Genomic DNA, 43,751 nt, shown 5'->3' on the forward strand with positions numbered 1-43,751 from the left:
CACGGATCTGCGAACCACCATTGACCAGCAGGCTCGACGTCGCATCCCGCACATTGAGTTGCGGGTTGTGTTGCATGGTCTGGATGAAATCCAGCTCATCCTGGGTCAGAAGGGCGTCGCGCTGCATGGCTAACTCGAAATGAATAATTACAAAGTCATTGGTGATTGTAGTTAATGACAATTAGTTCGTTGTTTTGTTTGCGCCGTTCGTCGCTTTCAGTGTCGCAAGCTCTGCTTCGAGCGCCGCCACCTGGGCTTCCAGTTGCACAACCCGCTGCTGGGCCTTGACCTGAACCGTGACGTCCTTTTGCACGCCTACGAAGTAGGTCTGCCCATCATCGGCATTTTTTACCGTCGACAAAGACAGTTCGTTCCAGAACGGTGTGCCGTCCTTGCGGTAATTGCGCAGGATTTCCCGGCATGAGCCACCGTTTTTCAATACATCGCGAATCCGCTCCAGACTGGCCTGGTCGCGATCACCGGCCTGCAGGAAACGACAGTCCTGATAGAGAATTTCTTCGCTGGTATAGCCGGTCAGTTTTTCGAAAGCCGGATTCACGTAGATCAGGATGTTGTCCCGATCGCCTTCTTTTTCTGCCACCACGATTCCATCGTTCGACGCGTTGATCACCATTTGCAGCAGACTGGCATTGATCATCTATGAATCCCTTCAGTGGTCTCGACCGCTGGCATTCTAGAAGATCGATTGGCGCTGTCTACTGGCCATCAGCGCTTGTCGAGAGCCAATCGCAACAGGGCGCCGCCGGCTGTTACTATCGTCGCTCTTTTTTTCAGTTTCAGGATCAGATTGATGAAAGTCGCCATCCTCTCCGGCTCGGTGTACGGCACGGCCGAAGAAGTCGCTCGCCACGCTCAGAGCCTGTTGAACGCCGCCGGTTTTGAAACCTTCTACAACTCGCGCGCCAGCCTCGCTGATCTCCAGGCCTTTGGCCCTGAAGCCTTGCTCGCCGTGACTTCGACCACCGGCATGGGCGAGTTGCCGGACAACCTGCAACCGTTGTATTCGTCCATTCGCGATCAACTGCCGGCGGCCTGGCGTGGCTTGCCTGGCGCGGTGATCGCGTTAGGCGACGCCAGCTACGGCGACACTTTCTGTGGCGGCGGCGAGCAACTGCGTGAGCTGTTCGGCGAACTCGGCGTGCGTGAAGTGCAGGACATGCTGCGCATCGACGCCAGCGAAAGCGTCACTCCAGAAACTGACGCCGAGCCTTGGCTGGAACAGTTGATCGCCACGCTCAAGGGGTGATCCCGCGTTCGCGCAACAGCGCGAGCCAGGCCTGCGCAGCCTTCGACAGATAGGCGCCCCGGCGCCAGATGAAGGCGATGTCCCAGCGCAAATAGTCGGGCGCGTTCAAGGTCAGGCGTACTACGCCTGGCCGCACCAGTCCGCGCGCCACCACGCTGGGCAGCAACACCACGCCTTGCCCGGCCGCGACCAGCGCTGCGAGAAAATCCGCCTGCCCGCTGCGCCCGCCCTCCTTCGGGGTGAAGCCCATCTGCTGGCATGCCTGAAGCAAACGATCGTTGAGCACGAAACTGCGCTGATACAGAAGGAACGGCGTATCGGCCAGTTCCTCCAGAGCGATTTCACCCTTTTTCGCCAGCGGGTGATCCACCGGTAGCAGCGCATCGAGCGGTTCATCGCAGAAGGGCTGGAAGTCGAACTGTGGGTCTTTCGGCCGCAGACTGCCGCCCAGTTCCAGTTCACCGTTCAATACCGCCTGTTCGATGTTGCGGCTGCCACCTTCGAGCAACTGCACGCTGATGTTCGGATAACGCCGGCGGTACTCGGCGAACAGCCCGGCAAACAACGCATCGCTGCCCAGCAAGGGCAAGCCGAGACGCAACACGCCGCGCGCCAGTTGACTGAGGTCATCCAGTTCACTGAGCAATTCATTGCGCAGGCGCAGCATGCCTTCGGCCCGTTGCAGCACCACGCTGCCGGCGGCGGTCAGGCGTAGCTGCGAGCCCAGTCGTTCGAGCAGCGGCGTGCCCAGGCTCTGTTCGAGCTGGGCGATCTGCTTGCTCACGGCGGACTGACTGATGTGCAGGGTCTTCGCGGCTTGGGTGAAACCGCCCTGATGCATGACTTCGACGAAGCTTTTGAGCTGTTTGAATTCCATGGCCTGATTCCAGATTGGAATGGCTTTGAGTCTAACAATTCGCTTCGGAGATGGCAGTCGGGTCCGTAAAATAGGCACCTGAAAGGAGCCCCCCGATGAAAGCCTCGACCGTTAAATACTTCTCCCGCCTGCTGGCCGAACTGGCCGTCCTGCTCGCTCTCTACCTGCTCGGCTGCCAGATCGCAGCGTGGCTGGCCTGGCCGATTCCCGGAGGCGTGATCGGCATGGCGCTGTTGCTGCTGGGTTTTGCGTTCGGCTGGATCAAACCGGCGGCGCTGCAAATGGGCGCAGGGTTGTTGATGGCCGAGATGCTGCTGTTCTTCATTCCGGCGCTGATGAGTCTGCTGGATTACGGCGCATTGCTGCGTGATGACGGCTGGCGGATCTTGTTGGTGATCGCGGCCAGTACGCTGATGGTGATGCTGGTGACCGCGTTCACCGTGGAGCTGGCCGTGCGCCTGAGGCGGTCCCATGAAGCTTGAGCTGATGCCGATGTTCTGGCTGGCGTTCACGTTGCTGGCTTATCTGTTCAGCCGCTGGCTGTATCGCCGGACCGGGCGTTACGTGCTGTCGCCACTTATTCTGGTCCCCGCGTTGCTGCTGGCGCTTGCCGTGCCGCTGCACACTGCTTATGCCGAATATTCGAGCAACACCCATTGGCTGATGCTGGTGCTCGGTCCGGTCACCGTGGCGTTCGCGGTGCCGATCTGGCAGCAGCGACGTCTGCTGGTGCGGCATTGGTCGGCGTTGCTGCTGGGCATGCTGGCCGGCAGCGCGGCGTCGATCGCCACGTCGTTCGGCCTCGCGAAAGCACTGGCGCTGGACAGTTCGGTGACGCTGTCGCTGGTGCCGCGCTCGATCACCACGCCGTTCGCCATGCCGCTGGCGCAGGACCTCGGTGGCGTGCCGGAACTGACGGCGGTGTTCGTGATGTTCACCGGGGTATTCGGCGCCATGCTCGGCGGTGTATTGCTCAAGTGGCTGCCGTTGCGCAGCGCCCTGGCGCGCGGTGCATTGTTCGGCGTCGGTGCGCACGGTGCCGGGGTCAGCCGGGCCCATGAAGTGGGCGGCGAAGAAGGCTCGGTCGCGGGGCTGGTGATGGTGCTGACGGGGCTGCTCAATCTGTTAGCCGCACCGTTGTTGGCGTCGTTGCTTTGACATGGATCCAAGCGGTTTGCGTAGCTGACTCGTTCAGTCATCAAGCTGGCTGCCAATGCAACTACACGACTGTGTGCAGCTGACTAGACTGCTGACAGGTGCAAAAACAATAAGAACTCTGAGGTGCATACAGTGAGCGTAGCCCCCGTTCCGTCGTCCTTGAATGTCAAAGACCAGGTCAGTGCCGCGGAATGGCAGACCCGTGTCGATCTCGCCGCCTGTTATCGTCTGGTCGCGCTGCATGGCTGGGACGATCTGATCTTCACCCACATTTCCGCCAAGGTGCCCGGCACCGAAGATTTCCTGATCAACCCGTTCGGCCTGATGTTCCATGAGATCACCGCTTCGAGCCTGGTGAAGGTTGATCAGGCCGGCAACAAGCTCATGGACAGTCCTTACGAAATCAATCCCGCCGGCTACACGATCCACAGCGCCGTGCACGAAGTGCGGCACGACGTGGCCTGCGTGCTGCACACCCACACCGCCTCCGGTGTCGCGGTATCGGCGCAGAAGCAGGGCGTGTTGCCGATCAGTCAGCAATCGCTGTTCGTGCTGTCGAGCCTGGCCTTTCATGCCTATGAAGGTGTGGCGCTCAACCATGAAGAGAAAGCGCGGTTGCAGGCGGATCTGGGTGACAACAATTTCCTGATGCTGCACAACCACGGTCTGCTGACCTGTGGCGGCACCATCGCCGACACGTTCCTGATGATGTTCACCTTCCAGCGAGCTTGCGACATCCAGGTCATGGCGCAAACTGGCGGTGCCGAACTGATCGCCATCGAACCGCAGATTCTAGCAGGCGCCAAGGCGATGATCGCCGGCGTCACCAAAAGTGCTCAAGGCATGGGGGGCGCGCTGGCCTGGCCGGCGCTGCTGCGCAAACTCGATAAACAAGACCCGGGGTATAAACTCTAATGCCTCTCGCCGAGATTCCGCTGAGTGCCTGGCGCAAACGCAGCCAGTCGTTTGTCTTCCGCGGTCAGCCGATCCGTTACTGGACGGCCGGGCAGGGCGAACCGCTGCTGCTGATCCATGGCTTTCCGACGGCCAGTTGGGACTGGCATTACCTGTGGCAGCCGCTGTCCCAGCGCTACCGGGTGATTGCCTGCGACATGCTCGGTTTCGGCGACTCGGCCAAACCGCTGAATCACACCTACAGCCTGCTGGAGCAGGCCGATCTGCAACAGGCCTTGCTGGCGCATCTGCAGGTCGAACAACCGGTGCACATTCTGGCCCACGACTACGGCGACAGCGTTGCCCAGGAATTGCTGGCCCGGCATTACGAAGGTCGGATCGATGTCGCCAGCTGTGTGTTCCTCAACGGTGGTTTGTTCCCGGAAACCCACCGGCCGTTGCTGACGCAAAAGCTGCTGCTCAGCCCCCTGGGCTGGATGATCGGCCGGGCCTTCACCCGTGATGCGCTGGTGAAAAGCTTTCATCAGATCTTCGGCCCGGACACCCGGCCCAGCGAAAGCGAAATAGATGATTTCTGGAGCCTGATCGACTGCAATCGCGGGCCGCGGATCATGCACAAGCTGATCCAGTACATTCCCGAGCGACGGGTCCAGCGTGATCGCTGGGTCGCGGCGATGCAACGCGGCGAAGTGTCGTTGCGGGTAATCGATGGCGAGGTCGATCCGATCTCCGGGGCGCACATGGTTGAACGTTATCGTGAGTTGATTCCCGATGCGGACACCGTGCTGTTGCCGGGCATCGGTCACTACCCGCAAACCGAAGCGCCCGTGCAGGTGCTCAAGCACTACCTCGAATTTCGCGATCACTTCGTGGTGCCGCCGCGCAAGGTGGCGTGCTCCTGAGTTTGTGCCGGAGGCGCCTGGCGCCCCGGCACGTTTTCATCATCCCCCAGCCTTATCGCGCACCATTCAGCCTCAGCCGTGTTCGTTGTGACCGCACGCTCTGTGCCTGACACTCAGGGACACTGTCCCTCAGGTCTGCTGGAGTTGCCCCGATGAATGAGTCTGTGCGTTTCGAAGATAAAGTCGTGATCGTCACCGGAGCCGGTGGTGGTCTGGGACGCGCTCATGCTTTGCTGTTCGCCAAACAGGGCGCCAAAGTGCTGGTCAACGACCTCGGCGGCTCGACCCAGGGCGAAGGCGCCAACGCTTCGGCTGCCGATCGCGTGGTAGCGGAAATTCGCGAAGCTGGCGGCATCGCCGAAGCCAACCATGACTCGGTCACCGACGGCGACAAACTGGTGCAGAACGCCCTCGATGTGTTCGGCCGTGTCGATGTGGTGGTGAATAACGCCGGGATTCTGCGCGACAAGACCTTCCACAAAATGGAAGACGCCGACTGGGATCTGGTCTATCGCGTTCACGTCGAAGGTGCCTACAAGGTGACCCGTGCCGCATGGCCGCACCTGCGTGAGCAAAACTACGGTCGAGTGATCTTCACCGCATCGACCTCGGGCATCTACGGCAACTTCGGCCAGTCCAACTACGGCATGGCCAAACTCGGTCTCTACGGCCTGACCCGCACCTTGGCCATTGAAGGTCGCAAGAACAACATCCTGGTCAACGCCATCGCCCCCACCGGCGGCACGCGCATGACCGAAGGCCTGATCCCGCCGCAAGTGTTCGAACAACTCAAACCGGAACTGGTCAGCCCGCTGGTGGTGTACCTGGCCAGCGAACAATGCCAGGAAACCTCGGGCCTGTTCGAAGTCGGTGGCGGCTGGATGGGCAAGGTGCGCTGGGAGCGCAGCCTGGGTGCCGGGTTCGATCCTCGCGTCGGGTTCTCCCCGGAAGACGTCGCGGCGCACTGGCAGCAGATCTGTGATTTCGAAGGCGCGGCGCATCCGAAGGACAACATCGAGGCGCTGAAGGAAATGATGGGGAATTTGCAGAAGTATTCGCTCTGATCCCCTGGGTTATCCGGCAGGACTTTCCCGGTCCTGCTTTCTCTTTTGAGCGCTCGCCTCATGAGCCTCTGCCGCTGACTTCCAGCTAAAACATCGCCCATAAAAAAGGCCGCTGCAAACGCAGCGGCCAAGGTAAGACGTTGGATCAAGGAGCTACAAATCAACGTCAGTGAACACCGGGGGCGATGGATCGAAAAACGCTTTGTTCCATCAGAAATCATTGCCGACGACTCGGTCGCGGACTTCGTGCTTTCTGGCGGTCTGCCGTGAAAGCCCGCTCAGAATAAGGGCTGGCGCCTCAGGGAAAAATAGCGATTCCGGACATGCACTGTTACGGGGCATGCAACAGTGGCGCGCACCGGGTCGTCATTATCCGTTGCGATGATAGTGGCCCATCCAGCCTGTTCATGGCGGGCGCAAAGTCTTGTCGCAGGCGGGGATTCATCCTTTCGAGCGACAGCGTGAATACCTCCTTGGTGCGCTTATCGTCCCCGTGTGGCGGCAGTAGGGTGGGGCCTTCTGTCACTCACCGGGGAAGACGCATGACAAAAACAACAATGCGCGCCATCTTCACGCCGCACGCGCTCGCCGCGGCGGTGGCCTTGGGTTGCTGTGCCCAGGCGCACGCGGTCGCTTTCAATATCGGGGAAATCGAAGGCACGTTCGATTCGTCGCTGTCGGTCGGTGCGAGCTGGGGCATGCGCGATGCCGACAAGTCGCTGGTCGGCACGGTCAACGGTGGGACCGGCCAGTCCTCCACCGGTGATGACGGGCGTTTGAACTTCAAGAAGGGCGAGACCTTTTCCAAGATCTTCAAAGGCATCCACGACCTCGAACTGAAGTACGGCGACACCGGTGTGTTCGTGCGCGGCAAGTACTGGTACGACTTCGAACTCAAGGACGAAGACCGCGAGTTCAAACAGATCAGCGACAAGGGCCGCAAGGAGGGCGCGAAGTCTTCGGGCGCGCAGATTCTCGATGCGTTCGTCTATCACAACTACTCAATCGCTGATTTGCCGGGCACCGTGCGCGCCGGTAAACAGGTGGTGAGTTGGGGCGAAAGTACCTTCATCGGTAACTCGATCAACAGCATCAACCCGATCGACGTCTCGGCGTTTCGGCGCCCTGGCGCAGAGATCAAGGAAGGGCTGATTCCGGTGAACATGCTGTTCGGCTCTCAGGGTCTTACCGATCAACTGACCGTCGAAGGGTTCTATCAACTGGAGTGGGATCAGACCGTCCTCGACAACTGCGGCACGTTCTTCGGTGTCGATGTGGCGGCGGATGGTTGCAACAGTGGCTACACCGTCGGCAGTCCGGCAGTGGCACCGCTGGTGCCGTTGACCACCGCATTCGGACAAGGCATCCAGGTCACCCGTGAAGGGGTGGTCATTCCCCGTGGTGGCGACCGCGATGCACGGGATTCCGGGCAGTGGGGCACGGCGTTGCGCTGGCTCGGTGATGACACCGAGTACGGCCTCTATTTCATGAATTACCACAGTCGCACACCGTCGGTCGGCACCACCACTGCCGGGCTCTCGACCCTCGCGGCATTGCCGGGCATGGTTGGAATAGCCAACGGACTGGCTCCCGGCAGCGGCTCGGGGCTGGCACAAAGCGTGATGCTCGGGCGCGGTCAGTACTACCTCGAATACCCGGAAGACATCCGCCTGTACGGCGCGAGTTTCTCCACCACGCTACCGACCGGCACCGCGTGGACCGGCGAGATCAGCTATCGGCCTAATGCGCCGGTGCAGGTCAACACCAACGACCTGACCCTGGCTTTGCTCAACCCGATTACCGGCGGCGCGACGTCACCGCTCGCCACGTCGCCCGGTGCGGACAACAAGGGCTACCGGCGCAAGGAAGTGACGCAGATCCAGAGCACGCTGACGCACTTTTTCGATCAGGTCTGGGGTGCGGAACGCCTGACCCTGGTCGGCGAAGCGGCGGTGGTGCGGGTCGGCGGCCTGGAGTCGCGCAGCAAGCTGCGTTATGGCCGCGACTCGGTCTACGGCCAGTACGGTTTCGGCGGTGACACCGACGGTTTCGTCACCTCCACCTCTTGGGGCTACCGCGCCCGGGCGATCCTCGATTACGCCAACGTGATCGGCGGGATCAACCTCAAACCCAACCTGTCCTGGTCCCACGACGTCGCCGGTTATGGTCCCAACGGTCTGTTCAACGAAGGCGCCAAGGCCGTCAGCGTCGGGGTTGATGCCGACTACCGCAACACCTATACCGCGAGCCTGAGTTACACCGACTTTTTCGGCGGTGACTACAACACCCTCGAAGACCGTGACTTCGTGGCCCTGAGCTTCGGTGTGAACTTCTGATCTGCCCGAGAAGGATGAATGCAATGCGCAAGATGATTCTGCAATGCGGTGTCCTGGCCCTGAGCCTGCTGGCCGCCAACGTGATCGCGGCGGTGTCGCCGGACGAAGCCAACAAGCTCGGCACCAGCCTGACGCCGCTGGGTGCCGAGAAGGCCGGCAACGCCGACGGGTCGATTCCGGCCTGGACCGGCGGTATCCCGAAAAACGCCGGTGCGGTCGACAGCAAGGGCTTCCTGGCTGACCCGTTCGCCAGCGAAAAACCGCTGTTCACCATCACTGCCGCCAACGTCGACAAGTACAAGGACAAGCTCTCTGACGGTCAGGTGGCGATGTTCAAGCGCTATCCCGAGACCTACAAAATCCCGGTCTACCCGACTCATCGGACGGTGGCCGTGCCGCCGGAAATCTACGAGTCGGCCAAGCGCAGCGCACTCAATGTCACCAGCATCAACGACGGCAACGGTCTGGCCAACTTCACCGGCAACCGTTACTACGCCTTCCCGATTCCGAAGAACGGCGTCGATGTGCTGTGGAACCACATCACCCGATATCACGGCGGTAACCTGCGGCGGATCATCACTCAGGTAACACCGCAGACCAATGGCAGCTACACGCCGATCCGCTTCGAAGAAGAGATCGCCGTGCCGCAATTGATGAAGGATCTGGACCCTGAAAAAGCCGCCAACGTCCTGACCTTTTTCAAACAGTCGGTGACCGCTCCGGCGCGACTGGCCGGTAACGTGCTGCTGGTGCACGAGACCCTTGATCAGGTGAAGGAGCCGCGTCTGGCGTGGATCTACAACGCCGGCCAGCGCCGGGTACGGCGTGCGCCGCAGGTTGCCTATGACGGTCCGGGCACTGCTGCCGACGGCTTGCGTACCTCGGACAACTTCGACATGTTCTCCGGTGCACCGGACCGCTATGACTGGAAACTGATCGGCAAGAAGGAAATGTACATTCCGTACAACAGCTACAAACTTGATTCGCCGAGCCTCAAGTACGACGACATCGTCAAGGCCGGACACATCAACCAGGACCTGACCCGTTATGAACTGCACCGGGTCTGGGAAGTGGTCGGCACGGTGAAACCGAACGAGCGGCACATCTACGCCAAGCGCCACATGTACATCGACGAAGACAGCTGGCAGGTGGCACTGGCAGACCATTACGACGGTCGCGGACAACTGTGGCGAGTGGCCGAAGGTCATGCCCAGTACTACTACGATCACCAGGCTCAGGCCTACACCCTCGAAGCGCTCTACGACATCATCGCCGGCCGCTACATTGCCCTGGGGATGAAGAACGAAGAGAAGCACAGTTTCGAATTCGGCTTCGAGGCCAAGGCCGCCGACTACACCCCGTCGGCCCTGCGCGCCGAGGGCGTAAGGTAAGGGTTTCGATACATTGGCAACGTAAAAGGCGACCATACGGTCGCCTTTTTTATGGGCGCCAATCAGCGTACTGAATACTCGTCAACAAGCGCCGGGGAGAGGGCTAGGGTGAGCGTACAACGATAAGAAGGCGTACCCGATGACCGCCATGACCCACGTTCCGGATCGAGTGGATTTTCTCCCGAGACTGTCTTCCCATCACCTGGCGCGTCCGCGCCTTTGCGGGGGGCTGCTGGAGTCAACTGCGCGGGTCAAACTGGTCTGCGCGCCCGCCGGCAGTGGCAAGACCGCGCTGCTCACCGAGTGCCTGCTGCAGGCGCCTGTCAATTGCACGGTGTGCTGGCTGCCGCTGGCAGGGGCGTCCTTGAGCGTTGGCGAATTTTGCGAACGGCTCGCGCGCGCCATGGGGCTGGCAGTCGCAGACGAGACGTCACTGCTGTACGAGCTGGCGCGGCGAGCTTCGCCAATCTGGCTGCTGATAGATGATTACTGTCGCTATCCGGAGCCTGCGCTGGATGCCTTTCTCGATCGGATGCTGGCGGTCAGCAGTCCGGCCCTGACGTGGTGGATCGGCTCGCGGCGCCGTCCGGCCTGCAACTGGCCGCGCCTGCTGCTCGATGATGCCTTGTACGAATGTGAAGCCGCGGCGTTGGCGCTGACCCGGGACGAAATCGCACAAGCGTTGCGTCACCTGCCTTCCGCCCAGGCCGACAGTGTGGCGGGGCGCATCTTCCAGCGCAGCGGCGGCTGGTGCGCCGGCGTGCGGATGCTGTTGATGCAAAAATGCGACTGGTCGCAAAAGACCTTGCCGCAGCAACGCATGGACACCTTGCTGGACTACCTGCAACACGAACTGTTCAGCGGCCTGAGTCCAGAACTCGCCGAGGCCTGGAGAGTGCTGGCGCATCTGCCGCGGTTCAATGCCGAGCTCTGTGAACACCTGTTTGGTGCCGGAGAGGGCGCCCAGTACTTGCGCACACTGCAAGTGCTCGGTTGCTTTATCGAGCCCTGGCACGATTCGGCCGACTGGCTGCAGATTTTCCCGTCACTGTCGCATGTCATTCGCGAAGAGCACTGGCCATCGGGGCGTTCATGGCATCGCCGGGCATGCCAGTGGTTCGCTGCCGCAAATGACTGGCGCTCGGCTTTTGAACAGGCTCTCCTGGCCGAAGAATATGAAGCGGCCATCAGTCTGTTGCAGTACTTCAGCTTCGAGCACCTGTTCGAAGAGCAAACGGTGGTGCTGTTGTTGCGGCTGCATGAAATCCAGGGCGGTGAGCTGACAATGAGTTCGCCACAGCTGGTCGGACTGATGACGGCGGCGTTGCTGTTTGCCGGTCGCTTTGAACAGGCGGCGCAATGTATTGCGCGTCTTTCGTGTTTCCTGCCGCAACCCTCTGCGCAGGGTGAGTCTCAGCTGATTGCACGCTGGCAGGCATTGAGCGGTTGGCTGGAGCATCTGGAGGGGCGAATGGAAACTGCCCAAGAGCATTTCTCTCAAGCATTGGAAGTACTGGATGCGGACAGCTGGATCGCTCGGGCACTGTGTTTGTCCGGGTTGACCCAGCAAGCACTTTTGAGAGGCGAACTCGACGTTGCGCACGCCTGTAACCGCCAGGCGCTGTGTCTGGCACGAGCGCAAGGCTCGCTGGTTATCGAGGCACTGCTTGAGCTCGATCATGCGCAATTGCTGGAGCAGCGCGGCGCAGCGTCCCGGGCTGAAAATCTTCTGGCCAATGTCCACGATTTGCTTGGCAAGCAATCGAACCGGCCGACACCGTTGATGGGAAGAATCGCTTTACGCCGAGGGCGTTTGGCGCTGAGTCAGGGATTGGACGCTCGCGCTGCAGCGTTTTTCCAGGTCGGCCTGGAGGATTGCAAGCGCAATCATGACAAGCGCGTGCTGTATGGCTTCATCGGACTGGCGCAATTGGCTGCCAACCAGGCGGACTACGAACAGGCTTTCGTGTGTCTGCGCGATGCCGAGCGGCTGATGCAACTGCGGCAGATTCCGGACACGGTCTATCGCGGTGCGTTGCTGCACGCCAGCAGTCTTTTCTGGCTGCAGCAAGGACGCCACGAACTGGTTTGCGAGGCAATGACCCGCTTGCTGCGACACTATCAGGGACCTGGTGCGTTGCAGGCTCCACCAGCAACGCTGGAGCTGATTCCGCGAGTCGAGTACCTGCTGATCCTGGCCCGGGTTGGATTGCACAAGGCTCACGATCCCGTCGTGCGCCTCCAGCAGCTTCTGGAAACCGCCCGGCATTGCAGAATGCTTTCTCTGGAAACCGACTTGCACCTGGCATTGGCCGAGGTGGCTTTCGCACTGGGTGATGAAACCCTGGCCGGAACGCATTTGCAGGAGGGTTGTGAAATGGTCAGTCTGCATGGACTGCATCAGGCACTGCATGAACTGAAAATGCGCCGGCCTGAACTGGCTGGCAGTGCTACCGAGACACCTTGTGCGGTCAGTTCGAACGGTTGCGCATTGCTCAGTCAGCGAGAACTGGAAGTTTTGAGATTGATTGCCAGAGGGTATTCCAATCAGCAGATTGCCGATCAGCTGTTTATCTCGTTACATACGGTAAAGACTCATGCCAGGCGTATACATGGAAAGTTGGGTGTCGAGCGCAGAACGCAAGCAGTGGCCAGTGCAAAGATGCTGGGTCTTGATGTATAGAAGAGCGTTACAGCGGAGAAATCATTTATTTGTTCGGTTTTTTCTCGGAGACAATTCTTAAATATTCAAAATGTGAAGTAACGGCCCGCTTGTTTTAGTTGGGGTCGTTGAGCGTTAGCTTTGTTGCATGAATAAATGGCGTTGTGTCATTTAGTTGTTGATGCTGCAAGGAACTCTCAATGAATCTTTTAAAAGATAACCTCGGTTTTCGGCCCCAATGGCTCGCAGGCACCAGTTCGAACAATCAACAGAAGTATGAACACCTGATGCAGCAAATGACTGATCAGGAGGCCGAACTCAGACGACTGCTGGGCAAGTCGGCATCTTTGAAAGCCTATGCCTGTGCACGTGTTCAAGAATGGATCAACAGTGCATTGGGTACACAGATTGATCCAGAACGTGTCAGTGTACTTTCCCGCTTCAAGACTCAGGTCGCAGGGCGCACGCTCGTTCAAGAGGATAAACGTTCGTTACTGGAGCTCGCGCTGTTCGGTCTGCATGATCAGAACAACCGGTCTGAAATGAAGTTTGAAGGTCATGTTCCTTCAGGCTTGACTCAAGCACGCGTGGAAAACTGGTTATCTGGTGTGGATATCCGATCGGATTACTTTGAAGCGCTTCGAAAGTCCTTTGATGATTACGGCGTGCAAGTCGCATTGTTGGGAGCCCTGGGAACCCGCATTGCTTTCAGCGTGTTTTCGGCGACTTTGCAGGGACACCTCAATCAGTCGAGCATGGAAATGGTCGAGCGCTTCCTTCAGGGGGATCGCAGCATTGCGGCATCGGCGTTCGTTTTGAAGGGTTACCGGCATGGTTTCAGGGATCTGATTGTTTTCCAGCACAAGAGCAATCCCTATGGGCCCTGTGCCTTGTACGCTCCCGGCTCGCCGGATGGCAGGGACTGGTACTCGTTCCCCAATATTCGCGAACTCGAGTTTCAGGTGGCCGGCTGGGTCAGGACCGATGATGGGGTGAGCTATCTGACGTCCCAGGCGCATCCTCAGGAGAGGGGGGCATTGTCCAAATATGTGAAACAGCTTCAGCAACTTCCGAGCGCATGGAAAGGCACAACCTTCTACGAATGGCCTGAGGCGCCGGAGGGCATTCTCGCAGAGGCGATTTTCTATCAGATTTCCTGGGATCTGGCCCAGGAGAGTCTTGTACAGCCGGCGGGTTACCGAAACGCGCCTGCCGATCTTCGTCAGCGTTTCGCTCGATTGAACACCGAGTTGAAAGCCCTTTATATCGTCAACGCTCGTGAAGCCGGCATCGTTCCTTATGAGACTTTTTGCCGTGATCTCATAAAACAGAACATTGAAGCCTTGCTAAAAGCATCTGGAGAAATCGTCGCAGTCAATCCGGATGACATTATTGTCGAGCTGGAGCAGGGTGAAGAAGTTACGTTGTCCCGGATCATTATCAAAGAGACGCCATTCTATGCGCATGAAAGGGATGGCGAACTGGTAGGCGTTTTTCCGCGCTTTCGTGTAAAGGCGGGCCATCCAGCACTGCGTAATCTTGATATTCGTCATTTGGCAAGCTGGTCCCGAACATTGCGACCGGGAGAAAAGTACATTGCCATGTTGCGTTCGGTTTATCTGAACAATCAACATCCGGCGTATGAGCTGAAGCGGGAAATACATTTGAGAATGCAGCAAGCCGAGATGTACCGGGCGGTATTGTCCAGCCAGTTTGCCGGCGAGATGTCCAGTGGATTGGCTGAACAGTTGAATCGTTTGATTGCAGGGCTGGACAAGGCCTCGGATCCATCGTTTCCTCCTTATGGAGAAACCGTCACCAACGTGCAATACAGCGCTGTATTCAAACTGCATTTAAAGCGCTGTCTGATTGAAGGCGTCTATGTTTTCAGATTGGTAGAGGGCGGAAAAGTCACCGAAATTCTCTACACGCCTAACGCACCCGACGGTATCCATTACCGCCCGATGAATCAGCTCTTTGCGTCGATCAAGGAAAACGCTCTCGGCCAGTATTTCTATGAACGGGTCAAATACATCGAGCAGCCGATCATCGGGACTTTCGTCAATAACATCGAGTTCAAGAACATCTCCGAAAGCCCGCCCGTCCTTGAGATGAACAGCCGTGTGCAGTCGTTGCGAGCAAGTTACAACGCACGCATAGAGCGGGTCATATCCGATGTGGACGCACAAACGACCAGCTTCGGCGAAATTATCGGAAAGCTTGTTTATGACACGGCTGTCCTGGCTGCAACGGTCGTCAGCATGGTTATTCCACCGGTGGGGCTGGCGCTTTCGGCCGTGCAGATTACCAGGAATGTTCTTGAGGGAGCCCAGGCTTACAAGTACGGAGATCGAGCAACAGCTTTCAACCATTTCAAGGATGCGTTGCTGGACCTGGCTTCTCTGGTTCCCGGAGGAAAAGAAGCGACCAAGGCTCAGAAGACCCTGATTCAGCTTCTGGGCGATGCCAACACTGTCGTCGGTCTGGTGGCTTCGGCCACTGGCCAAAGCCTTGGCTACGAGCGTTTTCAGGAACTGCTCGAAGAGATCCTGAAGGAAGAGTCGGCCAGCAATAGCCAGACGTTGTTGCTGTAACCGGCTGAAGTCAACTGACTAGCGGGCGTCATGCCCCATCCGCCAACTCACGGCCCGCGTCGCCGCCAATAACCGCTGCGCCGCCGGGCCGTTTTCGTCGGCGTGGAACAGCGAGGTCGGGCCGACGATGGTCAACACTGCCGCGACCTGCCCGAGGGCGTTGAACACCGGTGCCGACAGGGCATCGACGCCGGGCATCAGCAAGCCGTGGACATGGTGCAGACCGCGTTCGCGGATCTGTTCGCACAACGTCGCATAGGCTTTTTCGTCCGCGAGCGGATGGCCGCCGCTGGCGATTTCCTGTTCGCGCAATTCGTCTGTTTCCCGATGCGGCAGGTAGGCGCCGAAGACCAGGCCGGTGGAGGAACTGAGCAGCGGCAACACCGAGCCCAGTTGCGTCACCACCGTCACCGCGCGCACCGCCGGTTCGATGTGCACCACGGTCGCGCCCTGATTGCCCCACACCGCGAGGAAACAGGTTTCGTTGAGTTCGTCGCGCAACTCGGCCAGCGGCAGGGCGGCGACTTTCAGCACGTCCATACTGTTGAGTGCGGCCAGACCCACGCGCAGCGCTTCACGGCCGAGACCGTAGTGGTTGGTGGCGGTGTTCTGTTCGGCGAAACCGCTGGCGATCAACGCCTGGAGATAACGGTGAACCTTGCTCGCCGGCATCTGCACATGTTCGGCCAGACGCGACAGCGAAGTGGACGGCGACAACTCGGCCAGGGCCTTGAGGATGTCGGTGCCGACTTCGGCGGAGCGGACTTTCTGTTTGCCGTTGCTGTCGCTGGATTTTTCCATGGTGCTGCCGTGTCCCGGAACGAATGGGCGTCTTTATAGCTTGACGCTGGATAGCGAGCAAATTACGTTATGCGTAATTGAATTACGATAAAAATAACCCCGGCGTGCCAAGACCTCTGATCCAGAGCGTCCGGCCATGCCGACTCCCTGTTCAGGAGGCTCCATGAACCTCGATTCAGCCCTGGCTTACCAGTCCGGTTTCGGCAACGAATTCAGCTCCGAAGCGTTGCCCGGCGCACTGCCCGTCGGCCAGAACTCCCCGCAAAAAGCCCCTTACGGTCTGTACACCGAACTGTTCTCCGGCACCGCGTTCACCATGACCCGCAGCGAAGCGCGGCGTACATGGATGTACCGGATCCAGCCGTCGGCCAATCATCCGGCCTTCGTCAAACTGGAGCGGCAACTGGCAGGTGGCCCGTTGGGTGAAGTGACCCCCAATCGCCTGCGCTGGAACCCGCTGGAGATTCCGACCGAACCCACCGATTTCATCGATGGTCTGGTGAGCATGGCGGCCAATTCCGCTGCCGAAAAACCGGCCGGCATCAGCATCTATCACTATTGCGCCAACCGTTCGATGGAACGCGTTTTCTTCAACGCCGACGGCGAGCTGCTGCTGGTGCCGCAACTGGGTCGCCTGCGCATCGCCACCGAACTGGGTGTGCTGGAAGTGGCGCCGCTGGAAATCGCCGTGCTGCCACGGGGTTTGAAATTCCGCGTCGAACTGCTCGATCCGCAAGCGCGCGGCTACGTCGCCGAGAACCATGGCGCGCCGCTGCGCCTGCCGGATCTGGGACCGATCGGCAGCAACGGTCTGGCCAATCCGCGGGACTTCCTGACCCCGGTCGCCGCCTACGAAAACCTGCAACAGCCGACCACCCTGGTACAGAAATTCCTCGGCCAGTTGTGGGGCGCCGAACTCAATCACTCGCCACTGAACGTGGTCGCCTGGCACGGCAACAACGTGCCGTACAAATATGACCTGCGCCGCTTCAACACCATCGGCACCGTCAGTTTCGATCATCCGGATCCATCGATCTTCACCGTGCTGACCTCGCCGACCAGCGTCCACGGTCTGGCCAACCTCGATTTCGTGATCTTCCCGCCGCGCTGGATGGTGGCCGAGAACACCTTCCGTCCGCCGTGGTTCCACCGCAACCTGATGAACGAATTCATGGGCCTGATCCAGGGCGAGTACGACGCCAAGGCCGAAGGCTTTGTGCCCGGCGGCGCGTCCCTGCACAGCTGCATGAGCGCTCACGGTCCTGACGGCGAGACCTGCACCAAAGCCATCAATGCGGACCTGAAACCGGCGAAGATCGATAACACCATGGCCTTTATGTTCGAGACCAGTCAGGTGCTGCGCCCAAGCCGCTTCGCCCTCGACTGCCCGCAATTGCAATCCACTTACGACGCCTGCTGGGCCACGCTGCCCGCCACGTTCGACCCGACCCGGAGATAATCCATGACTCAGAATTCCATCACCCGCAGTTGGGTCGCTTCGGCCAACGGTCACACCGAATTCCCGCTGCAGAACCTGCCGCTGGGCGTGTTCAGCATCGAAGGCTCGGCGCCGCGTGCGGGCGTGGCGATTGGCGAACACATCTTCGATCTGCAAGTGGCGCTGGAGGCCGGTCTGTTCGACGGCGCCGCGCGTAGTGCGGTCGAAGCCATGCACGGCGGTCAGTTGAACGCCTTCTTCGAACTCGGCCGCGATGCCCGCGTTGCGTTGCGTGAACGCCTGCTGGAGCTGTTCAGCGAAGGCAGCACTCATCGCGGCAACATCGGAGCCCAGGGTGCAAAACTGCTGCCATTGGCCGCCGATTGCCAACTGCATCTGCCGGCGCGTATCAGTGACTACACGGACTTCTACGTCGGCATCGAGCACGCGCAGAACGTCGGCAAACTGTTCCGTCCGGACAACCCGCTACTGCCGAACTACAAACACGTGCCGATTGGCTACCACGGTCGTGCATCCACCGTACGCGCCTCCGGCGCCGACGTGCGCCGCCCGAAAGGCCAGACCCTGCCAGCCGGTGCGACCGAGCCGACCTTCGGCCCGTGCGCGCGTCTGGACTATGAGCTGGAGCTGGGAATCTGGATCGGTCAGGGCAACGAGATGGGCGAGCCGATTGCCATTGGCGATGCTGCCGAACACATTGCCGGTTTCTGCTTGCTCAACGACTGGTCGGCCCGTGACATTCAGGCCTGGGAATACCAGCCGCTTGGCCCGTTCCTGTCCAAGAGCTTCATCACCAGCGTCTCGCCATGGGTGGTGACTGCCGAAGCGCTGGCGCCATTCCGCATCGCGCAACCGGCGCGCCCGGAAGGTGATCCGCAGCCATTGCCGTACCTGTTCGACAAGCGCGATCAGGATGGCGGTGGCTTCGACATCGAGCTGGAAGTGCTGCTGCTCACCGAGAAAATGCGCGAGCAAAACCTGCCGGCCCATCGCCTGACCCTGAGCAACACCCGCTACATGTACTGGACCGTTGCGCAAATGGTCGCGCACCACAGCGTCAACGGTTGCCAGTTGCAGGCCGGTGACCTGTTCGGTTCGGGCACCTTGTCCGGCCCTGAAAACGGTCAGTTCGGCAGCCTGCTGGAAATCACCGAGGGCGGCAAAAAACCGATCGAACTGGCGTCCGGCGAAGTGCGCAAATTCCTTGAAGACGGCGACGAAATCATCTTGCGCGCTCGCTGCGCCCGCGAAGGTTTTGCCTCGATCGGTTTCGGCGAGTGCCGTGGCACCGTGCTGGCGGCACGCTGACAGGAGCGGGTCATGGATCTTTACACCTATTACCGTTCCACCTCGTCGTACCGGGTGCGGATCGCGCTGGCACTCAAGGGCCTCGACTATCAGGCGCTACCGGTCAATCTGATTGCAGCGCCTGGCGGCGAGCATCGGCAACCGGCGTATCTGGCGATCAATCCCCAGGGCCGGGTGCCGGCGCTGCGCACGGACGAAGGCAAGTTGCTGATTCAGTCACCGGCGATCATCGAGTACCTGGAAGAACGCCATCCACAGGTGCCGTTGCTGCCCGATGACCTTGTTGCCCGCGCACAGGTGCGCGGGGTGGCGGCGGTGATCGGCTGCGATGTACATCCGTTGCATAACGTCAGCGTGCTCAATCGCCTGCGCGGTCTGGGGCATGACGAACCGCAGGTCAACGAGTGGATCGGCCACTGGATCAGTCAGGGGCTGGCGACGGTGGAGCAGTTGATCGGCGACAGCGGTTTCTGTTTTGGCGAGTGGCCCTGTGTGGCTGACGTGTACCTGATTCCGCAGTTGTACGCGGCCGAGCGGTTCAACGTTTCGTTGGAGGCCTATCCACGGATTCGTCGAGTGGCCGCGCTGGCCTCTGAACATCCGGCATTCATTGCGGCGCATCCGGCGAATCAGCCGGACACCCCGTAACCCCTGTGGGAGCGAGCTTGCTCGCGAAGAGGGAGGGTCAGCGCGAGTAATGTCGCCTGACTGACCGCTTTCGCGAGCAAGCTCGCTCCCACAATAGATCTGCGCTGTGACCATAAAATCATAAAAACAAAACAGGTACCTTGCGATGCACAACCAGATTGCCAGCTTCCGGGCGGCACTCGACGCCCGTCCTGTGTCCCGCTTTCAGTGGTTACTCCTGATTCTTCTCGCCTTGCTGCTGGTCACCGACGGCTATGACGCCCAGGTGCTCGGTTACGTGGTGCCGGCATTGGCGCAGGACTGGGGTCTGGAAAAGTCCGCGTTCGGCCCGGTATTCAGCGCCAACCTTCTGGGCCTGACCCTCGGCTCGCTCGCCGTGACGCCGCTGGCCGATCGCTTCGGCGTTCGACGGATTCTGCTCGCCTGCGTGCTGATTTACGCCAGCCTCACCGTGCTGATGGTGTTCGCCGACTCCCTGAATACCCTGATGATCGCGCGCTTCATCTGCGGCATCGGCATGGGCGGCGCGATGCCCAGCGCCATGGCGTTGATGTCGGAATATTCACCGCCACGCCTGCGTACGTTGATGGTGACGCTGGCGGCCTGCGGCTTTTCATTCGGCGGTGCTGCGGGTGGTTTTGTTGCAGCCGGCTTCATCGACCGGTTCGGCTGGCAAGCGGTGTTCCTCGCTGGCGGCGTCACGCCGTTGCTGCTGTTTCCGTTTCTCTGGTGGATGCTGCCGGAATCCTTGCCAAGATTGCTGCGTGACGCGCCGCCCTATGCACGCCTGCGCAAAGTCACCGCGCGGATGCTGCCGGACTGGCAGCCACCGGCCGCATCGGTCGAACAGAACGAACGCGAGCAGGGCAGCAAACTGACCGTGGTGGAGTTGTTCCGCAACGGTTACGCCCGCCCGACCTTGCTGATCTGGTCGACGTTTTTCGTCAGCCTGATCCTGCTGTATTTCATGATCAGCTGGCTGCCGTCGCTGCTGCTGGAAAGTGGCCTGAAGCTCAACGAAGCGAATCTGGTGACGTCGATGTTCCTGTTCGCCGGCACGCTGGGGGCGATCTGCATGGCGTGGTTCGCCGACCGTTTGAAAAGCAAGGTGCGGCTGCTGTCCGGCGTGCTGGCAGGCGCGGCGCTGTGCACGATCCTGCTGGGCCTGAATCACGACAACCCGCGTTATCTGGTGGCCTGTGTGTTCGCGGCGGGGTTCTGCATCATCGGCGGGCAACTGACGCTCAATGCGTTCGCCAGCAATTTCTATCCGGCCCACGTGCGCGCCACCGGCACTGGCTGGGCGTTGGGAGTGGGGCGGTTCGGTTCGATTCTCGGGCCGCTGTTCGGCAGCCTGTTGCTGGCGATGCACATTCCGGTGGAGCAGATTTTCTTCTTCTGCGCGATTCCGGCAGTGATTGCGGCGTTGCTGATCATTCAGGTGCGTTTGCCTTCGCAGCTTGCGCAAAATCCTGTGGGAGCGAGCTTGCTCGCGAAGAACGATAACGCGGTTTGACTGATCGACCGCGTCGCCTGATTCGCGAGCAAGCTCGCTCCCACAAGGGATCAGTGGACGACTGAGTTCGGCGGCAGATGCCCCAGCCGTTCCGTCAGGCGAAGTCGCTGAATCGGGTCGTCACTGAGCAATAGCGCGTGCTCCAGGTCGAAACGCTCGGCGTTCGGGCAATCGAGGCGCTGGTACAGACTGGCCCGCGCCAGATAGTCGGCGGCGCTTGCGTTGCCCAGTTCGAGCACGCGCTCGGCATCGATCAGCGCCGCGATGAAGTCGTCGTGGGTCAGGTGCAATTGGCGCAGGTTGCGTGAAAGACGCTGAAGCATCTGCACCGGTTCGGCAGTCAGCAGGTGGTCGGCGTTGAGTTTCATCTGATGGCCGTACTGGCGATGCAGCAGTTCGCGGCAATCGTTCGGATACAGGCGCCGTCCGCCGCATGGATCGAGCAGGTGATCGGCCCCGGGAACCTTCAGCAGGAAGTGGCCGGGGAAGTTTACGCCAACCAGTGGGATCTCCAGACCACGGGCCAGTTCCAGGGCGATCAGTGCCAGCGCCAGCGGTTGGCCGCGTTTGGTCTGCATGACTTTGTGCACCATCGCGGCCTGTGGGCGCAGCGGTATGAAATCATCTTGCGCGAAGCCCAGATCGGTCATGCGCCGCAGCAGCGGTTGCGCCAGCTCGCTGACCGGCAGCAACGGCAAGCCATAGCTGACCCGCTGCTGCAGTTCCTTGAATTCCTGCAACAGCGCTTCGGGATCGGCTTGTTTGTCGTGTTCGGCGGCCATCCACAACGCGGCTTCGAACAGCGCGGGCGGTGAACGGTGCAGACAATCGAAGAAACGTTGGCGCGGACTCATCTAAATCTCCGGGGCATGCCTCGTTTTAGCCCCGTCTTTGCCATTCGTCCAGTGCCGGGCCGCTCTGCCATCGGGTTATGCCACAACCCTCCGATCGGTGGTGGCGCTTATTCCGGCGCGCTTCAGCAATTTTCAGGCGCAAGCCTATACTGGCGTCTACCAGAAGTGATTCGGGAGCTTGCCGATGTTCGCTCTCATGCAAAGCACTCGCCTGGAATCGCTGCACCTTAGCGTTGATCCGGTGTCCGGATTGAAGGCGGTCATTGCCATTCATAACAGTCGTCTCGGGCCAGCCCTGGGCGGGTGTCGTTATCTTGCCTACCCGAACGACGAATCCGCTGTCGAGGACGCCATACGCCTGGCCCAGGGCATGAGCTACAAGGCCGCGCTGGCAGGTCTCCCCCAGGGCGGAGGTGTCGCCGTGATCGTGCGGCCGGCCCACGTGGAAAACCGCGCCGCTCTGTTCGAAGCTTTCGGGCGCTGCATCGATCAACTCGACGGCCGCTACATCACCGCCATCGACAGCGGCACGTCAGTGGCGGACATGGATTGCATCGCCCAGCAAACCCAGCATGTCACCAGCACCACCTCGGCCGGCGACCCGGCGCCGCATGCGGCGATGGGTGTCTTCACCGGGATTCGCGCCACGGCCATGGCGCGGCTGGGCAGTGACAACCTCGAAGGCTTGCGCGTGGCGATTCAGGGGTTGGGAAATGTCGGCTTTGCGCTCGCGGAGCAGTTGCACGCAGCGGGGGCCGAACTGCTGGTCAGTGATATCGACCACGGCAAGGTGCAACTGGCGATGGAACAGCTCAACGCTCATCCGATCGCCAACGACGCGTTACTCAGCACGCCGTGCGACATCCTCGCACCGTGCGGCCTTGGCGGTGTGCTTAACAGCCACACGGTCACCCAGTTGCGCTGCTCGGCGGTGGCGGGCTCGGCCAACAATCAGCTGACGCATCTGGACGTCGCCGATCAACTGGAACGGCGCGGCATCCTGTATGCGCCCGATTACGTGATCAATGCCGGCGGGCTGATCTACGTTTCCCTCAAGCACCGGGGCGAAGAACTGACGACCATCACTGCGCACCTGTCGAAGATCAGTTCGCGACTGACCGAAGTCTTCGCCCACGCCCAGGCAGAAAAGCGTTCACCTGCGCGGGTGGCGGACGAGCTGGCGGAAAAGGTGTTGTACCGCTGATTTTGTCCGGGCATGAAAAAGCCCCTGAGTCTTTCAACTCAGGGGCTATTCAATTCAAGTGTCGCTTACTTTGCAGCCTTCGCCGCTTTTGCAGGCTTGGCTGGCGCTTCTGCCGGTTCAGCCACCTCTGCAGGCTCGGTTGCCACAACCGGTGCCGCTGGTGCGTTGATCAGCTCCGACAATGCGTCAGGCTGGCTCTTGAACGCCCGGGCGAACACATCGCGGTTCTTCGCCATGAAGATCCCGACTTCTTCCACTTGCTGTTCGCTCAACGAAGGAACGGCTTTTTCCAGCACTTCGGCCAACAGTTCGGCCAGTTCGAGCATTTTGTCATGACGGTCAGCTTCGGCTTTATCCATGAACAAGCGCTCCAGATCTCGGCTGCTGCGGTATACCACTTCGACGGCCATTCACCACCTCACATGCCTTCACATTAAGTTGTCTTTGCGACTACTGTATCTATATACAGCGAAAAGGATAAGCGAATCCCTGCGCTTTGGGTAGTGGCTTTTCAATGTAGACCGGATTCGGATTTTGTCAGCCTGGCGCCAGCGCACAGGTGCGACCAAACGCCACGGCGCGGGTTTCGCGGCGGCTCGCCATGATGGCGTGGCCTCTTTTCTGCATGCATCTGCGTACGTGCGCAATAACCGTCACGTCCAATGCGCAACATCCGCTCGAACCGGGCTAAGGAACCTTCATCGTGAAAATCAACTGGGCCGAGAAACTGCGGCAAAACGTGCATCAACTGGCCGAGTCTCTGGGCAACCTGTTCGTCGAGACCTTCCATTACCTGGCGCTGTTCGCCATCGGTGCGGTGACCGCCTGGGCGGCGGTGATGGAATTTCTCGGGATGCTCGAGGAAGGGCACATCAAGATCGATGACATTCTGTTGCTGTTCATCTATCTGGAACTGGGGGCGATGGTCGGGATTTACTTCAAGACCAACCACATGCCGGTGCGCTTCCTGATCTACGTGGCGATCACGGCACTGACGCGCCTGCTGATCTCCAACGTCTCGCACCACAATCCGCCGGACATGGGCATCATCTACCTGTGTGGCGGGATTCTGCTGCTGGCGTTTTCGATCCTGGTAGTGCGTTACGCCTCGTCGCAATTCCCTTCGGTGAAAATCGAGAACCCGCACCGCAAGATCGGCACGGGTTCCAGTGAACATCCGGAAGTGGAGAAGGGCGAACTTTAAAGGCCGGCAACTGGCCGGGGCTGATGTTTGGCCTGACGCGGTGGCGGCGTGATTCCGTCGCCGCGGGTCATGGCGTCGAGGATTGCCATGGCGCTATGGCCCTGTTCGATGGCGATGCCGAATTGAATGCTCTGCACCAGGCGTTTGAGGCGCTTGGGGTCATTGCGTTGTTCGGCGCTGATCATCCGTTTGGCGACGATCCGGCCGCCATTGGAGAGGGTCAGCATGATGCTGCCGTCGAGGCCCTGAATGCTCAGGTTGATCTGATAGTCCGGCGCGAAGGCATCGGTAATGATCTGAAAAGGATTGTCCATGATGCGTCACCGCCTGATTGAACGTGCAGTTGTTGACCGGCCTTGATCGGGTTGGTTCGCCAAACCTGACCATCGGCCCTTCCGTGGTCCCGTCTCCTTCAGCGATGTAGCAAGGGACATGCCGGGAATATTGTCGAACAATGAAACCGGCCAAAAAGAAGGCGAACCCATGGCTCGCCTTCTTCGTTTGCGGCCCGTTTCAGGGCAGAACCGAGTAGATGATCGCTGACAGTGCAATCAGGCCGATCAGCACCACGAAGACGTTGGACGCCTGGCCCGAATACTGGCGCAAGGCTGGCACGCGGCGGATCGCGTACATCGGCATCAGGAACAACAGGCAGGCAATCACCGGGCCGCCGAGGGTTTCGATCATGCCGAGGATGCTCGGGTTGAAGGTTGCCACGGCCCAGCAGCTGAGGATCATGAACAGCGCGGTCGCACGGTTCAGCCAGCTCGCCGACATCACCCGGCCACGGCTGCGCAGGCTTTTGACGATCATGCCCTGAAAGCCTTCGCTGGCGCCGATGTAGTGGCCGAGGAAGGATTTGGTGATCGCCACCAGCGCAATCAGCGGCGCGGCGTAGGCGATGACCGGGGTCTGGAAATGGTTGGCCAGGTACGACAGGATCGAAATGTTCTGCGCCTTGGCCGCTGCCAGATCCGCCGGCGACAGCGCCAGCACGCAGCTGAAGCAGAAGAACATCACGGTCACAACCATCATGCCGTGGGCCATGGCGAGGATGCCGCTGCTCTTGCGTTCGGCCTGATCGCCGTAGCGCTGTTTCTGGTCGACGGCGAAGGCGGAAATGATCGGCGAATGGTTGAACGAGAACACCATCACCGGGATCGCCAGCCACAGGGTCTTGAGGAATACCGACATTTCCATCGGTTCCTGAGCACTGGCGAAGAATGCGCCGTTCCAGTTCGGAATCAGGCTGATGCCGAGCAACAGCAGCGCGGCGACGAACGGATAGACCAGCACGCTCATGGCTTTGACGATCACGCTCTGACCGCAGCGGACGATGGCCATCAAGCCGAGGATCAGCGCCAGCGACAGCACCGCGCGCGGCGGCGGGGCGATGTGCAACTGGTGTTCGAGGAAGCTGCTCAGGGTGTTGGTCAGCGCCACGCTGTACACCAGCAGGATCGGGAAGATCGCGAAGAAATACAGCAGCGTGATCAGCTTGCCGGCGCCGATGCCGAAGTGTTCTTCCACCACTTCGGTGATGTCTCCGGAGCGGCCCGACAGCACGAAGCGGGTCAGGCCACGGTGAGCGAAGAAGGTCATCGGGAAGGCCAGCAACGCCAGGATCAGCAACGGCCAGAAGCCGCCGACACCGGCGTTGATCGGCAGGAACAAGGTGCCGGCACCGATGGCCGTGCCGTACAGGCCGAGCATCCAGGTGGTGTCGAATTTGCTCCAGCCCTTGTGGGCGGTTTCGTTGTTGCGTGTGCGGTCTACAGCGGGATTTTCGGCAGCAGGTGTGCGTACATCGGTCATCGTTTTTGCCTCGTTATTATTCTTGCTCGGGCTCACGTGTTACGGGCGGTCAGGGAGCGCTCCTCAGCACTCCACCCAGCTCACGGCCAGGCCGCCCCGTGAAGTCTCTTTGTATTTGTCATGCATGTCGGCGCCGGTATCGCGCATGGTGCGGATCACCCGGTCGAGGGAAATGAAGTGTTTACCGTCGCCGCGCAGGGCCATTTGCGTGGCGTTGATTGCCTTCACCGCAGCGATGGCGTTGCGCTCGATGCACGGCACCTGCACGAGCCCGCCGACCGGGTCGCAGGTCAGGCCGAGGTTGTGTTCCAGGCCGATTTCGGCGGCGTTTTCCAGTTGCTCCGGGGTGGCACCGAGCACATCGGCGAGACCTGCAGCGGCCATGGCGCAGGCCGAACCGACTTCACCCTGGCAGCCGACTTCTGCGCCGGAAATCGAAGCGTTTTTCTTGCACAGGATGCCGACGGCAGCCGCACCCAGAAAGAACGCGACCACGTCATCGTCTGACGCGTCTGGATTGAATTTCATGTAGTAGTGCAGAACGGCCGGAATGATCCCGGCGGCACCGTTGGTCGGCGCGGTCACCATGCGTCCGCCGGCGGCGTTCTCTTCGTTGACGGCGAGGGCGAACAGGTTGACCCACTCCATCGCCGACAGGGTCGAACTGATGACGTTCGGCTTGCCGATTTCAAGCAGGCTGCGGTGCAATTTCGCTGCGCGACGCGGCACATTCAGACCGCCAGGCAGGATGCCTTCGTGACGCAGACCCTGCTCGACGCATTCGCGCATCACCGACCAGATGTGCAGCAGGCCCTTGCGGATCTCGGCGTCGCTGCGCCAGGCCCTTTCGTTGGCCATCATCAGTTCGGAAACCCGCAGGTTGTGCTGCTTGCACAGCGCCAGCAGTTCGACGGCGCTGGAGAATTCGTAAGGCAACTCGACGTCGCCGGCCGGCGCCACACCGGATTCGGCTTCGGCCGCTTCGATGATGAAACCGCCGCCGACGGAGTAGTACGTTTGCTTGAACAGTTGCCCGGATGCACCAAAGGCTGTCAGCGACATGGCGTTCGGGTGGTAGGGCAGGCTCTCGTCCAGCAGCAGGAGATCGTGCTGCCAGTTGAAGGCAATCGAGCGTTCACCGGCCAGAGACAGTTGGCCGGTCTCGCGCAGTTGCTGGATGCGTGGCTCGATGGTCGAGGGATCGATGCTGTCCGGCCATTCGCCCATCAGACCCATGACCGTTGCGCGATCAGTGGCATGGCCGACGCCGGTGGCCGAAAGCGAGCCGTACAAACGGATTTCCACCCGTTGCACATCGTTCAGCAAATGTTGCTCGATCAGGGTTTGGGCGAAGGTCGCGGCCGCGCGCATCGGGCCGACGGTGTGGGAGCTGGACGGGCCGATGCCGACTTTGAATAGATCGAAAACACTGATAGCCATGCTAAACCCTTACAAGCAATGGAGTAGGAATCGCTGCCATTTTTTGTAGGACAAGCGCAATGTCGGCGATACTGCCTACCTCGCTTCAACGTGACTAACGAAACTTCCTAAGTAAGCCTTTAGCAGGACTAAACCATGAGTCGTCAATTGCATGCCCAGACTTACGTCTGGCTGCAGGTGTTTTCCTGTGCCGCGCGGCACCTGTCATTCACCCGTTGTGCCGAGGAACTGCACATCACGCCGGGGGCGGTGAGTCAGCAAATCCGACAGCTGGAAGAACGTCTGGGCTTTCGTCTGTTTCACCGCCGCGCGCGGGGTGTGGAGTTGAGCGCGGAAGGGCAGCGACTGGCGATCACGGTGAATGAGGCTTACGGCAGCATCGATGCGGAATTGCGTCGCCTGGATGCAGGGATGATCAGCGGGATTCTGCGGGTGCGTTCGATTCCATCGTTCCTCAGCAAATGGCTGACCCCGCGTCTGCCACGCTTGCAACAGCGTTACCCGGACATTCAGCTGCGGCTGGTGGCCGAGGACAGCAGCGTGCCGTTGCATGAAGGGGATTTCGACTTGGCCATCGACCTGAACGACGGCAGTTATCCGGGACTGTTATCCACAGCCTTGCTCGACGAGCAGATTTTCCCGGTGTGCGCGCCTGGCCTGCTGCGCGGACGACCGCCGTTGCACGGGCCGGCGGATCTGGTGCATTTTCCGCTGTTGCACGACATCACCGCCTGGCGCGGCAGCTATGAATATGCGGAGTGGGAGTTTTATCTGAATGCCATCGGTTTCGAGGGCGCCGATGTGCGGCGCGGGCACACGTTCAACCGCAACCACCTGACCATCGAAGCGGCGATTGCCGGCATGGGCGTGGCGATTGCCCGGCGCACATTGCTCAACGACGAGCTGGAGCGGGGGACGTTGATCGTGCCGTTCGGGATTTCAGTGCCCAATCACAAGCGCTATGTGTTGCTTTATGCGCCGGGGGCGTTGAGCCATCCGGGCGTGCGTGCGGTGCATGACTGGCTGGTGGAAGAGGCGGGGATTTTCCGCAGCCTGCATCCGTTGGGTGATGGCCAATTGTGAGCAGATTTTTCGGGGTGGCGGGGCGACCCAACTCCCGACCTTACCAGCGCTTTACCCGGTTGTCCGGCTTTTTTTGCGTATGAATATTTATCTTTTTTCAGGGGTTGAAATGTTCGTCCGGCGGGCCGATTGTTGTAATCAAGAGGTCACGAAATCCTGTTCCAGGCCTCTTGCGAGCTAGCTGAAATAAGGGATGAACTATGCAAATCCAAGTCAACAGCGACAACCATATTCAAAGCAGCAAACGACTGGAGGAGTGGGTACGCACCACAATTGAGAGCACGCTCGACCGTTATGAGGAAGACCTGACCCGTGTCGAAGTCCATCTGAGCGACGAGAACGGTGACAAACCGGGTCCCCATGACTTGCGCTGCCAACTGGAAGCGCGGCCAAAAGGCCATCAACCGATTTCCGTCACCCACAAAGCCGATTCGCTGGAACAGGCGATCGATGGTGCAGCCGAAAAACTGGAGCACGCGCTGGAGCACCTGTTTGGCAAACTGCGCGGCAAACCGCGAGCCGCTGTGGTGCCATTCACAAGCAAAGCCAATGAAAAGCTATTGGCGGAAGAGTTTGACGAGAACGAACAGGCAGCGATCAACAGTTGATGTGCTGATTTTTCAAGCCACCCAATGAGAAAGGGCCTGCAATTGCAGGCCCTTTCTGTTTTCAGCAGATATTAGAAAGCGACGGAAGTCTGCACGTATACCGTGCGCGGCTCACCGACATACTTGCCCTTGTTGTTGTCATCGAACGAACGGGTGAAGTACTGGGTGTTGAAGATGTTCTTCACCCCCACCGCCACGTTCAGATCCGACAGCTGCGGGCCGAAGTCATAACCGGCGCGGCTGCTGAACAGCATGTACCCCGGGATCTTGCCGGTACTGCCGTCGGCGCTTTCTTTGGAGGTGTTGGCGTTGTCGGCGAACTGGTCGCTCTGGAAGCTGCTGTCCAGGTTCAGTTTCCACGGCCCTTCGGTGTAACCGACGCCGATCGTGCCTTTGTGCTTGGACGAGAACGGCACACGATTGCCTTTGTTCGGGCCGTCTTCGCGAATGGTGGCGTCGACATAGGCGTAAGTGGCGTAGACGTCGAAACCGGCCAGCGCCGGGCTCAGGTCGTCGAGAGCGTAATTGACGCTGGTCTCGATGCCCTGATGGCGGGTTTCGCCACGGGCGATCACCGAGTCGTTGGTCTGGTTGCTTTCGTACTGGTTGTCGAAGTTGATCAGGAACGCGCCGATCTCCGCTCGCAGCGCACCGTTGTCGTAACGGGTGCCGACTTCCCAGGTGCGGGCCTTCTCCGGTTTCACTTCGCCGCTGCTCACTCGGTTGGGCATCTGGCTGTATTGCACGCTGCCGAACGAACCTTCGGTGTTGGCGTACAGGTTCCAGCTGTCGGTCAGGTGATACAGCACGTTCAGCGCCGGCAGTGCGGTGTTGTAGTCGCCCTTGTATTTGACGTTGGTCAGGTTGTTGGTCTGCTGCGACTCGATCATCTCGTAGCGCACGCCCGGGGTGATGGTCCACTTGCCGATGTCGATGCGGTCATCGACGAAGAACGCATTGGCTTCAGTGCCGCCGCGAGTGTCGCGGTCATTGCGGCTGTTGGTGGTCGGATATTCATTGCTGCTGATCGGCGTGCGATAGCGCAGCTCGTGGCCGGCCTCGTTGATGTAGCGATAGCCGACGCCGACTTCATGGCTGGTCGCGCCAAGGTCAAAGCCCTGGGCGAAGCGGGTTTCCAGACCGCGAACCCAATACTCGCGCGGCGACAGCGACAGGAAGGTGCCCTGATCCAGATAACCGCTGCGCAGGGTCTTGGTGAAGAAGGTGTTGGCGGTGAATTCGCGGCGATCTTCCTGATAGCGATAGCCGAAATTGAACATCGTGCGACGGCCCCAGAACTGGTCTTTCGGCCGGGTCGACTGATACGGATCGGCATCGTAATCGGCGACATTCAGACCGCCAGGCATGTCGGCCTTGCCTTCGTAATACTGGGCCATGGCGTTGAAGCTGTTCGCTTCGTCGAGCTGGTATTTGCCCTTGAGGATCAGGTCGTCGATTTCCGTGTCGCTGTGTTCGCGCCAGTCGCCACCGCGAGTGCCGGAGTACAGCAGCGCGCCGCCCAGGCCGTTGGCGTTGGTGCCGCCAGCCAGCAGGTTGGCGCTGGTCTTGAAGCCGTCATGGCTCGACGACGGGCTGGTTTCAGTCTGGAATCCACCCTTGACGGTCGGCTCGTCCGGAATCGCCCGGGTCACGAAGTTGACCACGCCACCGACGTTCTGCGGGCCGTAACGCACGGCGCCGCCGCCACGCACCACGTCCACGGCGTCCATGTTGCCCATGCTGATTGGCGCGAACGACAACTGCGGCTGACCGTAAGGCGCGAACGGTACAGGAATGCCGTCCATCAACACCGTCGAACGTGCGGCCAAGCGCGGGTTGAGGCCGCGAATACCAAAGTTCAGCGCCATGTCGTGGCTGCCGGTGCCGTTGTTTTCCGGCGCGTTGACGCCGGGAATGCGGTTGAGCACGTCACGGGCCTGGGTCGCACCCTGGCGTTCGAACTCTTCGCGGCGGATCACGTCACGGGCACCGGGATGTTCGAAGACGTTGACCTGCGCGGCTTCACCCAACCAATCGCCGACCACTTTCGAGGTGTCCAGCTCCAGGGCGCTGTCGTTCGCCGGTTGCAGGCTGAAGGCATTGCCGCCCTCGGCGCGGGCTTGCAGTCCGGTGCCTTCTAGTAGCGCGTTCAGGCCTTGTTCCGCTGTGTAGCTGCCTTCCAGTCCACGGCTTTGCACACCGCTGGTGACTTGCGAACCGAACGAAATCAGCACACCGGCTTCACGGCCGAACTGGTTGAGGGCATTTTCCAGCGACGACGGGGCGATGTGATAAGCCTTGGTTTCGGCGGCTTGCGCAAGGTGCAGGGCGCTGAAGCTCAGGCTGGCGCCGAGGACGAGGTTGCGCAGGGTTCGGGCCAGCGGCGTGAGGCGGGTGGGGTGCATGGAGGACGGTCCTGAGAAGGTTGAATCAAGGGGGCTTTCCTTCTCTGTCACGCCAGATCTGAAAAACGGCTCATTTATTTTTACGGAGGACGCGGAGCGTCCCGGGCTGGATTCCCACGCAGAGCGTGGGAACGATCAAACCTTGGCTTCGACCGTCACCCAGTAGCGGGTAAAACGCTTCACTTTCACTGGCAGGCTGATTTCCAGCAGATCGAGAATGCGCTCGCTGTCGTCCAGTGGATAAGTCCCGGAAATCAGCAAGTCAGCCACTTTCGCATCGCAATTGAGCTGCCCGCGACGGTAGCGGCCGAGTTCGTCGAGGAAGTCGGCCAGGCGCATGTGCGCCGCCACCAGCATGCCGTCGGCCCAGGCGCCGCTGTTGGCGTCCAGCGATTTTGCCGCACTGACGCCGGTGGTGCTGAAACTCAGTTGTCGGGCGACCGGCAGCAGCATCGGCGCGCGACCTTGTGCGCTCAGTTCGACCCGACCTTCAAACAGTGCAATCTGCGTACGATCGGCAAACTGCCGCACGTTTATTCGCGCGCCTTGGGTTTTCAGCAGGCCTTGGGCGGTTTGCACGTCGAAGGATTGAGTGGCCGTCAGCAGCATTTCGCCTTCGAGCAGACGGATCAAGCCATCGCCCCGGACATCCGCCGCACTCGCGGTGTTGAGCTGCAACTGGCCGCCGGCGCCAAGCGAGATCTTGCGGCGTTGACCGATCGGGCTGCGGTAATCGGCCAGCAACGACGGCAACGGATTGTGCTCGCGCATCCCCCAGGTGACCGCCGAGCCGGCGCCGAGAATCAGCAACAGCTTCAGCGCCTGACGACGGCTGCCGGACTTCGGCGCATTCAGCGCGGCGTGGGCCAGTGGCGACGACAACCCGCGCAACCGCGAATTGACCCGCTGAATGTGTTCCCACGCGCGGCGGTGTTCGCTGTGGGCGTCGATCCATTGCTGCCAGGCTTGTTGCTGGCGCGGATTCAGCGGGCCCTGCTGCATTTCCAGCAACCAGTGCACTGCCTGTTCGGCGACCTGCGCGGAAAAATCCATCGGTGGATTCACAGGGCGAAGTAGCAGCGCATCGCCGCTTTATTCAGGTGACGTTTGACCGTGGCCACGGAAATGCCCAGTTCGGCGGCGATCTGCGGATAGGTCAGGCCATCGACCTGCGCCAGCAGAAATGCGCGTTTGACGGCGCGTGGCAGACCGTCGAGCAACTGATCCAGCTCCATCAGGGTTTGCAGGATGATCGCTTTCTCTTCTTCCGAAGGCGCGACCATTTCCGGCATCTGCGCGAGGGCGTCGAGGTAGGCTCGCTCCAGATCCTGACGGCGGTAATGATTGAAGAGTACGCGCTTGGCCAGGGTGGTGAGGAATGCGCGCGGCTCGATGATCACTGGCGGTTCGCGTGCGGTCAGCACCCGGATGAAGGTGTCCTGAGCCAGATCTGCGGCACTGTCCGGGCAGCCGAGTTTGCGCCGCAGCCAGCCGGTGAGCCAGCTGTGGTGGGCCTGATAGAGCGATTCGACAGGATGGGCGGACGACAACGGCATCACTCCGGGCGCATGCGGGATGCGTTAGAGAACAAGAATGGTTCGCATTGTAGGGTCGTGGATGCCTCCCGGCAATCAGACTCTTTTGCGTATGAGAATATTTATCATTAATATTGCTCGCCTGTCGTTCGGCGTGTTGGCCGGGCGTTAACCGTTTCAGGGTCGAAACATGAAAGCCAAACTCGCCGCACTTCCCATGTCCTATCGTCTGGCCGTCACTTCGCGGGTGCTCGCGGCGGTGTTTGGCGGCTATCTGGTCGCGGCGCTAGCCAGTGTCACGCTGACCCTGTGGCTGCCGCTGAACCGCGCCGAAGCGGTCATCACCGGCATGACTGTCTCGTTTCTGGTGTATCTGGTGGCGGTACTCTGGTGTTTCGCCTGTCGCACGGCGTGGTCGGCGTGGGTCGGTCTGCTGGTGCCTAGCGTGATCCTGGCGACCGTTTCCGGGGCTGCGCGCGGTCTGGGTCTGGCATGAAAGAAGGTTTCCGGCAGGCGATGGCCTGGCTGCACACCTGGACCGGCCTTGTATTTGGCTGGCTGTTGTTCGCGATTTTCCTGACCGGAACCCTGGCCTATTTCAAGGATGAAACCACTCACTGGATGCAGCCGGAAATCCACGCGCACCCATTAGATGCCGAAAAAAGCCTGACGCTGGCCCAGCAGTATCTGCAACAAAACGCCCCCGACGCTTCGCGCTGGATCATTGGCCTGCCCGACGCCCGCGATCCCGGTCTGAGCGTGGGCTGGCAGCAGACGCCAGCCAAACCGGGCGAACGCGGCGCATTCACTCGCAAGACCCTCGACGCGCAGACCGGCGCCGAAGTGCAGCCCCGGGAAAGCATGGGCGGCGAGTTCTTCTACCGCTTCCATTTCCAGCTGCAAATGCCTTATCCGTGGGGCCGCTGGCTCTCGACTATCGCCGCGATGGTGATGTTCGTCGCGCTGATCACCGGGATCATCACCCACAAGAAAATCTTCAAGGACTTCTTCACCTTCCGCCCGCGCAAGGGCCAGCGTTCGTGGCTCGACGGGCACAACGCGGTGGGTGTGCTGGTGCTGCCGTTTCATCTGATGATCACCTACAGCAGTCTGGTGATCTTCATGTCGATGGTGATGCCGGCGAGCATCCTTGCCTCTTATGGCAACAACGCCCGGGCGTTTTACGACGAGGTGTTTCCAGAGTCCCGCATTCCTGAACGTGCCAATCAGCCCGCGACACTGGCCCCCATGGCGCCTCAGTTGCTGGCGGCCAGCGAGCAATGGTCGGGCGGGCATGTCGGGCGCATCAGCGTGTTCAATCCGGGAGATGCCAACGCGTCCGTGGTGATGTCCCGCGCGGGCTCCGACCGTGTGGTGACCGACTCCGGCAGCGCCGTGACTTTCAACGGTGTCAGCGGGCAGGTCATCGGCACGACACCTGATCAGCCGATGGCGATGGCAGTTGCCGGCAGTTTCTACGGCTTGCACATGGGCCACTTTGCCGGGCCGGTGTTGCGCTGGCTGTATTTCATCTGTGGCCTGGTGGGCACGGCGATGATCGGCACCGGGCTGGTGATCTGGCTCGGCAAGCGTCAACTCAAACACGCCAAAACCGGCGTGATGCCTTTCGAGTTACGACTGGTAGAAGTCTTGAACATCGCCAGCATGGCCGGGCTGGTGGCTGCGGTCGCCGTGTTCTTCTGGGCCAATCGCCTGCTACCGGTGAGTCTGGGCGGGCGTGACGACTGGGAGGTGAATGCGTTCTTCATCGCCTGGGGTTTGAGCGTGGTGCATGCGATGTTGCGGCCAGGGCGAAAGGCCTGGGTCGAACAGCTGTCGCTGGGAGCAACACTGTTTGTAGCAGTGCCGCTTCTCAATGGTTTGACCTCTGCGTATCACCTCGGCGTGACAGTGCCCGAAGGCGACTGGGCCTTGGCCGGTTTCGACCTGACGTGTCTGGGCTGCGGTCTCTTTCTCGCCTGGGCCGCGCGGAAAATGCAGCGTGCCGGGCACGTCGTCAGCGTGAAAAAGCCTGCCCGCGAAAAGGCTCGGCCAATCACCCTCGAGCAAGGGGCGAACTGAATGCTGTTGGCGTTATTGCTCTGCTATTGCGCTTTCACATCGCTGTGTCTGGCGATGCCCCGGCATCATGAAGAGTTGCTGGGTCACAAACCTTCGGTTCGCCGTCGGCAAGGTCTGAAACTTGCGGGCTGGCTGTTGCTGGGGCTTTCGCTCTGGGCGGCGGTTTCCATCAAGGGCTGGAGTTTTGGCCTCGTCGACTGGTGCGCGGTGTTGATGCTCAGTGCGTTGACGCTGGTGCTCTTGTTGCCCTATCGCCCACGTCTGGCATTGACTATGGCCGGGCTGAGCCTGCTCGCCAGCCCGGTCGCTGCGTGGGCCTTGAACTGACATGCTGATCGGTCATCCTCCCGAACACCGCGACGACGAACCCCATGGCGCCCGTGCGCATTTTCTTCAGGTGTTCCTGTCCCAGCGTTCGCAGATGGAAGCGCTGGTGAACCGGCGCGTCGGTTGCCGAGCGACGGCGGCGGATCTGGTGCAGGACCTGTTCGTGCGTTTCTGGCGTCGGCCGCTGGTGCAGGTCGAAGAGCTCAGCACTTATCTGTTGCGTTGTGCCGGCAATATCGCCATCGATCATTTGCGCAGTGAAGGCGCGCGGGTGCGGGTCAACGAAGGCTGGCAACTGGATGAGCCGGGCAGCAGCGCCAGCGAACCGCAGGCGGCGCTCGAAGCGGGCAACGATTTGCGCCACGTCGAAGCGGCGTTGCGTGCGTTGCCCGAACGCACGCGGCAGATCTTTTTGCTCAATCGCATCCACGGGCGCAAGTACGCCGAAATCGCCAAAGCCATGGGCCTGTCCCAAAGCGCTGTGGAAAAACATATGATGCGCGCCCTCGAGGCCTGCAAGGCCAGCCTGCGCGAACCCGCGCCACGCCTGCCAGGGAAAGCACCGTGAACAACACCGACCGCGTCATCCCGACGCCCGCTCAGGAACAGGCCGCTTTCGCCTGGCTGAGCCTGCTGCACGACAGCCCGAGCACCGGTGATCAACTGACCTTCAGCCAGTGGCTGCACGCTGACCCGGCCCACGCCGAGGCCTATGCCCAGGCGCAAGTGGTGTGGGAATTGAGCGAAGGGCCGGCGCGCACCTTGGCCGATGAAGATGCGCTGGCATTGCAGGGTTTGCTTGATGCGATGGACCGGCCGCGCCGTCCGCAGGTCCGACGTTGGGCCGGTGCATTGGCCATGGCGGCCTGCCTGTTGTTGATGATCAGCCTCGGCAGCGGCTGGCAGCCGCAGCGCTGGATCGATGACCTTGGCGCCGATTACGTGTCGGCGCCGGGCGAGATCCGTACCGTGACCCTGGCCGATCAATCGCAGGTAACGCTGGACGCCGACAGCGCCATCGCCGTGGATTTCAGTCATGGCGAGCGGCATGTGCAATTGCGCCGCGGCGCCGGATTTTTCAGCGTGACTCACACCGGTGATCCTTTTGTGGTCGAGGCCGAGAAGGGCCAGGCGCGGGTGCTCGGCACGCAGTTCGAAGTGCGCCTGCAACCTCATGGCGCACAAGTCACCGTGCTGTCAGGACGCGTCGGTGTGACGGCGGCGCGTGATGCCGGGCAGCAGATTCTCACCGCCGGCCAACAAGTGGCGTACGGCGCAGGCAGCGCAGAAAAACTGCATGCCGTGGACAGCGAAGCGCAACTGGCGTGGCGCCAAGGCTGGCTGACTTACTACAAGTCGACACTGGCCGATGTGGTGCAGGATCTTCGCCGCTATTACCCCGGACGGATCGTGTTGCTCAACGACGAACTGGGCGCGCGAAAGGTCAGCGGCAGCTTTCCGAGCAAGGATCCACAAGCCGTGCTGAATTCGCTGCAAGGGGTTCTCGGATTCGAGCAGCATCAAGTGCTAGGGCATCTGATAATTCTTCGCTGACGTTGCTGGCCCCTTCGCGAGCAAGCTCGCTCCCACGGGAGTGCATTCCAAGGTGGGAGCGAGCTTGCTCGCGAAGGCGTCGGCAGCGACAACGAAATATTTTCAACTTTGTGGTGAGGTAAACCCGGACGCCATCCGTGTAGTGACTGAAACTGCGAGTCATTCGCATCCGTTGCGGTTCTACACAGGTCATGAGCAATGAAGTCCAGGGCAAAATCGGGTTCGGTCAAACAGTGGTTAGGCGTTTCGGCCTTGAGTTTTTCGGCATTGGCCCTGTTGCCGATGAGCGTGGCAATCGCCGCTGAATCCGTCAGCAGTCAGCCACAAAAGCAGTTCAGTTTTTCCCTGGCCGCCAAGCCATTGCCTCAGTCCCTGAGCGATTTCAGCCATGTCACCGGACAGAGCGTGGTCTACACCGATGAAGCGCCTTACGGCCTGACCGCTCCAGCGGTCAACGGCCAGATGAGTGCTGAACAGGCGCTGCAACGTCTGCTCACAGGCTCGGGCCTGACTTTCCGCCGCACCGACAGGCATACCCTGGCGCTCGAACCGCAACCGACCGCAGGCGCATTGAACCTTGGCGCGACCACCATCACCTCGGTGGTCAACCAGCCGATGAGCTACCAGCCACCGGAAACCAGTTCGGTAATGCGTTCTTCCGCTTCGCTTCAGGAAATCCCCCAGACCGTCAACGTGATCCCGGCCCAGGTCATTCGCGATCAGGCACCGCGCAATCTCGATGACGCGCTGGCCAACGTCAGCGGCATCACCCAGGGCAACACCTTGGGCAGCACCCAGGATTCGGTGATGACCCGCGGCTTCGGCGACAACCGCAACGGCTCGATCATGCGCGACGGCATGCCGGTGGTGCAGGGCCGTGGCATGAACGCCACCGTGGATCGCGTCGAAGTGCTCAAGGGCCCGGCCTCGCTGCTCTACGGGATTCAGGACCCGGGCGGCGTGGTCAACATGGTCAGCAAGAAGCCTGAACTGACCCAGTACAACGCGCTGACCCTGCGCGGCTCGACCTACGGCGACGGCAAGAATGGCAGCGGTGGCTCGTTCGACAGCACCGGTGCGCTGGGGGATTCCGGTCTCGCCTATCGCATGGTGCTGGACCACGAAGACGAAGATTACTGGCGCAACTTCGGCACCCACCGCGAAACCCTGATCGCGCCGTCGCTGGCCTGGTACGGCGAGCGCACCAAGTTGTTGTTCGCCTACGAGCACCGTGAATTCCTGACCCCATTCGATCGTGGAACCCTGATCGACCCACGCACCAACCATCCGCTGGACATCTCGCGCAACGAGCGTCTCGACGAGAAATTCAACGACATGGAAGGGCGCTCGGATCTCTATCACTTCGAGGCTGACCATGAACTCAACGATGACTGGAAAGCCCATTTCGGCTACAGCTGGAACCGCGAAACCTACGACGCCAGCCAGGTCCGCGTGACCGCGATCGACACCAAAAAAGGCACCCTGACCCGCAGTATGGACGGCACCCAGGGCGCGATCAGCACCGACCGTTTCACCACCGCCAGTCTCGAAGGCAAGGTCAACGTGCTGGGCATGCAGCATGACCTGGTGTTCGGCGTCGACGACGAGTACCGCAAGATCTATCGTGCCGATCTGATCCGCCAGAAAAGCCTGAGCACCTTCAGCTACGTCAACCCGGTCTACGGCCGCGAAGTCGAAGGCACCACGGTCAGCCCGGCGGACAGTGCACAGACCGATCTGCTGCGCAGCGATTCGGTGTTCCTGCAGGACTCGATTCACCTCAATGACCAGTGGATTCTGGTGGCCGGCGGGCGCTTCCAGGAGTACGACCAGTACGCCGGCAAAGGCGTGCCGTTCAAGGCCAACACCGACAGCAACGGCCAGAAGTGGGTGCCGCGCGCAGGTCTGGTGTATCGCTACACCGACGCGTTGTCGTTCTACGGCAGCTACACCGAATCGTTCAAACCCAACTCTACCATCGCCCCGCTCAGCGGCAGCAGCACCGTGCTCGACGGCAGCATCGCGCCGGAAGAAGCCAAGTCCTGGGAGCTGGGCGCACGCCTGGATATGCCCGGACGAATCACCGGCAACATCGCCCTGTTCGACATCAAGAAACGCAACGTGCTGGTGGCCAACGCCGAAGGCCCAACCACGATCTACAGCGCCGCCGGTGAAGTGCGTTCCCGTGGTCTTGAGGTCGATCTGACCGGCCAGCTCAGCGACCGCTGGAGCATGATCGGCAGCTATGCCTACACCGACGCCGAGGTCACGGAAGACCCGGACTACAAAGGCAACAAGCTGCAAAACGTGGCGAAGAATACCGGCTCCCTGTCGGCGGTCTACGACTTCGGCAGCGTGATCGGTGGCGATCAACTTCGGGTCGGCGCCGGTGCGCGGTATGTCGGTGAACGAGCGGGTAACGCGGTCAACGATTTCGACCTGCCGAGCTACACCGTGGCCGATGCGTTCGCCACTTACGACACCAAGGTTGAAGGGCAGAAGGTCAAGTTCCAGCTCAACGTGAAGAACCTGTTCGATCGCACTTGCTACACCTCGGCGGCCAGCCGTTTCTTCGTGTCGATGGGCGATTCGCGGCAGATCTCGTTGTCGAGCACGCTGGAGTTCTGATCAGCGCAAAAACGCCTGGCGATACTCGCCGGGCGTTCCGCCCAGCACCTGGCGAAAGCGGTTGGTGAAGTGGCTGGCACTGGCAAACCCGCACGCCAGGGCAATCTCCCCCAACGGCAACGCCGTCCCGCGCAACAACTCCCGTGCCCGGCCCAAACGTCGCGCCAGCACGTACTGATGTGGCGGCAAGCCAAAGCTCACCCGGAACATCCGCGCAAAGTGGTATTCCGACAACGCACACAATCCCGCCAATTGCCCGAGGCTGATCGGCTCGGCCAATTGGCTATCGATGAACTCCACCAGTTGCCGGCGTTGATGCGGCGCCAGCCCACCCTTCAGACGCAAGCCCTGACGCACGCCAACTTGACTCAGCAAGGTATGGCTGATCAGTTCGTGGGCCAGGCTGCTGGTCAGCAGACGCTCGCCGGGCTCGTCCCAGTTCAGGGTCAGTAACTGGCGAAACCGTTGGGCCTGTTGTGGATCTTCCAGAAAAGTCTGCTCGCGCAACTGCATTTCCCGAGGCTCGCGATCCAGCAGCGTGACGCACCCCAGGGCAAATTGTTCAGCGCTGAAATACAGGTGGGCCAAGCGAATGTCGCCATTGATCACCCAACCCGATTCGTGGTCGGCCGGCAGGATGCACAGCTTGTCCGGGCCGCCCTTGTGGCCGGGTTCGCCACGGCGGAAGGTGCCGGTGCCGCCGGCGATGTAGCAGGAGAGTGTGTGATGGCTCGGCGCTTCGTATTCCTGGGCGTCGTGGTGGTTGGTCCACAAAGCTGCAGACAGGCCGTCACCCAACTCGGCGCTGTGCACAAGGCGTGCATTGGGCGAATTGTTGAGGGCTTGAAAGACTTGCAGGGTATCGATGGCGGCCATGATCGGTTCTCTTCAACGCCTTGCATCCTACTCCGTAGATTTCGCGCTGCCAGCCTGCGCGCCGACAAAAGCGCAAGTTTATGCAAGCGAGGGCCGAGGGCGCGGGCGGACACTGAAACCCAATCGAGGAGTGTCTGCCATGAACCTGTCGTTGTATCTGTTGACCGTGCTGATCTGGGGCACCACCTGGATCGCCCTTAAGTGGCAACTGGGCGTGGTGGCGATTCCGGTGTCGATCGTCTATCGCTTTGGCCTGGCCGCGCTGGTGTTGTTTGCTCTGTTGCTGCTCAGCCGTCGCCTGCAACCGATGAACCGGCGCGGGCATCTGATCTGCGTGGCGCAGGGCTTGTGCCTGTTCTGCGTCAACTTCATGTGTTTCCTGACCGCCAGCCAATGGATTCCCAGCGGTCTGGTGGCGGTGGTGTTCTCTACCGCAACGTTGTGGAACGCGCTGAATGCGCGGGTGTTCTTCGGCCAACGTATCGCGCGCAATGTGCTGATGGGCGGGGCACTAGGATTGTTTGGCCTGGGCCTGTTGTTCTGGCCGGAACTGGCCGGGCATCACGCCAGTCCGCAAACCTTGCTCGGCCTTGGCCTGGCACTCTGCGGCACCCTGTGTTTCTCGGCGGGCAACATGTTGTCGAGCCTGCAACAGAAGGCCGGTCTCAAGCCGTTGACCACCAATGCCTGGGGCATGGCCTATGGCGCGGCGATGCTGTCGGTGTGGTGTCTGGTCAAAGGCATTCCGTTCGAGATGGAATGGACGTCACGCTACATCGGCGCGCTGCTGTATCTGGTCATCCCCGGATCGGTAATCGGTTTCACCGCCTACCTTACGCTGGTCGGGCGTATGGGCCCGGAACGCGCTGCATATTGCACGGTGCTGTTCCCGGTGGTCGCGCTGAACGTCTCAGCGTTTGCCGAGGGCTACCAGTGGACCGCGCCGGCATTGGTGGGGCTGGTGCTGGTGATGCTGGGTAATGTGTTGGTGTTTCGCAAACCCGGGGTTTCGGGTATTCCGAAACATGGAAAGCTGGCCTGACAATGATTGACTATCGAGCGCTGGTTATTCAGCGTTCGTTCTTCAATGTTATGAATATCAGCACCGGTAATATGAAATCGACAATGTGTCGTGCCCAGTCCTTTGCGTTCCATGTTTGCGATGTGTCCATGTCGAACCATTCAACGCCGACGGTCTGCAGGCAAACGTAATAGGTAAAAATTGCGATCAATATACCGATGATCGAAAATTTTTTTGCCTCATGAAACTCTGCTGCGGAATCATTGATTTTACGATAGAGATGATAAGTTCCGATCAGGCAGTAAGCTGTGAAAATCGCTTCCGTAGTGATGATGAACCAATAGATTCGGTGGTGCAGTATGGGCGACTCGATGGCCCTGTAACGGATGTTTTCGTTGATTCGAGTAGTGTCCATGCTCAAAATGTGTGCGACATATTCATAGTTTGAATTGTAGTCGGTGACGTTGTGGAACATTACCAGCAGGCCAAATAAGCTGAAGCAGGCCATCAGGTATATTTTGCTGTAGCGGATTAGTTGGTCGGTATTTTTGATGTTCAAGTTTTTGTTATCCGGATTGTTTGTGAATTACTTGTTCTCTCCGGAAAGTTTATAGAGCGGCTGTTTTTTTTGTTTGTGTGTTGATTTGCAAGGTATGTAATGGAACAGGTAACTATCGGGCAAGTGCTCTGCAGCACTTGCCCGATTTTTTATCCGCGCCAGACCTGCGGGTTTACCAGATTCTGTGGGCGCTCGCCGAGCAGGGCGCTGCGCAGGTTGGCCAGCGCGCGATTGGCCATGGCTTCGCGGGTTTCGTGGGTGGCGGAGCCGATGTGCGGCAGGGTCACGGCGTTTTTCAGCTGGAACAGCGGCGACTCGGCCAGCGGTTCCTTTTCGTAGACGTCCAGACCTGCGCCGCGAATGCGGTTGTTCTGCAATGCTTCGATCAGCGCCGGTTCGTCGACGACCGGGCCACGGGAGATGTTCACCAGAATCGCGTCCGGCTTCATCAGCGCCAGTTCCCGGTGGCTGATCAGGTGGCGGGTCTTGTCGCTGAGTGGCACGACCAGACACACAAAATCCGCTTCGGCCAGCAACTGATCCAGGCTGCGGAATTGCGCACCGAGTTCTTGTTCCAGTGCGGTCTTGCGGCTGTTGCCGCTGTAGAGGATTGGCATGTTGAAACCCAGGCGCCCGCGACGGGCGACGGCGGCGCCGATGTTGCCCATGCCGACGATGCCCAGGGTCTTGCCATGTACGTCGCAACCGAATAGCGGTGCGCCGACGCTTGCCTGCCATTGGCCGGCTTTGGTCCAGGCGTCCAGTTCGGCGACGCGGCGGGCGCTGCTCATGATCAGGGCGAAGGCCAGGTCAGCGGTGCTTTCGGTGAGGACGTCCGGGGTGTTGGTGAGCATGATCCCGCGTTCGTTGAAGTAGGCGAGGTCGTAGTTGTCGTAGCCGACGGAGACGCTGGAGACCACTTCAAGTCTGGTGGCGGTTTCCAGTTGGGCCTTGCCGAGTTTGCGACCGACGCCGATCAAGCCGTGGGCGTGGGGCAGGGCTTCGTTGAACTGGGCGTTGATGTCGCCGTTTTTCGGGTTGGGGACGATGACGTCGAAGTCCTGTTGCAGGCGTTCGATCATGGGGGGGGTGATGCGGCTGAAGGCCAGGACTGTTTTTTTCATTGGCATTGGGCTCGGCTTTGGGCTTGATGCCAAGCAAGCTAACATTTTCTGTTTGGGGTTGTCTTGGCGGCCTCTGGGCCGACCATGTTTTGGGTTGGTTTGGGTGAATATCCGTTTCTGCGGGTGTGCCCGCTGGCGGTTTCGCCCTTACGGCGAGTCCCTTTTTCAAACGCCAAAAAGGAACCAAAAGGCTTGGCCCCTGCGTTCGGCACCTCGCTGTGGCTCGGTGTTCCTTCGTTCCGGGATTGATCCGGGGGCATCGCCTACGGTTTGCTTCGCTGCACCTCCTCTCGATGTGTTTGGCTTCGCCAAACGGTCGCTGCGCTCCCACCCCCGGATCAATCCCTCCACTCAGCCTGCCGAAGGGGCGGCACGTCAAAAGCTTTACTCGAGCTAACGCTCATCGTTTTGAGTGGTGGGAAGCGAACAGCGAACAGCGGAAAGCGGAAAGCGGAAAGCGGAAAGCGGAAAGCGGAAAGCGGAAAGCGGAAAGCGGAAAGCGGAAAGCGGAAAGCGGAAAGCGGAAAGCGGAAA

General features: G+C 60.3%; 40 protein-coding genes and 1 pseudogene (1 of these 41 cut by a window edge). 25 read left to right on the top strand and 16 right to left on the bottom strand.

Going from position 1 to position 43,751, the window contains the following annotated elements; all coding sequences use genetic code 11:
• Together CAF63_RS14375 and CAF63_RS14380 are read right to left on the bottom strand one after the other, a co-directional pair.
• Positions 1–127, bottom strand: the start of a protein-coding gene (locus tag CAF63_RS14375; protein ID WP_085685767.1) for a hypothetical protein. Its footprint begins 479 nt before the window's first position; only the first 127 of its 606 coding nucleotides appear in the window; its start codon is at positions 125–127; its stop codon lies off the left edge, out of view.
• Positions 128–181: 54 nt separating this feature from the next.
• Positions 182–658, bottom strand: a complete 477-nt coding sequence (locus tag CAF63_RS14380; RefSeq protein WP_085685769.1) for a PAS domain-containing protein — start codon at positions 656–658, stop codon at positions 182–184.
• Between the two features lie 153 nt (positions 659–811).
• Between CAF63_RS14380 and CAF63_RS14385 the strand changes: the two genes are divergently transcribed.
• On the top strand, positions 812–1,267 hold the full coding sequence (locus tag CAF63_RS14385) for a flavodoxin (RefSeq protein WP_085685771.1): 456 nt from the start codon (positions 812–814) through the stop codon (positions 1,265–1,267).
• Here CAF63_RS14385 and CAF63_RS14390 read toward each other — a convergent pair.
• The gene (locus CAF63_RS14390) at positions 1,257–2,144 is read right to left on the bottom strand and encodes a LysR family transcriptional regulator (RefSeq protein ID WP_085685773.1); all 888 of its coding nucleotides are present in this window, start codon (positions 2,142–2,144) and stop codon (positions 1,257–1,259) included. The genes CAF63_RS14385 and CAF63_RS14390 overlap by 11 nt on opposite strands.
• A gap of 95 nt (positions 2,145–2,239) precedes the next feature.
• Here CAF63_RS14390 and CAF63_RS14395 point away from each other — a divergent pair, with 95 nt between their 5' ends.
• The 9 genes from CAF63_RS14395 to CAF63_RS14435 all read left to right on the top strand — a co-directional run bounded on the left by CAF63_RS14395 (position 2,240) and on the right by CAF63_RS14435 (position 15,166).
• Positions 2,240–2,626, top strand: coding sequence for a CidA/LrgA family protein (locus CAF63_RS14395; protein ID WP_085685775.1), 387 nt, complete (start codon positions 2,240–2,242; stop codon positions 2,624–2,626).
• The gene (locus CAF63_RS14400) at positions 2,616–3,302 is read left to right on the top strand and encodes an LrgB family protein (protein WP_085685777.1); all 687 of its coding nucleotides are present in this window, start codon (positions 2,616–2,618) and stop codon (positions 3,300–3,302) included. Before CAF63_RS14395 ends, CAF63_RS14400 begins: the two co-directional genes overlap by 11 nt.
• Positions 3,303–3,434: 132 nt before the next feature.
• Positions 3,435–4,217, top strand: a complete 783-nt coding sequence (locus tag CAF63_RS14405; RefSeq protein WP_085685779.1) for a class II aldolase/adducin family protein — start codon at positions 3,435–3,437, stop codon at positions 4,215–4,217.
• On the top strand, positions 4,217–5,119 hold the full coding sequence (locus CAF63_RS14410; RefSeq protein WP_085685781.1) for an alpha/beta fold hydrolase: 903 nt from the start codon (positions 4,217–4,219) through the stop codon (positions 5,117–5,119). The genes CAF63_RS14405 and CAF63_RS14410 overlap by 1 nt, the downstream gene beginning before the upstream one ends.
• Before the next feature lie 152 nt (positions 5,120–5,271).
• On the top strand, positions 5,272–6,183 hold the full coding sequence (locus CAF63_RS14415) for an SDR family oxidoreductase (RefSeq protein ID WP_011332507.1): 912 nt from the start codon (positions 5,272–5,274) through the stop codon (positions 6,181–6,183).
• Between the two features lie 542 nt (positions 6,184–6,725).
• Positions 6,726–8,519 carry a DUF1302 domain-containing protein gene (locus CAF63_RS14420; protein WP_085685783.1) on the top strand — a complete coding sequence of 598 codons (1,794 nt, stop codon included), beginning with the start codon at positions 6,726–6,728 and terminating at the stop codon, positions 8,517–8,519.
• Positions 8,520–8,542: 23 nt separating this feature from the next.
• Entirely contained in the window at positions 8,543–9,910 is a 1,368-nt protein-coding gene (locus tag CAF63_RS14425; RefSeq protein WP_085685785.1) for a DUF1329 domain-containing protein, read from the top strand.
• A gap of 139 nt (positions 9,911–10,049) precedes the next feature.
• Positions 10,050–12,593 (top strand): LuxR C-terminal-related transcriptional regulator, encoded by a 2,544-nt coding sequence (locus CAF63_RS14430; protein WP_085685787.1) that lies wholly within the window; start codon positions 10,050–10,052, stop codon positions 12,591–12,593.
• Between the two features lie 179 nt (positions 12,594–12,772).
• Positions 12,773–15,166 (top strand): dermonecrotic toxin domain-containing protein, encoded by a 2,394-nt coding sequence (locus tag CAF63_RS14435; protein ID WP_085685789.1) that lies wholly within the window; start codon positions 12,773–12,775, stop codon positions 15,164–15,166.
• A gap of 18 nt (positions 15,167–15,184) precedes the next feature.
• Here CAF63_RS14435 and CAF63_RS14440 read toward each other — a convergent pair whose 3' ends face one another.
• Positions 15,185–15,967, bottom strand: a complete 783-nt coding sequence (locus CAF63_RS14440; RefSeq protein WP_085685791.1) for an IclR family transcriptional regulator — start codon at positions 15,965–15,967, stop codon at positions 15,185–15,187.
• A gap of 163 nt (positions 15,968–16,130) precedes the next feature.
• Here CAF63_RS14440 and hmgA point away from each other — a divergent pair, with 163 nt between their 5' ends.
• The 4 genes from hmgA (at position 16,131) to CAF63_RS14460 (ending at position 20,898) form a co-directional block, all read left to right on the top strand.
• Entirely contained in the window at positions 16,131–17,426 is a 1,296-nt protein-coding gene (gene hmgA / locus CAF63_RS14445; RefSeq protein ID WP_085685793.1) for a homogentisate 1,2-dioxygenase, read from the top strand.
• A gap of 3 nt (positions 17,427–17,429) precedes the next feature.
• A complete protein-coding gene (gene fahA, locus CAF63_RS14450) occupies positions 17,430–18,734 on the top strand; it encodes a fumarylacetoacetase (protein ID WP_085685795.1) in 1,305 nt (434 codons plus the stop codon).
• A gap of 12 nt (positions 18,735–18,746) precedes the next feature.
• A complete protein-coding gene (gene maiA, locus CAF63_RS14455; RefSeq protein ID WP_085685797.1) occupies positions 18,747–19,382 on the top strand; it encodes a maleylacetoacetate isomerase in 636 nt (211 codons plus the stop codon).
• Positions 19,383–19,527: 145 nt separating this feature from the next.
• Positions 19,528–20,898 carry an aromatic acid/H+ symport family MFS transporter gene (locus CAF63_RS14460; RefSeq protein WP_085685799.1) on the top strand — a complete coding sequence of 457 codons (1,371 nt, stop codon included), beginning with the start codon at positions 19,528–19,530 and terminating at the stop codon, positions 20,896–20,898.
• A gap of 50 nt (positions 20,899–20,948) precedes the next feature.
• On the opposite strand, the gene CAF63_RS14465 is transcribed toward CAF63_RS14460, so the two are convergent.
• Positions 20,949–21,752 carry a SirB1 family protein gene (locus CAF63_RS14465; RefSeq protein ID WP_085685801.1) on the bottom strand — a complete coding sequence of 268 codons (804 nt, stop codon included), beginning with the start codon at positions 21,750–21,752 and terminating at the stop codon, positions 20,949–20,951.
• Positions 21,753–21,936: 184 nt separating this feature from the next.
• Here CAF63_RS14465 and CAF63_RS14470 point away from each other — a divergent pair, with 184 nt between their 5' ends.
• Complete coding sequence (locus CAF63_RS14470; protein ID WP_085685803.1) at positions 21,937–22,956, top strand: Glu/Leu/Phe/Val dehydrogenase dimerization domain-containing protein; 1,020 nt, start codon at positions 21,937–21,939, stop codon at positions 22,954–22,956.
• Positions 22,957–23,108: 152 nt separating this feature from the next.
• On the opposite strand, the pseudogene CAF63_RS14475 reads toward CAF63_RS14470, so the two are convergent.
• A pseudogene (locus CAF63_RS14475) lies at positions 23,109–23,366 on the bottom strand (YebG family protein); the annotation flags it as partial.
• A 293-nt stretch (positions 23,367–23,659) separates the two neighbouring features.
• On the opposite strand from CAF63_RS14475, the gene CAF63_RS14480 reads away from it, so the two are divergent.
• Complete coding sequence (locus CAF63_RS14480; RefSeq protein ID WP_007957255.1) at positions 23,660–24,160, top strand: phosphate-starvation-inducible protein PsiE; 501 nt, start codon at positions 23,660–23,662, stop codon at positions 24,158–24,160.
• On the opposite strand, the gene CAF63_RS14485 is transcribed toward CAF63_RS14480, so the two are convergent.
• From CAF63_RS14485 to CAF63_RS14495, 3 genes are all read right to left on the bottom strand, one after another.
• Complete coding sequence (locus tag CAF63_RS14485; RefSeq protein ID WP_085685807.1) at positions 24,157–24,474, bottom strand: DUF3509 domain-containing protein; 318 nt, start codon at positions 24,472–24,474, stop codon at positions 24,157–24,159. The two genes, CAF63_RS14480 and CAF63_RS14485, sit on opposite strands and share 4 nt — an antisense overlap.
• 199 nt (positions 24,475–24,673) lie before the next feature.
• Positions 24,674–25,975, bottom strand: coding sequence for an HAAAP family serine/threonine permease (locus tag CAF63_RS14490; RefSeq protein WP_085685808.1), 1,302 nt, complete (start codon positions 25,973–25,975; stop codon positions 24,674–24,676).
• A gap of 63 nt (positions 25,976–26,038) precedes the next feature.
• Positions 26,039–27,415 carry an L-serine ammonia-lyase gene (locus tag CAF63_RS14495; RefSeq protein ID WP_085685810.1) on the bottom strand — a complete coding sequence of 459 codons (1,377 nt, stop codon included), beginning with the start codon at positions 27,413–27,415 and terminating at the stop codon, positions 26,039–26,041.
• A gap of 135 nt (positions 27,416–27,550) precedes the next feature.
• On the opposite strand from CAF63_RS14495, the gene CAF63_RS14500 reads away from it, so the two are divergent.
• Both CAF63_RS14500 and CAF63_RS14505 read left to right on the top strand, forming a co-directional pair.
• Positions 27,551–28,498 (top strand): LysR substrate-binding domain-containing protein, encoded by a 948-nt coding sequence (locus tag CAF63_RS14500; RefSeq protein WP_011332523.1) that lies wholly within the window; start codon positions 27,551–27,553, stop codon positions 28,496–28,498.
• A 200-nt stretch (positions 28,499–28,698) separates the two neighbouring features.
• On the top strand, positions 28,699–29,106 hold the full coding sequence (locus tag CAF63_RS14505) for an HPF/RaiA family ribosome-associated protein (RefSeq protein WP_085685812.1): 408 nt from the start codon (positions 28,699–28,701) through the stop codon (positions 29,104–29,106).
• A 71-nt stretch (positions 29,107–29,177) separates the two neighbouring features.
• Here the strand turns inward: CAF63_RS14505 and fecA are convergent, their stop codons facing one another.
• The 3 genes from fecA to CAF63_RS14520 form a co-directional block, all read right to left on the bottom strand.
• Positions 29,178–31,511: a TonB-dependent Fe(3+) dicitrate receptor FecA gene (fecA, locus tag CAF63_RS14510; protein WP_085685813.1), complete on the bottom strand. Its 2,334-nt coding sequence runs from the start codon at positions 31,509–31,511 to the stop codon at positions 29,178–29,180.
• Positions 31,512–31,646: 135 nt separating this feature from the next.
• Positions 31,647–32,576 (bottom strand): DUF4880 domain-containing protein, encoded by a 930-nt coding sequence (locus tag CAF63_RS14515; RefSeq protein WP_085685815.1) that lies wholly within the window; start codon positions 32,574–32,576, stop codon positions 31,647–31,649.
• Positions 32,573–33,061 carry a sigma-70 family RNA polymerase sigma factor gene (locus CAF63_RS14520; protein ID WP_085685851.1) on the bottom strand — a complete coding sequence of 163 codons (489 nt, stop codon included), beginning with the start codon at positions 33,059–33,061 and terminating at the stop codon, positions 32,573–32,575. The genes CAF63_RS14515 and CAF63_RS14520 overlap by 4 nt, the downstream gene beginning before the upstream one ends.
• A gap of 175 nt (positions 33,062–33,236) precedes the next feature.
• Between CAF63_RS14520 and CAF63_RS14525 the strand changes: the two genes are divergently transcribed.
• The 6 genes from CAF63_RS14525 to CAF63_RS14550 all read left to right on the top strand — a co-directional run bounded on the left by CAF63_RS14525 (position 33,237) and on the right by CAF63_RS14550 (position 39,637).
• Positions 33,237–33,542 (top strand): DUF3649 domain-containing protein, encoded by a 306-nt coding sequence (locus CAF63_RS14525; RefSeq protein ID WP_085685817.1) that lies wholly within the window; start codon positions 33,237–33,239, stop codon positions 33,540–33,542.
• Complete coding sequence (locus CAF63_RS14530) at positions 33,539–35,128, top strand: PepSY domain-containing protein (RefSeq protein ID WP_085685819.1); 1,590 nt, start codon at positions 33,539–33,541, stop codon at positions 35,126–35,128. Before CAF63_RS14525 ends, CAF63_RS14530 begins: the two co-directional genes overlap by 4 nt.
• On the top strand, positions 35,129–35,455 hold the full coding sequence (locus CAF63_RS14535) for a DUF3325 domain-containing protein (RefSeq protein ID WP_085685821.1): 327 nt from the start codon (positions 35,129–35,131) through the stop codon (positions 35,453–35,455).
• A 1-nt stretch (position 35,456) separates the two neighbouring features.
• Positions 35,457–36,023, top strand: a complete 567-nt coding sequence (locus CAF63_RS14540; protein WP_085685823.1) for an RNA polymerase sigma factor — start codon at positions 35,457–35,459, stop codon at positions 36,021–36,023.
• Complete coding sequence (locus tag CAF63_RS14545) at positions 36,020–37,009, top strand: FecR family protein (RefSeq protein WP_085685825.1); 990 nt, start codon at positions 36,020–36,022, stop codon at positions 37,007–37,009. Before CAF63_RS14540 ends, CAF63_RS14545 begins: the two co-directional genes overlap by 4 nt.
• 198 nt (positions 37,010–37,207) lie before the next feature.
• On the top strand, positions 37,208–39,637 hold the full coding sequence (locus tag CAF63_RS14550) for a TonB-dependent receptor (protein WP_085685827.1): 2,430 nt from the start codon (positions 37,208–37,210) through the stop codon (positions 39,635–39,637).
• On the opposite strand, the gene CAF63_RS14555 is transcribed toward CAF63_RS14550, so the two are convergent.
• Positions 39,638–40,513, bottom strand: a complete 876-nt coding sequence (locus CAF63_RS14555; protein ID WP_085685829.1) for an AraC family transcriptional regulator — start codon at positions 40,511–40,513, stop codon at positions 39,638–39,640.
• A gap of 139 nt (positions 40,514–40,652) precedes the next feature.
• Here CAF63_RS14555 and CAF63_RS14560 point away from each other — a divergent pair, with 139 nt between their 5' ends.
• Positions 40,653–41,555, top strand: a complete 903-nt coding sequence (locus CAF63_RS14560) for a DMT family transporter (protein WP_085685831.1) — start codon at positions 40,653–40,655, stop codon at positions 41,553–41,555.
• Between the two features lie 28 nt (positions 41,556–41,583).
• Here CAF63_RS14560 and CAF63_RS14565 read toward each other — a convergent pair whose 3' ends face one another.
• From CAF63_RS14565 to CAF63_RS28895, 3 genes are all read right to left on the bottom strand, one after another.
• Positions 41,584–42,093: a DUF2165 family protein gene (locus tag CAF63_RS14565; RefSeq protein WP_085685833.1), complete on the bottom strand. Its 510-nt coding sequence runs from the start codon at positions 42,091–42,093 to the stop codon at positions 41,584–41,586.
• A 149-nt stretch (positions 42,094–42,242) separates the two neighbouring features.
• Positions 42,243–43,217: a D-glycerate dehydrogenase gene (locus CAF63_RS14570; RefSeq protein ID WP_085685835.1), complete on the bottom strand. Its 975-nt coding sequence runs from the start codon at positions 43,215–43,217 to the stop codon at positions 42,243–42,245.
• Positions 43,218–43,555: 338 nt separating this feature from the next.
• Positions 43,556–43,751, bottom strand: a 196-nt coding sequence (locus CAF63_RS28895; protein ID WP_218191768.1) for a hypothetical protein, incomplete at its 5' end; no start/stop codon positions are given.

The organism is Pseudomonas sp. B20(2017), from assembly GCF_002113125.1.
GTDB lineage: Bacteria > Pseudomonadota > Gammaproteobacteria > Pseudomonadales > Pseudomonadaceae > Aquipseudomonas.

Coding starts and splice junctions, on each gene's coding strand:
- CAF63_RS14380 (WP_085685769.1), bottom strand. CDS start 658: ATGATCAATGCCAGTCTGCTGCAAATGGTGATCAACGCGTCGAACGAT.
- CAF63_RS14385 (WP_085685771.1), top strand. CDS start 812: ATGAAAGTCGCCATCCTCTCCGGCTCGGTGTACGGCACGGCCGAAGAA.
- CAF63_RS14390 (WP_085685773.1), bottom strand. CDS start 2,144: ATGGAATTCAAACAGCTCAAAAGCTTCGTCGAAGTCATGCATCAGGGC.
- CAF63_RS14395 (WP_085685775.1), top strand. CDS start 2,240: ATGAAAGCCTCGACCGTTAAATACTTCTCCCGCCTGCTGGCCGAACTG.
- CAF63_RS14400 (WP_085685777.1), top strand. CDS start 2,616: ATGAAGCTTGAGCTGATGCCGATGTTCTGGCTGGCGTTCACGTTGCTG.
- CAF63_RS14410 (WP_085685781.1), top strand. CDS start 4,217: ATGCCTCTCGCCGAGATTCCGCTGAGTGCCTGGCGCAAACGCAGCCAG.
- CAF63_RS14415 (WP_011332507.1), top strand. CDS start 5,272: ATGAATGAGTCTGTGCGTTTCGAAGATAAAGTCGTGATCGTCACCGGA.
- CAF63_RS14420 (WP_085685783.1), top strand. CDS start 6,726: ATGACAAAAACAACAATGCGCGCCATCTTCACGCCGCACGCGCTCGCC.
- CAF63_RS14425 (WP_085685785.1), top strand. CDS start 8,543: ATGCGCAAGATGATTCTGCAATGCGGTGTCCTGGCCCTGAGCCTGCTG.
- CAF63_RS14430 (WP_085685787.1), top strand. CDS start 10,050: ATGACCGCCATGACCCACGTTCCGGATCGAGTGGATTTTCTCCCGAGA.
- CAF63_RS14435 (WP_085685789.1), top strand. CDS start 12,773: ATGAATCTTTTAAAAGATAACCTCGGTTTTCGGCCCCAATGGCTCGCA.
- CAF63_RS14440 (WP_085685791.1), bottom strand. CDS start 15,967: ATGGAAAAATCCAGCGACAGCAACGGCAAACAGAAAGTCCGCTCCGCC.
- hmgA (WP_085685793.1), top strand. CDS start 16,131: ATGAACCTCGATTCAGCCCTGGCTTACCAGTCCGGTTTCGGCAACGAA.
- fahA (WP_085685795.1), top strand. CDS start 17,430: ATGACTCAGAATTCCATCACCCGCAGTTGGGTCGCTTCGGCCAACGGT.
- maiA (WP_085685797.1), top strand. CDS start 18,747: ATGGATCTTTACACCTATTACCGTTCCACCTCGTCGTACCGGGTGCGG.
- CAF63_RS14460 (WP_085685799.1), top strand. CDS start 19,528: ATGCACAACCAGATTGCCAGCTTCCGGGCGGCACTCGACGCCCGTCCT.
- CAF63_RS14465 (WP_085685801.1), bottom strand. CDS start 21,752: ATGAGTCCGCGCCAACGTTTCTTCGATTGTCTGCACCGTTCACCGCCC.
- CAF63_RS14470 (WP_085685803.1), top strand. CDS start 21,937: ATGTTCGCTCTCATGCAAAGCACTCGCCTGGAATCGCTGCACCTTAGC.
- CAF63_RS14485 (WP_085685807.1), bottom strand. CDS start 24,474: ATGGACAATCCTTTTCAGATCATTACCGATGCCTTCGCGCCGGACTAT.
- CAF63_RS14490 (WP_085685808.1), bottom strand. CDS start 25,975: ATGACCGATGTACGCACACCTGCTGCCGAAAATCCCGCTGTAGACCGC.
- CAF63_RS14495 (WP_085685810.1), bottom strand. CDS start 27,415: ATGGCTATCAGTGTTTTCGATCTATTCAAAGTCGGCATCGGCCCGTCC.
- CAF63_RS14500 (WP_011332523.1), top strand. CDS start 27,551: ATGAGTCGTCAATTGCATGCCCAGACTTACGTCTGGCTGCAGGTGTTT.
- CAF63_RS14505 (WP_085685812.1), top strand. CDS start 28,699: ATGCAAATCCAAGTCAACAGCGACAACCATATTCAAAGCAGCAAACGA.
- fecA (WP_085685813.1), bottom strand. CDS start 31,511: ATGCACCCCACCCGCCTCACGCCGCTGGCCCGAACCCTGCGCAACCTC.
- CAF63_RS14525 (WP_085685817.1), top strand. CDS start 33,237: ATGAAAGCCAAACTCGCCGCACTTCCCATGTCCTATCGTCTGGCCGTC.
- CAF63_RS14530 (WP_085685819.1), top strand. CDS start 33,539: ATGAAAGAAGGTTTCCGGCAGGCGATGGCCTGGCTGCACACCTGGACC.
- CAF63_RS14535 (WP_085685821.1), top strand. CDS start 35,129: ATGCTGTTGGCGTTATTGCTCTGCTATTGCGCTTTCACATCGCTGTGT.
- CAF63_RS14540 (WP_085685823.1), top strand. CDS start 35,457: ATGCTGATCGGTCATCCTCCCGAACACCGCGACGACGAACCCCATGGC.
- CAF63_RS14550 (WP_085685827.1), top strand. CDS start 37,208: ATGAAGTCCAGGGCAAAATCGGGTTCGGTCAAACAGTGGTTAGGCGTT.
- CAF63_RS14555 (WP_085685829.1), bottom strand. CDS start 40,513: ATGGCCGCCATCGATACCCTGCAAGTCTTTCAAGCCCTCAACAATTCG.
- CAF63_RS14560 (WP_085685831.1), top strand. CDS start 40,653: ATGAACCTGTCGTTGTATCTGTTGACCGTGCTGATCTGGGGCACCACC.
- CAF63_RS14570 (WP_085685835.1), bottom strand. CDS start 43,217: ATGAAAAAAACAGTCCTGGCCTTCAGCCGCATCACCCCCCCCATGATC.